Origin of the sequence: Gardnerella vaginalis 1500E, from assembly GCF_000263595.1 — a bacterium.
GTDB lineage: Bacteria > Actinomycetota > Actinomycetes > Actinomycetales > Bifidobacteriaceae > Bifidobacterium > Bifidobacterium vaginale_E.
Genome location: NZ_ADES01000004.1, coordinates 1 through 42,546, shown reverse-complemented (window position 1 = coordinate 42,546; position 42,546 = coordinate 1). Strand labels below are relative to the sequence as shown.

Sequence of the window (42,546 nt, the reverse complement as noted above, 5' to 3'; positions counted from 1 at the left end):
ATTAGAGCACGAGAAAGGGTCTTTCCCGCATACGCGGGGGTGATCCTACAAGCTACAATAGGAAAACCAAGTGACCCGAGTCTTTCCCGCATACGCGGGGGTGATCCCCCACCGAGAAAGAAAGAAAAGCTTTTCCCAAAGTCTTTCCCGCATACGCGGGGGTGATCCCGTTTCCGGCGAGGTTGCGCAAGCTAAGCAGACGTCTTTCCCGCATACGCGGGGGTGATCCCTATATCGTGGGCTTAATGGGGTTCGAACTTATGTCTTTCAGCATATGCAGAGCAATACAACCTGCTTGGAGCACCAAGCGACACGCCAAATAGGCGAGGGCTTGCATTTGAGAATATTTAGGGTATAGTAGTTACTCGTGCTTCGGCGCTGACATAGTTAGCAAGAAAGCATTGCGGACATAGCTTAGTTGGTAAAGCGCAACCTTGCCAAGGTTGAGACCGCGGGTTCGAGTCCCGTTGTCCGCTCTAGGTCCGATGAGTTATTCGACCTTACGGTGGGTTAGCCAAGCGGTTAGGCAGCGGCCTGCAAAGCCGTATAGATGAGTTCGACTCTCGTACCCACCTCGATTAAGCTTCATGCTTAATAAACAACCTGGGCGGTTGGCGCAGTGGTAGCGCACTTCCCTGACACGGAAGGGGTCACAAGTTCGAACCTTGTATCGCCCACTCGAAAGGATTGCCTTTCACGCATAATTAAAAAATTTTGGGTGATTGGCGCAGCGGCTAGCGCACTTCCTTCACACGGAAGGGGTCATAGGTTCGATTCCTATATCACCCACAATATGTTCGCAGTGTAGAAGCACTGCGTTTTTTGTTTTTGTTACTAGATTTTAGACTATAACCTAACCCTATAACCCCTATAATCTCATACCCACGATTTTCGGGTTATAGGCCAAAAAGTGTGTAAAGCTAAGCTGATGAATATTATGTGGCATAGTCACAATCCAAACACTGTTACTAATTCAGTCAACCGACTGAGTTAGTAACGGTAACCGCTCAAATACCGTTACTAACTCAGTCAACGAACTGAGAAAATAACAGTAATAAGCAAAACACCGTTAATAACTCAGTCAACCGACTGAGAAAGTAACAGTCATGAGACCCCGCGCAGCACGCCTGCGCATAAGAATACCCACGATTTTCGCAGATTGCCCTGATTTTTCAAACCACAAACATTGCGACATTCCATATTTGCATTTAATTAAATAATTAGCTAGAATAACATCTTGTTTTGCGGACATAGCTTAGTTGGTAAAGCGCAACCTTGCCAAGGTTGAGACCGCGGGTTCGAGTCCCGTTGTCCGCTCCATTAAATCTTCTAAAATAAGTCTTCTAAAGTGAATCTTCTACCTTCTAAATTTTTAGAACATTGTAATTGTAAGCGCAAAGATATTGCAACTAAATCCTTAGAACCCCAAAACAATTAGAACCTTAAACCATTAACAATTCAACACTTCCATGCGTCAAACATATTTTTTCTATATACTGCTTATATACTTTATGTACGAACTATAATGTTGTAGGCTAAAACATTTAAGAACAGTTAAGTGTTGTGCTGATTGCATTAAGAATAACAAATTGAAAGAATGGGAATTTATGGCTGACGACGTACAATCTACCAATCAGACGACTTCTAATGAAGATAGTATGTCAACAATGGTAGATGCCATCAATTCCTTATGGCTAGAAGGCAAAATTACTTCTATTCCAAACTTTGCAAAGCATAATATTTTCACCGATTTTCCAAGCCTTCCTTCTAATACTCAGGTTGGATGGTTTAGAATTCCTGGGAAATCCTTCTGCATTTCGATTGGATTAGTTAAAAATGGTGGAAAGCTTTTTCGTCAACTTGCTATTGCAGATTCAGAAGGTAGAGTTTACACGGGCGACAAAGTAACTCTTGAAGATACGTTTGAACGTCTTCCGCAACTTTCTTTTATTGAGCAATCTTCTTTTACTTTACGAAATACAACTCGTTTTTACGGAAGCTTAAAAGTACCTAAATCAAATAATATTTCAAAAAAATTCCGCAATATTTTGCAAAGTTTAAAAAGCTTGCCAAGCCTGTGCTTAAAAAATAAAAACGCAGCTAGCGCGTCCAATGCAAGAGCTGCAATCACAAACAGCAACAATATTTCTATAGTAAATGGCGATATTGTTATGCAAGTTTCTTTAGATGATGGTTTGCATCAGGTTGCTTCATGGCTGTGCTTTACAAATGGAAAACATAAAAGATATACGCTTGAAAGCACGCGCGTAAAATTACCTGATTCTTTGCGTTGTAATCTTACTTACGAGAATGCTATTGCAACAACATTTTTCGCAACATTTTTCATACCAGATTTAAATCAAAACTTAATAGGTTTTGGATATTCGCACGTTCTAAGAAGATTGCATACTGAAGCACCTCTTGGCGCAATAAGAAGAAGCGCTGCAGATATTGCGCACGCAAGAAAAGTCGGATTGCAAGTTTCCGGCTTAGAAAGCTACTATGAGCGTGTTATGAAAGAGGTTGGAGCATTAGATCCAATTAGAAGCTTAGAAGCTGTTCATGGCGCAGAAAGACTACATTTTAGACAAGCTCAACAAACTTCTGCACATTACTTAATTTGGGACGATTCATTAGACCCTTCCTCAGCACTAAAAGTTTTAAGAATTGAAGGAGCGCTAAATCGTTTACAAGCCATATACCAGTTCTTGCAAGCTAATTCTTTGCAGGGCGGAAAGAATTTTGAAGGCAACGTTAGCTTAGAGCGCATTGCTGCTATAGATAACGCTATGATTGAAAACCCTGCTTTTAATGCTTGTGAATCTTTTGATACGCCAAGTTTAGCAAATCCTTTACAAGACGATAGTATTCGTCCTTTGCTTCACTTATGGAATAAGGCTAGAAAATATCAGCAGTCTGCAACATTTTTGAAGCAGAATGATGCGGGAGAGTGGCTTTACCGTCAATCTCTTTCTAAGCTTATTAGAAGCTTATATATGCCGTTTAGATTTGACGCAGATTTTCGCTCTAATCTAAACGATGGCAATGTGGCGATTGCGTTCACTTCTACAGGATCGTCGCTAATGCCTACAAGCAAATACGATACTTTAGAGCATAAGTGGCATATGCTAAGTAATGTTGAAAAGTCGCGTATGGCAACCTATTACAATCTGCGATTCGGTATTATGCTTGCAACGCTCGCCTTTGGTGCAAGCGAGAAAATACAGAATGTTTCAATTAGGCTTGATTCTATTGGTTTAGAAGAGATGGTTGCAGCACAAGATAATGCAATCAGTACGCTACTAAACCGCACTATTCAAGCATTAGACAATATGAATGTAAATAATGCACCTTCAAAAGGTGATCCAAAAGACGGTGACGTCCATGGAGATCCTTCACAAATCCAAGATTTGCAACACTTACCGCTTGCAGAAGTTGTTGAAGGTGCGCAATCTTTAATTGATTCTAAGCCAGAATCTAAATCGGATTCCAACTCAAATCCTTTAGCTGCTTTTAGCGAGCCTCCAGAAATACGTACGTTAATGACAGTAACGTTTGAACGCGAAAAATTTATTAAACATATACGTGCGCACGGTTTGCAAAATCCAATAGAAATATATAAACAGTCCAATGTAACAATGAGCATGCGCGAAGACTACACTTTAGGCTCAGTAGAAGCATCATTCGACATGCACGACACGTGCTTCGCGCCTAGAGGAGCGCAAGAAGAGCCTGAATTTTCCGACACAATATTTAGCGAAGAACAAGAAGAAATACTTGGAACATCACACGCACAAGGATTATCGATTCAACGAGAAGACCTTTTGCAGCAAGCTGTTACAGACTTCCACCATATTGCATCTCAGCCGATTCAAACAACAGCAGAAAAAGCTAGAGAGGCAATGAATATTATTGAGCAAATTGCAGATCCTGAGCTTAACGAAAAGGCAGACAGTGTAACAAGAGCTCTTATTGACGAAACAGACATACCTGAACTTTCATTCAAAGCTTCGCAAAGCATACGAAACATGCGTATTCGAGTCCAAGAGCAGCTTATGGAAGGCGATATTAGCACTGCAATAGAAGAATACGAGAAAAATATTGCTAAATTCGACTCAATGTTTTCCGTAGAAAATGTTGTTCCACGCTACTTTAACTCTTATGCGGAAAGAGTTGTGTACAATCACATATTTGCAACACCAGAAGAGCATACACTACTTATTCCAGACGGATTGTTCTACGCGCACATGGAGTTAGCAGACTTACTTTCGCAATTAAATAAGCATGAGGCTGCATTAAAGCACTTAAACATGATGGTTGCGTACGCTCCAACATACGCACTATCTCACTTAAAGCTTGCGGCAGAATTATCGCAAAAAGAAGACTGGCCATCTGTTATAGCAGCATGCTTAAACGCTTTGAGAGTATCTTTCGACAAAGATGATGCAGCATTCGCATACTATCGACTAGCGTACGCTGCATGGATGCAAGACAGGTTTGCGCTCGCTGCAAGCGCGTATCGCATGGCTGATTATTTAGCCCCAGGAAGAATAGAACCATTGCAAATGGAACTAGAAGAACTGCTATCTAGAATGCGCTCGCAGTGTTATAAAGCTCCGGCTAATATGGACGATGTGAAGCAGAATTTTATGAATGACGATATTCCTGTTTGGCCAAATATTGAAGCCAGCCATATTATTGGTAAAGCTGCAAAACTTACGGTTGATGAAGGAATGTTTGTTATTGCAAGAACTTTGTGCGTTGCTAATATTCGCATGACTTCAAACGAAGATTTGGAAGGTGCTGTGCAATCTCAATTCTTGCGTTCACTAAATGCTTAAAATGCTAAATAGAGTAGTGGGTTACGCTAAATATTTGGGTTGAAAGGGGATTTTATGAGTGCTGCTTACAATGATGCAGCGTCACAAAGCTCTCAATGGACGCTTTTTGACGATTTTGATGAGCAAGCTGTAACTGATGAAGCGCACTCTAATGCTCATATTTGGAATCCTAATGTTGACACAGATGAGTGGATTCATAAACTAGAACCTACCGATGCGGACGCTTTAGCTCTTTCAAGTCTACAGCCTACATCTCTTACTACTGAACAGGCTGCACGCTTGTGGGCAAAATTAGCAGCGTGGGCGCAATCTGATCAAATTGCCTACTATGTTGAAGATGCTCCAACAAGCTCGGATGCAGCTTATGATGCGCGTATACGAGCGTTGAGTGCTCTGGAATCAGCTTTTCCAACACTTGACACTCCGCAATCTCCAACGCACCGCGTAGGTGGAACTTTTTCCAACGATTTTACTTCGGTAAAACATCCTTCGCGAATGATGAGTTTGGATGACGTGTTTTCTATTGACGAATTACACGATTGGTACAACAGTGTTCTTCGAGATTTGCAATGGCCTGAATCCAAGCCGCTTCCTATGACATGCGAAGTAAAAATTGACGGCCTTGCGTTAAATCTTATTTACAGAAACGGCACTCTTGAGCAGGGGCTTACTAGAGGAGATGGCGTAACAGGCGAAGATATTTCTCTTAATGTTAGAACGATTGAGGCAATACCAACTCAGCTTCATGCTGAAAATCCTGAAGATATTCCTGAATTTGTTGAAATTCGCGGCGAAGTTTTTATGAAATGGGCTGATTTTCGTAAGCTTAATGAGGAGCAGGAAGACGCTGGAAAAGCAGCTTTTGCAAATCCTAGAAACGCTGCTGCAGGTTCGCTTCGTCAAAAAGATCCGCGCATTACCGCAACTCGTCATTTAAGCTTCTTCGCGCACGGCTTGGGGGAGCTTCGTTGGAAATCAAACTCAAGTCATGCTAATAGTGAAACAACTTTTAACCAGTCTGACGCATACAATTTTTACAAACAGTGGGGTGTTCCAGTTTCTCCATACACGCGTAGAGTAACTAATTTTGCCGAAATACAAGACATGATTGATTATTATGGCGAACATAGGGCAAATATTTTGCACGCTTTGGATGGAATTGTTGTAAAGGTTGATGACCGCGCATTGCAGCGTAATCTTGGAGCAACTTCGAGAGCTCCAAGATGGGCTATTGCATATAAGTATCCTCCGGAGGAAGTTAACACTTATTTGAAGGATATTGTTGTTCAGGTTGGAAGAACAGGAAGAGTTACGCCTGTAGCAATCCTTGAGCCTGTAACTGTTGCAGGTTCTACTATTTCCAGAACAACTCTTCATAACGCTTACGAAGTTGAGCATAAAAACGTGCTTATTGGCGATACTGTTGTGGTTCGCAAAGCTGGAGATGTTATTCCTGAATTAGTCGGACCTATTTTAAAAGCAAGAGAAGGTCGGGAAAACCAATTACGAAAATTTGTTATGCCTGAGTATTGCCCTTCTTGCGGAGCAAAATTAGCTCCAGCAAAACAGGGAGATAAAGATATTCGCTGTCCGAATGTGGAAAACTGCCCAGCTCAGCTTACTGAACGTATTATTCACTTAGCTTCTAGGCAGGCTTTTGATATTGAGAATTTAGGAGATAACGCTGCTTTAGCTCTTACAAATCCTGAAGATTCTAGGCCATCTACCGCTGAAGTTTACTGCCCAGATATTGATAAGATTGTGGTTCAAAGAGGCTCAATGCAGAAGCCTTATATTCCTCCTTATAATTTAACGTTACCTAAGCCTCAAATTCCTGTACTTAAAAGCGAATCTGGAATTTTTAGCATAACAGCTGACGATTTACAAAATGTCATGGTTTGGAAAGAAATTCCACTTGTTGAAGAATGGCAAGAAGTAGGAAAAGACGGAAAATTAAAAAAACATACTCGAAAAATTGGAGGATCTGGGCTTTGGCGACAGGTGCGAGCATTCTGGACGCGCACAATTGAAGCAAAATTTGCTGAAGCTTCGAGCCAAAACATTGAAGCTGAAGTTTTGGAACAGAACAGTGAATTTGATTCTAAATATCCAGAATTTCAGGTTCCAAAAGATGCTAAAGTGGTTTTTTGGAAAACTAAACGAGCTTCAAATAATACAAAAGAAACAATTAATGTTCCATGGTACACAAGACCATCGGAAACTACTCGCAGCATGCTCGAAGAAATAGCCCAAAAAGGCAAAAATGCTGCCCTGTGGCGCGTTTTGGTTGCGCTTTCTATTCGTAGACTAGGTCCACCAACAGCGCGTCTTATAGCGGCAAAATTAGGATCTTTAGAAAATATTGCAAATACTTCAGTTGAAGAACTTACTCAGATTGATGGAGTTGGTCCAGAAATTGCTCAAGCTGTTTATGACTGGTTTAAGCACGCAAAAGATAGTAGCAACTGGAGATTTGAAGTTTTGCACGCTTGGCAAGAAGCAGGGGTGGTCGGGAAAGTTGAAACATCATCCTTTGCTCAAACTCTAGCTGGTAAAACTGTTGTTGTAACAGGATCTTTGCAAGGCTTTAGTAGGGATGAAGCAAAGGAAGCAATAGTGTCTCGAGGCGGTAAAGCTTCAGGATCAGTTAGTAAAAACACGTACTGCGTAATTTTGGGAGAAAATGCTGGTTCTAAAGCAACCAAAGCTCAGGAACTTTCTATTCCAATGCTTAACGAAAAGCAGTTTAGCGTTCTTTTGGAAACTGGAAGCGTGGAAGAAGCTCTACAAAAAGCTAGCGAAAATTCTCTTGATATTAATGACTAAGGAATCATAACATAAATGAACACGAGCGAACTCGAAACACGCGTTTACGATTTGCTGGGTAGCGTTATTGATCCAGAATTAGGCCGTTCAGTTACAGAACTAAATATGGTAACTGGCGTTAGTGTTAGTGAAGCTGAAAATTTAGATGCTTCTAAACCAGTTTATAACGTAAGAATAAAGCTTGAACTTACTGTACCAAACTGCCCATTGGCTGAAATTATTACAGAACGAGTAAAAGAAGCTGTATCTAAATATCCTCAAGCAACTCTTATAGCGCATGTTACTTCTAGCGCAATGAGTAAAGATAAGCTAGAAAAACTAGTAGAAGATTTGAAGGCTGAGCGCAGAGAAAATCCTTTTAACAAAGCTGGTACGCGTACGAAAATTTTTGCTATTGCTTCAGGAAAAGGCGGCGTTGGAAAATCTTCTATAACCGCTAATTTGGCCGCAACTTTTGCAGCTTTAGGATACGATACTGCAGCAATCGACGCGGACGTATACGGTTTTTCTTTGCCGCGCATGTTTGGAGTAAACTCTCAGCCAACTAATCTTAACGGCATGCTTATGCCAGTTGTCTCTTGGGGAGTAAAGCTTATTTCAATCGGCATGTTTGCTGGAACTGATCGTGCTATTTTGTGGAGAGGACCGCGTTTACAGCGTTCGCTAGAACAGTTTCTTTCAGACGTTTGGTGGGGAAGTCCAGATGTTCTTTTGCTTGATTTAGCACCTGGTACAGGAGATATGGCACTTGCTGTGGCTCAAACTTTACCAAACGTTGAGCTTGTTGTTGTTACAACACCTCAACCTAGTGCGTCGGATGTGGCGGTTAGGGCAGGTCTTATGGCTTTGCAAATTCCTGTAAGCGTTCGAGGAGTTGTTGAAAATATGAGCTGGTTTGAAAATAATGGCGAGCGCTTGGAAATATTCGGCTCCGGAGGCGGAAAAAGAGTTAGCGAACAGCTTTGTGAAGCTCTTCATACTAATGTTCCTCTTTTAGCTCAGCTTCCTCTTGACCCAACTCTTAGAGAAATTGGCGAAGCGGGACGTCCTGCGGTTCTAAACGAAGACGGCAAGTTAGATAATTCACAGCTTGCTAATACTTTTGTGAAACTTGCTAAATCTTTAATGGAAGAATCTAATCAAAAATAAATATGGGGCCGCTTGATTTTTCAAGAAACCCCATATTGTTATTTAATTTATAAAACTAATTACTTAACAGCATTAAGCCACTGTTCTTTAGTTGCTTTTTCAGCTTCCAACTTAGCTTTACGCTTCTTGTCGGTTTCTTTAGCAATAGCAGCGTTAAGCTCTTCGAGCTGCGCTTCCAATTGCAAAGCAAAGCTGGACTTACGAGCGTTAGCTTCAGGATCAGCATCTCTCCAAGCAGCCTCTTCAACAGCCTTAATCTTCTTATCAACATCATTCAAGCGAGCCTCAATGCGACGCATATCTTCTCGAGGAACAAAGCCAATTGCATCCCACTCTTCTTGAATTTCAGACAAAGCTTTACGAGCCTTCTTAGCAGCTTCCTCATTTTCTACAGGCAGCAACGCTTCTGCTTTTACAAGCAAAGCTTCCTTCTTAGCGAGATTCTCATGCTCTCCAGCATTCAACTTTTCGCGATCAGCCTGTCGAGCATGGTAGAAAGCGTCAGCAGCCTCACGGAACTTAGCCCACAAAGCATCATCGTGCTGACGTCCAGCATTGCCAGCCTTCTTCCAACGATCCATCAAAGCGTTAAACTTAGTAGAAGTTTCACGCCAGTCAGTTGAATCCTTCAAGCTTTCAGCTTCAGCAATAATTGCTTCCTTAAGCTGCTTAGCATTATTGCGAACATGTTCACGCTCCTTAACCCAGGAGTTACGAGCTTGGGAGAATGCGGAACGAGCCTTAGAGAAACGCTGCCACAAAGCGTCTGCATCAGCCTTATTCAAATGAATAGTAGTGCGCTGATGTTCCTGCCATTCGTCGAAAAGAGAGCGAAGCTTATCGTTAAGCTCGCGCCAATTTGTTGAATCGCCCATTTTAGCAACCAACGCTTCAGCACGCTCTACAATATTTGAACGCTCTTTCAAAGCTTTTTCAAGAGCCTCTTTACGGGCTTTTGCAATTTCTTCTTTCTTTTCATCTCCCTTTGCTTTAAGCTCGGCGTGTCGCGCACGCAAAGCAGCAAGGTCACCAACGGCTGCAGGCTCAGCTAATTCTTCTTGCAAAGTGTTAAGCGTTTCATCAATTTCCTTCACCTTTACGTTGGTTGATTCCAACCTTTTAGCGAATAAATCGAGCTTAATTTTCAAATCAAGGTAGCGGTGAATATAGAAAGTCAATGCTTCTTCAGGAGTGCCAGTGGAGTATTGACCAACCTCACGTTCAGTACCATTTTCAGTAACATAAACAGTGCCATTTTCATCAACACGGCCAAAGGTTTTTGCGGATTTAATATCCTCTTCGCTATAAGAAATAGTTGGTGCTTGAGCAACAACACGAGTCTTATGCGCGAAGCTCGCAGGCGATGGAGCAAGTGGCTTTGGCGTGGTAGTAGTTTTAGTAGTTTCTTCAGGTTTAGTCTGTTCGGTCACGGTCGACTCCTTACAGCAGATGCACGGTAACAATGTTACGAATAAGTATGACGGTAAGCCATGATTTTTCCGCAACACCACCTATTATAGTGGACATGGTACAAGGCTCATCTATATCAGGTTTCCCTGAATGGCTTCCTAGTGAACGCGCTGTTGAACAGCGAGTAGTAGATACACTTCGAGAAGTCTTTGAACTAAACGGTTTTATTGGCATAGAAACACGCGCCGTAGAGCAGGGTTCAAGTTTGCTGAAAAAAGGCGAAACAAGTAAAGAAATTTATTTATTGTCAAGATTGCAAGAAGTTGGTCACGAATCTGACACACCCGTGGAAGAACGAATTGGCTTGCATTTTGATTTAACAGTTCCGCTTAGCCGTTACGTTGTTGAACATACTGGAGATTTAACGTTCCCGTTTAAACGCTGGCAAATGCAAAAAGTTTGGCGAGGGGAGCGTCCTCAAGAAGGTCGTTTCCGCGAGTTTGTGCAAGCGGATATTGATGTTGTTGGCAACGGAGAGCTTCCTTCTCATTACGAAGTTGAATTGCCTTTGGTTATGGTTGAAGCTCTCGAGCGATTGAGAGAATTTGGTTTACCAAAAGCTACAGTTCACGCAAATAATCGTAAGCTTTCTGAAGGTTTTTACCGCGGTATTGGTTTAACAGATATTGAGGGTGTTCTTCGCGAAATCGACAAGCTAGACAAAATTGGTGCAGAAGAAGTATCTAAACTTCTTATAAAAGAGTGCGGAGCTAATGAGTCTCAAGCTGCTGCCTGCTTAGAATTAGCTGAGCTTACTGCAAAAACTGGGGAAGAACTAAAGTCCAGCTTTGAATCTTTATGCAATAAACACAATATTTCTACGAGCGAAGATAACGAATCGTATGCCTTAGCTACAGAAGGTGTTGAAACGCTCGCAATGATTGTTGACGAAGCTGCACGCATTCGCCCGGGCGCTGTTGTTGCAGATTTGAAGATTGCTCGAGGACTTGACTACTACACTGGTTCCGTTTATGAAACTTTCCTTGATAATGCAGCATCTTTAGGCTCTATTTGCTCCGGCGGACGCTACGATAATCTTGTTTCTCAAGGCAAAAAGAAGTATCCAGGCGTAGGTCTTTCTATTGGATTGTCTCGCTTGGTTTCTTACATGCTTCATAGCGCCGGCGCTACAGTTTCTAGAGTTTCTCCTGCAGCAGTAATGGTTGCAGTTTGGAATGAAGAAGATCGTCCCGCATGCAACGAGATTGCTAGAAAGCTTCGCGAACGCGGTATTTCAGCTGATGTTGCACCAACTGCAGCAAAACTCGGTAAGCAAATCAAGTATGCAGATAAGCTGGGTATTCCTTACGTATGGTTCCCAGCAGACAGCACAGATTCTGAATCCAGCCATGATGAAGTAAAGAACATTATTACGGGAGAGCAAGTTTGCGCAGACGCTACGTCTTGGCAGCCAGATGATGCATATGCACATCAAACTGTTTCTTGCGCTCAATAATTGCGATTTGCTTTTAAAGATTTGCGATTTGAGATTTGCTTTTTAAGATTTTAATATTTGAAAGCGCGATTCATGCGCTAAACTATTAAAGTCAAAACAAAAATTAACAAAATTATTCAAACAAGGAAGTGGACTTATGAGCCAGACGGCGTATCGCACACACCATGCCGTTGAAGTGACTGAGACATTAGTTGGACAAAATGTAACCATTGCTGGTTGGGTTGATCGTCGCCGCGACCACGGTGGCGTTGCCTTTGTTGATGTCCGTGATAACACAGGCCTGGTGCAGGTTGTTATTTATGATGAGGAAACTGCACGCCCGCTTAGAAGCGAGTTTGTTGTGCAGGTAACAGGCGAGGTTCGCTTGCGTCCGGATGGTAATGAAAACGACCACTTAGCAACCGGTAAAATTGAGATTGTTGCTCAAACTGTTACAATTCTCGCTAAATCCGACGCTCTTCCATTCCAAGTTTCTACAGCTTTGGAAAACGAGTCCGAAAACAAGCTACCTAGCGAAGACGTACGTTTGAAGTACCGTTATCTTGATTTGCGCCGTCCATCAATGCAGCGAAATCTAAAGCTTCGCTCAAACATGGCTAAGGCTGCGCGCCACGCTTTGGAAGATATGGACTTTACAGAAGTAGAAACACCAACGTTTATTAAGTCCACTCCAGAAGGTGCTCGCGATTTTGTTGTTCCAGCACGTTTGGTTCCAGGATCTTGGTACGCACTTCCACAGTCTCCTCAGCTATTAAAGCAGTTGCTTATGGTTTCTGGTGTTGAGCGCTACTATCAGCTTGCTCGTTGCTATCGCGATGAAGACTTCCGCGCAGATCGCCAGCCTGAGTTCACTCAGCTAGATATGGAGATGAGCTTTGCAAGCCAAGAAGATGTTATGGCTATGGCAGAGCGCGTTATTGCCGCTATTTGGAAGGAAGCTGGCCACGAAATCACTCTTCCTTTGCCTCGAATCACTTGGCAGGAAGCAATGGATAAGTACGGTTCAGATAAGCCAGATTTGCGTTTTGGAAACCCACTTATTGAGTTGACTGACTTCTTTAAGAACACTCCATTCCGAGTATTCCAAGCTCCTTACGTTGGTGCTGTGCTATTTAAGGGTGGCGCCGAAACTCCTCGTCGTCAGTTTGACGCTTGGCAGGATTGGGCTAAGCAACGTGGTGCTAAGGGCTTAGCTTACGTAGTCTTCGGTGAAGATGGCGAGCTTAAAGGCCCTGTTGCTAAGAATCTTAGCGAAGAAGAGCGCGCAGGTTTGAAGGAAGCTGTTGGTGCAGAAGACGGCGACGCAGTATTCTTTGCAGCAGGCAGCCGTGAGTCTTCCCAGCTTTTGCTTGGTGCAGTGCGCGTTGAACTTGCTAGCCGCGCAGGATTGCTTCACCCAGATGAGTTTGCTTTCACTTGGGTTGTTGACTTCCCATTGTTTAAGCGCACAGATGATCCAGACGATGATGATGTTGCAGTTGGCCATTCTAAGTGGACTTCTATGCACCATCCGTTCACAATGCCATCTGCTGATTGGATTGACAAGTTCGATAAAGACCCAGAGCATGCAATGAGCGATTCTTACGACATTGTTTGCAACGGTAACGAGATGGGCGGCGGTTCTGTTCGTATTCATCGCGACGATATTCAAGATCGCGTGCTTGACGTTCTTGGAATCGACAAGGCCGAAGCTGACGAAAAGTTTGGATTCTTGCTTGAAGCTTTCAAGTATGGTGCTCCACCTCACGCAGGTATTGCTTTGGGTTGGGATCGTACTGCTGCAATTTTGGCAGGAGCAAGCTCGATTCGCGACGTAATCGCCTTCCCTAAGGCTGGCGGCGGTCGCGATCCTCTAACTGGCGCTCCAGCTCCAATTTCTGACGAACAGCGCGCAGAAACTGGCGTAGACTACGATCCTGAAGAAGAAGAGTAAATAAAATCTACTCTTAACTTATTGTTACGAAGCCGTTGATTGTTGATTTAATAATCCTCAATCAACGGCTTTTTGTAACCTAAGAGTAACAAAACGTAACGGTGGCGATAAATAACCGTAACACAGCTTGGCTAGACTTCTTTTTATGGATAAGCAAGTATCAAAGTCAGATCCAAACGCCGAGGATATGACTAATAGCACTTCTAAAGTGCTCAAAGCGGCAAATCCCCTTGTAGAATTAAGCCATGTCGAAAAGCATTTCGGAAAACTACATGTGCTTAAAGATATTAATCTCACTGTCAATAAAGGCGAAGTTCTCGTTATTATTGGCCCATCCGGTTCTGGAAAATCAACGATGTGCCGTACAATCAACCGTCTTGAAACAATTGATTCGGGAGATATTCGCATAGATAGCAAGCCACTTCCACAGGAAGGCAAAGAGCTTGCATCCTTGCGCGCAGAAGTTGGAATGGTATTCCAGTCATTTAATCTTTTTGCAAATAAAACAATACTCGAAAACGTTACTCTTGCACCAATGAAAGTTCGTCACATGGATCAGCAAAGCGCTGAAACTCTTGCCATGGAATTACTTACTAGGGTAGGAGTAGACAATCAGGCCAATAAAATGCCTTCACAACTTTCAGGCGGGCAGCAGCAGCGCGTAGCAATCGCTCGAGCGCTAGCAATGCAACCAAAAGTTATGCTTTTTGACGAACCAACTTCCGCACTTGACCCAGAAATGGTTAACGAGGTACTGGATGTTATGGTTGAGCTTGCAAAAGATGGCATGACAATGATTTGTGTTACGCACGAAATGGGCTTTGCTCGTAAAGCTGCTGACAGAATTGTGTTTATGGCCGATGGTCAAATCCTCGAACAGGGTACTCCAGAAGAATTCTTCGAGAATCCAAAAACTGATCGAGCAAAAGATTTCCTTTCCAAGATTCTTACGCACTAATAGCGCTTTTTTCAATTTCGTTTTAGCTTAAACGCCAAAACATGCGAAAACAGTTCTTATGAAGGGAAAAGATATGAAAATATTACATAATCGCATTTTTCGTGCGATACTAGCGATGCTTTGTACCGTATGCTGCGTTATGCCGCTTACAGCTTGCGATCGTAGCGATGGTAAAAAAGTAATACGCATTGGTATTAAATTCGATCAGCCTGGTATGGGTTTCAAAAAAGCAGGAACTTACGTTGGCTTTGACGTTGACGTTGCTAAGTATGTTGCCAAAAAGCTCGGCTATTCAGAAGATCAAATCGTATGGAAAGAATCACCATCTAAGCAGCGTGAAGCAATGCTTCAAAACGGTGATGTCGATATGATTGTTGCATCATATTCCATTACTGACGCTCGCAAGAAAATGGTTTCATTTGCAGGACCTTACTTTATTGCCGGACAAGATTTACTAGTTCGCAAAGATGAGCATAAGGTGAGTGGCCCGAACGATTTAGATGGTAAGCGTTTATGCTCAGTATCTGGTTCAACGTCTGCAATAGTTATTAAAGAGAAGTACTCTTCAAAGGTACAACTTATGCAACAGCCAGGCTATGCTGAATGTGCAACTGCATTATTCTCAGGCATTGTGGATGCTGTAACTACTGACGATATTATTCTTGCTGGCCTAGCTACAGCTTCTAGAGGTCGTTTAAAGCTTATTAGTAAACCATTTACCGCAGAATATTACGGAATTGGCATCAAAAAAGGAAATACTAGCTTAGCTAAGAAAATTAACGCCGCCTTAAAAGAAATGATTCATAACGGATCTTGGAAGCGAGCTCTAGACGATAATTTGCGCGGAACTGGTTTTAAGCCAAACGCAAAGTATAATCCGCCAATTCCTCAAGAGGGGGAGATGTAATATGCAAGATTTCGTGCAACTTTTTACCTCCTACAATATTCCAGGAGCATTCTTGGTCAATATTGAAATCACCTTATGGAGTGTACTGTTTTCAACAATAATTGGTGTAATACTTGTTACGATGCGCATTTGCCCTGTGGCTTCTTTACGCATGGTTGCAACTGCCTACGTTGAGCTTTTTAAAAACATGCCTCTTACAATCATCATGGTTTTCATGGTGTTAGGCGTGTACGCTCAGCTTAAGCTTGGTTTCTCACCAATTTTTGAAGTGAATTTCTTCTGGCTTGCAATTGCTGGATTATCACTATATACGGCAGCGTTTGTGTGCGAATCTTTAAGATCCGGACTTAACACTGTTCCTGTTGGTCAAGCTGAAGCCTGCCGCGCTCTTGGATTAAACTTCTTCCAGTCGGCAACGCAAGTGATTTTGCCACAAACATTCTGCGGATCTGTAGCACCTTTGGGTAACACTTTTATTGCATTGCTTAAAAACTCTACAGTTGCTGCAGCAGCATCTGTTGCAACAGAAACTTCAACAATGATGAGCGAAATGATTGAGAAGCATGCGGATTTAATCGTACCAATCTTCTTAATATTCGCCTTAGGATACATCATCCTCATTATTCCTATTGGAATTTTGACAACGTATCTGTCTAACAAGCTTGCTGTAAGAAGGTGATAGTGATGGCTAAACAACGTGAACAATCATTATTATTTGACGCTCCAGGTCCTAAAGCTCTTAGGAAGATTCGAGTAGCAAATATTATTGCAGCCTGCGTGTTTGCTGTATTCGTTATTGCTGTACTAATGCGACTTAGCAATCCACCAGAAGGAGAAAACCAGCTTTCTTGGGTATTGTGGAATCCAGCTATTGAATCTGAAGCATGGGTTGATTTCTATCTTCCAGGATTATGGATGACTTTGAAAGCTTCCATGCTTGCTGTAGTAGGTTCCATAATATTCGGCTTATTCTTTGGATTGTGCCGTCTTTTACCTAATTTCATTATTCGTAGTATTTCTGCAGTAATAGTTGAGTTCTGCCGAGCCGTACCAGTATTAATGCTTATGATTTTCTTGTGGAGAGCATTTGCACTTTCTGGCATGAAAGAGGCATCATACTGGGCTGTAGTTCTAGCTTTGATTATGTACAACGGCTCCGTTGTTGCCGAGCTTGTTAGAGCAGGCGTTGGTAATCTGCCAAACGGACAACGCGAAGCTTCGTTAGCATTAGGCTTAAGCGAATACCAATCTCTTACACAAATCGAAATGCCACAGGCTATTATTGCTATGATGCCTGCTGCAGTAACTCAGCTTGTTGTTGTTTTGAAGGATACTGCTCTTGGTTCGATTATTATGTACACTGATTTACTCCAGGAATCTCGTCGACTTGGATCAATGTACTTTAATATTTTGCAAACTTTAAGCGTGGCAGCAGTTATATACTTCCTGATTTGCCTTGCGCTATCTTGGTTTGCAGAATGGCTCCCAGCTCACTTGAAGAATCGCACTGCGGCTCCAACAGAGGCAGACCCTGTTGCACCAATTGCTATTATGGATCCTTCTAACGTGAACCAGATGGCTGTGGCTAACGAGGTTAAGGAATTGCCTTATGGCGGTACTCCTCGTAAGTATCACGTCCATCACCGTGGAACTAACGCTTCTATCCATCATTGGCGTAGAACTCGCTACATACAAGGCTATGATGAGCATCACTTAAAAACTGGCGACGAGACAGAAGGAAATCTTAAGAATGCTCAAAACAATTTTGACAACAAATCAAAAAACAAGCCAAAGGATAATCATAAAGATATTAAAAAAGATAATCCAAAAGCTTAGCTTGTAGCTAAAATTTGTAGCAAAATTTAGGAAGCGTAGTTAGTGACTTTAGTTGCTGACTACGCTTTTTGTAGCTAAACTATTAAGGTCATAAACTATTTATGGCCACATACATACAAGGAGGCTAATACATGGATGGCGCGTTTGAATTGTCCGCTGCAAAGATGCGCGAACAAGGAATGAGCGAAATTGCTATTGAACAATTTGAGCACTTGTATAACGTTTGGAGCGTAAATAAATCTGGGGATAATTCAGGGGAGTTTATTCGCGAAAGCACAATTGAGCCTATTAAAAGCGTTCCAACTTTTCACGAAATTTACGAAACTATTGATCACGATAAAGCAGTGAACGCATTCGCAAAAACAGCGTTTATTAAACTGAACGGCGGTTTGGGAACTTCTATGGGATTGTCTTGCGCAAAATCTTTACTACCAGTTCGCAGACATAAAGCTCGTCAAATGCGCTTTATTGATATTATTATCGGTCAGGTTCTTACAGCACGTCAGCGTTTAGGAGTTGAGCTTCCACTGATTTTTATGAACTCTTTCCGCACTTCTCACGATACTTTGCAAGTTCTAAAACGCAATCGTAAGTTTATTCAGGAAGATATTCCAGTTGAAATTATTCAGCATCAAGAGCCTAAACTTGTTGAAGAAACAGGAGATCCGGTTTCTTACGAAAAAGATCATTGCCTTGAATGGTGTCCTCCTGGACATGGTGATATTTTTTCAACTCTGTGGGAATCTAAATTATTACAAACTTTAAAAGAGCACGGTATTGAGTATTTGTTTATCTCAAATTCCGACAACTTAGGCGCAAGACCTTCAAGAACACTTGCACAGCATTTTGAAAATACTGGCGCTCCAATCATGATTGAAGTTGCAAAACGAACCCAAGCTGATCGAAAAGGTGGGCATATTGTTCGAGATGCTCAAACTGGAAGATTAATGCTTCGCGAAATGACACAGGTTCATCCGGAAGATCGCAGAAGTGCGCAAAGTATTAAAAAGCATCCATATTTTAATACGAATAATATTTGGGTTCGTGTTGACGCGTTGCAAAAAAAGCTGGAAGAACATGATGGAGTTTTGCCACTTCCTGTTATTTGTAACAGAAAAACAGTTGACCCAACTGACGAAACAAGCACTCCAGTAGTCCAATTAGAAACAGCAATGGGCGCTGTTGCATCGCTTTTTGACGAAGCGCTTTGCGTGGAAGTAGACCGTATGCGTTTCTTGCCTGTTAAAACCACAAATGACTTGTTTATTATGCGATCCGACAGATTCCATCTTACTGATTCTTACGAGATGGAAGATGGAAATTACATATTCCCAGATATTGATTTGGATCCACGCTATTACAAGAACATAAACGATTTTAACGAGAGATTCCCATACTCCGTACCAGCTTTAGCTGCTGCAAAATCGGTTACAATTAGGGGAGATTGGACTTTTGGCAACCAGGTATCAATGTTTGCTGACGCAGTATTAGAAGACACTGGTGAGCCAAGTTATGTTCCAAATGGAGAATTTGTTGGACCGCAAGGAATTGAACCAGATTCATGGGTTTAGTATGGCGTGTCGCGAAAAAATGGCGTATTTTCAACGTTGTTTGTGTTTGTGTGAACAAAAAATATAGAATTATTGTAACTTTTTTCAAAAAATGTCCACACGTACCGCAAAACACCATTAAAATAGAAAAGGTTGTGTAATACTGCAGCGCAAATAAAACCGCATTTTGCAAGTTTTGCATGCACTTACACATAAGTAAACAGATTTCAAACATGATACGTGAGGACCAATGGTAGAAGGAAGCAACGGAAGGCGACGTTTTTCCGACAAATGGGGCAAACACGAGCTCGATGTGCTCGCTGTATTGTCTTCCGCATTCCCGCAATGGCTGACTTCGCGGCAAATTGCACAGCGCGTTAAAGCATACGCAGATTCTTATGGTGAGCTTGCTGACCAAGCAGCCAAAGCAGCATTCGCAAAACAATTCCAGCGAGATCGCGCAAAACTAGCTGCTATGGGAATTGCAATCGAGTCTAGGCAGCCTGAATACTCATCGAAGTCCGAAGGTCAAGACTTTGCTTCATATCGTTTGCAATTAGGCGATGAGCCTCGCGTGCGTTTACGTTTTGACCAATCTGAATTGCCAGTGTTAGCAGCAGCAAATTATCTTGCTCGCTCAATGTCTATTTCTTCTATTGAATCGGATCAGCATGAGCAGCAGCGTACTTCTCGCACAGCTCCACGAGTTCCTCAAACTCCTATTCCTGGATTAGGTTTGGATTCTATTGCGCCTGGTTTAGGTACTCAAATGCTTCCTGATTCTTTGGTGAAAGTTATTGATTCTCGTCGTTTTGCAGCAACAGTTGACGTTGACGGAGAACACTTAAATGTTGCTTATACAGATGCAGACGATTTAGCGATGTTTGTGCTAGAGCATCCAGGCTCAAGCGTTGTAAGCCCACAAGAGGCAGTTGACGCTTTCCACCGTCGCTTGCACGCAGCTGTAGATTTTGCAGCATGCAACGAAAATAACAAACTTAATAGCGAAGAAGATAACGAAGCACCTTTGCAAAATACTGAAGCGCAAGATGCTGAAGCAGATAAATCTCACGCAAAGAAAGGATCTTCCTTCCAAACTGGCAGCGAAGTTGACCGCCGTTTACGCTTGATGCTTTTCTTATCTGCCCATCTTGGCGAAGAATTCCCATTAAACGAACTAGCTGAGCGTTTTATTGGAAAGCCAAAGAGTGAGGATGAGCTTCGTCGTTTCGTTACGATTCTTCACAAAGATATTAATACGCTTACTACTGTTTCCGACGACGGTGAAATGGCAGGCAGCCAATTCTTTGACATTGATTGGACTCTTCTTGAAAACGAGGGCATTGTTTCTGCAACAAACTCTTTGGGTTTGGAGCGTCTTGCTGGCATTTCTCAACAGTATTTGAGTATGCTAACCGCATCTGCTAACTATTTAGCACACTCTCTACTGTTGCCAGTTGAGCAGCGAGCGCAAGCTGAATCGTTGTATAAGCGTCTTCGCCGCCACGTGCTTCCAGGCCAAACTCCTTGGCTAAGCTTAACAGGCTACGAAATCGAGCCTCGCAATTGCTCGATTGTGCGTAGTGCTATTAATGCCTCCGCTTTGTTGGATATGGAGTATACCGATGGAGCTGGCCGTATTCGACGCAAAGTTGTGGCTCCTTCAAAAATTTATGTTGATGAAGGCGTTTACTACGTTGCTGTTTGGACTGATGTTGAGAATCAAACACCTGAAGATAAGCGCGAGTTTGTTTCTAAAGATACGACTATTAACAAGGCAAATGGCTTACCTCGAATTTGGCAGGTGCTTCGCGTAGCTAGAATCGAGCGTGCGGAAGTTGTGGAGCCTGTGTCTAAATTAGAAATTCCAGACGTTCCAGTTAGCGAGCTTCGTAAGTGGAGTTTTGACAATGGTACTGAAACCTGCTTCACTACTGACGAAATAGAGCTTAATTTCTTAAAGAATTTATCTGGAGCTACTATTAAACCTTGCGGAAACGGAGTTGAGGTTCATCTTACGGTTTCTTCAGATTCTTGGTTCGTGGCATTTTGTATTGCTCATGCTCGCCACATTACTGCTGTTGCTCCAGAAACATTGCGCAGTATGATTATTGCCCGCGCACAGCGTGAATTAAGCGTTAATCACGCTGATAGCACGAACTCGGAGGAGTAATATGCCATGGTGGATTTGGCTAGTCATTACAGTGTTTATGCTGTGCATGATTTCCGCCGGAATAGTTGTAGTTGTTTTAAGCGCAATAAAACTAGCTAGGACTTGCGCTAACTTTACAGATAGTGCTGCCTCTAAGTTTGAAGATTTGAACGAGTCTAATGAAAACGACGACGAGCCTAAAGATCCTCTTTTTACTCTGCCTATTCAAAAAGCTGCAGAACGCTATGAGAAAACCAGAGAAAAAGTGCTTGAACACCATCAAAAAATTCGCGAAAATCATCATAAAATATGGCAGCACTGGGATGAAAAATCTCTTCGAGAAGAAGATATTAAACTATAAAGCTCATAAAACAATTTGAACAATAAAGATAGCGCGGGGCATATTTTGCATAATTCACAAACAGATAACTGCAAAAACGGTGACGTTTTATTGTCTCCTGCTCAACGTTTTGCTGCTTTTCGTGAAGTTATTAAACATGAGCACTCAATGGCCGCAAATTTTGAACGTTCTTTACCTTTTGATTTAGACGATTTTCAGCGTGAAGCAATTGATGCGCTGGAAGCTGAAAATAATGTTTTAGTCGCTGCTCCTACAGGTGCAGGAAAAACTGTTGTTGCAGATTTTGCAGTATTTTTAGCTCAACAGCGTAACGTAAAAGCCTTTTACACTACGCCAATAAAAGCTTTAAGTAATCAAAAATATCATGATTTTTGCGAACAATACGGTTCTAAAAATGTTGGTTTACTAACAGGAGACACATCTGTAAATCCTGAAGCAGATATTGTTGTTATGACAACTGAAGTTTTGCGCAATATGCTGTATGAAAGCTCTATTACGCTTAATTCTCTTGGATTTGTAATTCTTGACGAAATTCATTATCTTGCAGACAAATTCCGTGGGGCAGTTTGGGAAGAAGTTATTATTCACCTTCCAAAAACAGTGAAAATCATCGGTTTATCTGCAACAGTTTCTAATGTGGAAGATTTTTCTGCATGGCTTGAATCTGTGCGTGGAACAACACATTTGGTTGTAGATGAGCACAGGCCTGTACCTCTTGAAAGGCATGTTGTTATTCAGGAAGATGGCAGAACTGAGCCTGAATTATTGGATTTGTATGATCGCGACAATAAAGGAAACGAAACTAAACGCGTAAATCCTGCATTAACTAGGAAACTTAACGAATGGGAGCATCGCGCTCGTAGACGTCAGGATTCATACAGTGACAGCAAATACCGTTATAGAAAAGGAAAAAAGCGTGTTGTTAGAAGGGGAGTGGCCGAATCAGATAAATCTGCTCGCCGCCATACTCCTAAACGTTGGGCTGTTATTGACGAATTAGATTACTTGAGGATGCTTCCAGGAATTTACTTTATTTTTTCTCGTTCAGGCTGCGATCAGGCTGTTCAGCAATGCTTGAATGCTGGATTAATTCTTACTTCCGATGATGAAATGTATGAAATTCGCAAAATCGTTGACACCATGGTTGCAAATCAACTTTCAAAAGAAGATTTGCATGCACTTTCTTTTGAAAGATTTAGGTTTTCACTTGAACAAGGTTTTGCAGCTCATCATGCTGGAATGATTGCATTATTTAGACATATTGTTGAAACACTATTTGAACGCGGTCTTATTAAAGTTGTTTTTGCAACAGAAACACTAGCCTTAGGCTTAAATATGCCTGCAAGAAGCGTTGTGGTAGAAAAGCTAGTAAAGTTTGATGGCACAGGTCATGTTCCTCTTACTCCAGGCGAATTTACGCAGCTTACTGGCCGTGCTGGAAGGCGCGGAATTGACGATATTGGTCATGCTGTATTAGTCGATCATGCTGATTTTATTCCAGCTCAAGCTGCAGCACTTTCTAGTAAGCGAGTGTATCCTTTACATTCAAGCTTTGTGCCAACGTTTAATATGGCTGTTAATTTGCTGCATTCAAGCGATGCGGATACTGCTCGCACAACTTTGGATTGCTCATTTGCACAGTGGGAAGCTAATGCTTCAGCCCAACGTTTACATAGTCGCATGAACGAACTTGAAACAGCTCTTAAAGGATATGAAGAAGCTTTTCACTGTGAACAGGGAGATTTTGCTGATTTTCTTCAGCTGCGCATGAAACTTAAAGAAGCTCAGCATGATCAGCGTCGTAAGCTTAAACACACCTTATTTAAGACTGATGCTGAAAGAAGTGCAGCTTTTAAGAAGCTAGATGACACTATTTCTTTGCTTCGCGAAGAAGAGAGAAAGCATCCTTGTGCTGCATGCCCAGATATTCAACAACATTTACGTTGGGGATACCATTGGATGCGCGAACATAAGGAGCTTGAGCAAGTGCGTGAACGTTATGAATCTCGTACTGGTTCTGTTGCTCGAACTTTTGACCATATTTGTGACGTATTGTACAGTTTGAATTATTTGCAATCTTCTAAAGATAATAACAAGCAAAATATTTTATGCCTTACTGATCGCGGACAATTGTTGCGAAGACTATATAATGAACTAGATATTGTTTTTGCTGAGGCGATTTGCGAAGGAATTTTTAATAATCTTACGCCTCTTGAATTATTATCATGCTTGTCTGCATTAGTTTATGAATCTAGAGGACCTGCAGGGGGAGAACCTAGACGCTATCCAGGCGGAAAAGATGGTGCAATATTTAATACAGTATTGAGAATGAAAGAATTGTTTATGCGTACTAGCGCATTATGCGCAAACGCCCATCTTCCATCTTTAAGACCGCTTGAATTTGGTGCGGTTGATATTATGTACGATTGGGCTCAGGGAGCAGATTTAGCCGACATTTTGCAAAATAGCGACAATACTGGCGGAGATTTTGTTCGTCAAGCAAAACGTCTTATTGATTTACTCACCCAGCTTTGCGCAGCGGGAGAGTATTTACAAGCTATAAGCGGTGTCGATAAGAATCTTGCATCTAACGCTCACGAAGCTGCATTACTTATGAACCGTGGCGTTGTGGCATATTCGGATGTGTAACGTTTGTAACAGCTAGTCCGTGCAATTAGGTAGTTTTATAAAGTACTAAATAAGGAGATACTATGGCAGAACGCAGTTTACGTGGTATGAGCATTGGCGCAAAATCTTTGGAATCTGACGATAATGTAGATTTTGCTGCGCGCGAGGATGTTGCATATGTGTGCCCAAAGGGTCACCGCACAATACTTCCTTTTGCTCAAGGTGCTGATGTTCCTGAAGAATGGGAGTGCCGCTGCGGTTCAATTGCTCATCGCGAAGGCGAAGACGACCGTCCTGACGACGATTTTAACAAGCCGTCTCGCACACACTGGGACATGTTGCTTGAACGCCGTAGTGAAGACGAATTGAAGACTTTACTAGATAAGCGTTTGAAAATGCATCACGAAGGCTGGATTCCTGACTATGAGTGATTGCTCGATGACCTCGAGAAAAATCTCACGAAATGTTGTGCTGTTAGATCTTGATGGCACTTTAACAAAATCTGACGTAGGAATTATTACCTGCGCTAAGCTTGCTTTGAAAGAATTAGGTCAGCCTATTCCTGACGATGCTGAAATGCAACGTTTTATAGGACCATCTATTTTAGAATCCTTCCAAAGAATTAAAGTTCCTGAAAATCTGCAGATGCAGGGTCTTGCTATTTATCGCAAATATTATTCTGAGATTGCTACTTTTGACGATCCGAACGTTCCTGGAAGCAAAATCCCAGGTTGTTTGCTCAATAAAGTATACGATGGTATTCCTGAGCAGCTTATTAAATTGCGCGAAGCAGGTTTTTATCTGGCGACCGCATCATGCAAGCCTGAATATCAAATGAAACCTATTTGCGATTATTTCGGATTTAATAATCTTATTGACGGAATTTATGGCGCGAGTAGGGATATGTCGCGTATTACTAAAGCGCAAGTTATTCGCTACGTATTCGATCAAATAGGCTATGATGCGTCTCAAGGAGACAGAGCACTTATGGTTGGCGACCGTTGGACTGATGCTGACGGAGCAAAAGAATGCGGATTAGATTGCTTGGGATGCGCTTGGGGTTACGCTGAACCTGGTGAGCTTAAAGCACACGAATCTTACAGGATTATTGACAACGTAAGCGAATTAAGCACAGCAGTTTTAGAATATTTCGCTTAACTTATTGTTTAATAAGACTTTTGTAAGACGCGCGACATTTTCTTTACAAGCTTGCGCTGTTTTAGTCGGATTTTTGCAAAAAAGCGACATAAACTACGCAAACTTGAGTAATTTTGGTCGAAATTTAACGAAAAAACGACATTTTCTTTACATTACTGTGCAGTTTATGTCGTTTGAGCTTATTGCTCGAGTATATTTACTTGATATATTTATCCGATAATGTACGTTATGTCAAATTAGATTAGAATACGCAAAATAAAGCATAAAAAACATAAAAAGTAGTACTCATTTTATAATTTGTAACTTACTTTTATGCTGCTACTTATTTTTTCTATTTTGAGATACTGCATACGCTGAATAACCAATCATTGCAGCTAAAGCAATAAAAGCACATAAAATACTACAAGTTTCAAATGGAATAATCAACCTGTAACCTGTAAGATCAACAGTCTCTTTATCAATAAGATGATAAAAATTACAAACCTCGTTAATTATGAACGCTAAAATCATAACAGGCCATCCAGCTAAATAAACTGCAACAGCATTCCACGGAATCAACGGCATAGGCTCTGACGGCTTATATTTAGAAACATCTCCGCCAATACTTTTAATATACTTTTTCTCTTTATATATCTTTTTGTTTCGACGAGAAAACGGTATAAGAAACATAATTTCGCTAACTAGGAAAATTAAAGAAGGAGCAAAACAAAAAACCATTACAACGCAAACTAAAACATTGCTAAGCATATTATTAGTAAAAAGCATCTATATCCTCCCTCTTAAAAAGGCCACGCATAATAATTGCTACTCAATAATTGTAGACTAATACCTACTATCCCCACGTTTCTTGAACTAGATTCCAAGAACTATGCTTATTCAACGAAGTTTTTGTAATAGATGATTTTAAATTAGATTTAGATGAAGATTTACCAGAAATTTTCTTGTTGCCTTCTGTTTTAGTATTTTCAGAAGATGCTTCTAAAGCTAAATCATCTTCTACACGCGCCACAATACGCCCAACAGCAATAGCAAATACAGCGAAACCAGAAGCAAGCATACGACGCATATTTTCTTGATTCTCATCACATTCTTGAACAGACTGGCCGTCGCAAATAATCGTCATGTTGCGCAAACGATCCTCAGAATAACGATTGAGAAAAATAATAGCAGTCGTAACATTTACTAAATTCACGCCAGCATCAAGCAGCCTTTTAGCAACTGCCATAATCGCAACATCCTTAAAAGAATATAAACGACGAGAACCAGATCCATTAGATGCGTGTATCGAAGGTTCTATAATGCTTTTACGCGCCCAATAATCTAACTGCCGGTAAGTAATACCAGCAACCTTCATAGCAACGCTACCGCGATATCCTAGCTGATCAGATGATAGCGAAAAACCAAAAAGCTCCCCCTGAACAGCATAAGAAGAATTATCGGAAGAATTATCGGACTGTAACTGCGTCATGAGCGAAAAATACCAGTCGGAATTTACCAATCATGATTTCATCACCATTATGAAGCACAGCTTCATCCACTCTTTCACGATTTACGTAAGTTCCGTTCAAGCTTCCAGCATCAATAATGCTAAAAATGCCGTTAACACGCTTAAACACTGCATGAGAGCGAGAAACAGTTGAATCATCGAGCAAAATGTCAGCATGCGAATCGCGACCAACTGACACCAAATCCTCGTCAAGAAGATAACGAGAACCGGAAACCGCTCCCCTGGTTGAAATCAACAATGCGGTTCCAGGCAGCAATTTTGATATTGTGTCAAAATCATCCTGCTGCAAAGGACGATCCGAAGTAGTATTCATTGGAATATGAATAGCTGGCATACCAATAATAGTTGTTTCGCCAGCGGTAGGAATTGGTTCAGTCATACTTGCTATTCTACCTTGTTACTCGACGGGTTTTGCATATTCGTACTGTTTTGGCGCGCGTGTCGCAGTAATTTCTACCTCATCTGGCACAGAAACCAAAACAGAAGAGCCAAATTTAATCTTCAAACGCGACCCAACACCGCCAGCAATATTAACAGCATTTTGAAGATTCTGCGGATCTCCGATTGCCTTAACAATATATGGCGGATCAATCATAACGCCGTCGCATAAAAGCCCATGCTTTGTTTGCGAAATATAGCTTGAAGTCACAATGCGAACATCATTAATAGACATAACTTCTACACCAGAATTTCGCAATTCCTCCACAAGCTGAAACATGGTTGCGGCGTCAATATTTTCCTTCTCTCCTGCTGTAATGTGTATAATAATACCCCTTCCAACAGCTGGAAGACGACCAGAAATAAGACCATTGGCTTGTGCGTTTTGTTGAGCAATTCTTCGCGCCTCATCCTGCTTATTAACTGCCTGCTTTAAAGAATCAAGCTGACCGGTCAACTCACTTTTTCTCATTTCAAGACTCTGAATTTGAGAATGCGTTTCGGTTATAAGTCGAGTTAATTCTTCCTCGCTCATTGTTTCATACAGTAAAGAGTTGCTTCTATTAACTTGAATCATATAAGCAAATCCTAAAAGAGCACAAAGAAGCATCATTAAAAGTCCGGTAAATATTCGCGTGTAAGTAATATGACCGCTTAAAGACGGCTTTACTCTACGGCGAACAGCAGGAAACGAACCCGTTTGAATTGCATCGCTTTCAGAATCGTGAGCATTCTGTCTGCGCATTTTATGAATAATGTCATCCCCTCGAGAAGCATTAGAAAACAGTGGTCGCATATTAACTCCTGAAAATAAAGCGACGAATTGCAGAAACGTTCGAGAATATTCGAATACCAAGCACAACAATAACTGCAGTCTGCAATTGAGCGCCTACACCAAGCTGGTTTCCAAGCAAAACAAGTAAAGTCGCTGCAATAACGTTTGAGAAGAACGAAATAACGAAAACTTTATCCGAAAAGTTTCGCTCAAAATATGCACGAGCCGCACCAAGCAATGCATCCAATGCTGCAACCACCATAATTGGCAAATATGGTTGAATGACAATAGGAATATCTGGACGCACCACAATGCCAATTAGCACGCCTAAAATCAAGCCTAGAATTGCTGCCATGCTTATCTCCTATTTCTTTCGCTAGCAAAATTAATATCACCTGTACTAGCTGCGTTTAGTTTTATAACCCTGGAAGGTGAAATTTGTGGATTAATACCTGCGTTAAGTAAAGAAGTATACCAACGTACACGTTTTGCTGCATTAAATGCTCGCATTAATTCATTCGTGTCACCAATTGCTTCAATAACGTAAGGGCTTTGTGTTTGATTAACACCAACAAGAATTGTTTGACCAGCAATACGAATAGACGTTTGAGCGCCAATTCTATGCCCATTAACAGATATAGCCTCAGCTCCAGCTTCCCATAATGTTGAAACTAGTCTTTGAATATCTCTATCGGTAACAAGACGCATACGAGCACCGTTATTTTCCCTAGGCAATGAACCACTATTTGTGTCAGACCTAGCAGAAAGAGGATTTGCAATAGTTAAAGTAACTCCGCTTCCTTCAACAGCATGCGTACCGTTAACCATATCGTCGGATTTACTAACTTCGTCTTCCTCAGCAGTTGTAATACGCTGCGATTCATGATCAACACTATTTCTAAGCTGAGTTACTTCTTTAACAAGCTTGTCAAAACGATTCGTATAACCAACTAACTCGTTCGCTAAAGAAGAGCGTATTGCTTTTCTTGGATCCGTGTGAAGCTTGCGAACAAACTGGCTACCAACAGTCCCAATAGCAATACAAATAAGAAAAACAATGATACGCGTAAACCACTTGTGCCATGGTTTAACAGGCTGTTTGCCTAAACGAGCATCCATAAATAGCGGGTCAACAGGCCGATTGGTTAAGTCGTCAATTAAACGAAGAGCATAATCATCGATATATCGACGCCGATCGTGACTATGCGCAAAACGATCTGCAGTTAGAACAACATGGTGATATTCAAGACCTGTAAAGTATTTTGAGAATAGTGCGCGACGACGCGATAACGCAATACCATCCGATGCTGCAAAAGACTCAGGCATATCCACGCTAGAAACGCTAGAGACACTAGAAACGCTAGAAGAGTTAGAAGTCTTAGCAGACTTCTCTTCTACAAAATCTTTCTGAGCGTTATCTAATGCACTATTTTGAGTCATATTAACCTACATAGTTTACTTAGATTTTGCACCAGAAAGTAGCACATAGGCTTGTCTGTAATAAAGCAAACCGGCATACCAGTAAAGTACGATACCCCACACTCCGCAAGCTATAGCGGCAGCATACAGCACAAACATGGCCTCAGTGCTAACAGCATATACAATCATAAGAGACACAATAGCTAACATAATAAGAGCAGTCCCAGCTTTACCAACAAAATTAACCGGTAACGGTCCGTAATCGTGTTGAGCCAAAAGAACCACCAAAGCTGCCATAATCACATCTCTTAGAACCACTAATACAAGCGCCCACCACGGTATTATTCTTGCAATTGCCAACGCTATAGTACTGAAAATAATCAGAAGGCGATCAGCTATAGGGTCGAGAATTTGACCTAATTTACTAACTTGATTCCAGCGCCTAGCAATATAACCATCAATACAATCAGAAAAAGCAGAAATGGCTAAAACAATCAGAGCAAGAATCATATGATTCTTAGTAATAAGCCAAGCTAAGTATGGAATTGAGCATATGCGAAGAAAACTAATAAGATTAGGAACAGTTAGAACGCGATTCATCGCCTTAGGACTGTATTCCTGATTCATCACGAACTTAACCATAAATCTTCCTTAATCACATATTTGCGTGTACTGAAACAAATATTTATATTCTCAGTTGTTACAAATGATTTAAAATATTGGGGCACTTTTGATGCCCCAATACAAACAACTATGCACGCCAAGCGGCTTGAGCAGTATTTCTAATAGCTTCAATAGCTTTTGCAGGACTTTCAGCTCCGTAAACTGCAGATCCAGCCACAAGCACATCAGCTCCAGCTTCAGCAACTGTAGCAGCTGTAGAAGGGCTAACTCCACCATCTACCTGAATATGAGTTTGAAGTCCTCGGCGAGTAATTTCATCACGCAAACGACGAACTTTATTCATCTGATTGCTCAAGAACTTCTGGCCTCCAAAACCTGGTTCGACTGTCATAATAAGAACCATATCGAATTCGTCAAGAATATCGAAAATAGGTTCAACCGGTTCAGCAGGGCGAACAGCAAAGCATGCTTTGCAACCCATATCCCTAAGCTGGCGAGCTAAACGCACAGGAGCATGAGTAGCACCCATGTGGAAGCTTACAGAAGCAGCCCCGAGCTTAGCATATTCTGGAGCCCAACGATCAGGATCTTCAATCATAAGATGAACATCTACTGGAAGCTTGGTAACTTCGCAAATACGCTTAACAATTGGCTCTCCCAAAGTTAAGTTCGGTACAAAGTGATGATCCATCACATCTACGTGAACAAGATCCGCATTCGATATTGCGTCAAGATCGCGCTCAAGATTGCAAAAATCTGCGGAAAGAATACTAGGTGCTATTTGTATATTCATGTGTTCCATTCTAGGAAATGCAAGAGACTAGAATGCCAATAAACGGTACCTAATACTACTTTTTTAAAGTAGATTTTATTTTCTTTGACGAAACATTTTGCTCTTCGCGCTCACGCTCATCCGAAGTAATGTCAATAAGACGTTCAATTAACATTTCGCGTGTAGTATTACTTTTTTGAAGTAAAGCGAATCCTACTGCGGCAAAAATAAAAACAATAATAGAAACCCATACGTTAATTCTGACGCCTAAGAAAACATGCGAGAAATCAATGCGCAAAGCTTCAATCCAAACACGGCCCAGCGTGTACCACATAACGTACAACATGAATAATGAGCCTGCTTTTAATTTGGCCATAAGCATTTTACCAAAGCAAATAAGCAGTGCTGCACCAATGAAATTCCAAATCATTTCATACAAAAAAGTTGGATGGAATAATGTTCCAGCCGGGCAGGTTAAACCATCGTAACAGCGCTCAGCATGCCCAATAGCTTGAGTTGCATTATAGTTTAATTTCAAACCCCAAGGCAATGTTGTTGGAGCACCATAAAGTTCCTGATTAAACCAATTACCAAGCCTACCTACGCCTTGTGCAATAAGTATTGCAGGAGCAGCAGCATCCGCAAGCAACCCGGCAGGATATTTGCGATGCTTGCAAAAAACGCATGCAGCAATCGCGCCTAAAAATATTCCTCCCCAAATACCAAGTCCACCGTTCCAAATTCTAAAAATTTCTAAGAAATCACCATGAGGTCCAAAGAATCTTTCTGGAGTTGTAATTACGTGGTACAAGCGCGCACCAACTATGCCTATAGGAAGACTTAGAAGAATAATATCGAGAATCTGATTAAAATCACCACCTATGCGCTTCCAACGACGATTGGTAATAAACATTGCAATCAATATGCCTGCAAGAATAGAAAGCGCATAAAACTTTATATTGATAGGCCCAAGTGAAAATTGCGAAATACTTGGTGATGGAATAAAACAGACTGTCATGGCGTCGATATTAGTCTAAACCCAAGATTGAGATTCTAAAGATTGACAATATTCAAGATTCTATGCTTAAAAATGAGCAAGATGCACAAGAACAAGCAGAGCAGGACCACAAAGCAAAATAGAATCTACACGATCTAGCACTCCACCGTGTCCTTTAAGCAGATGACCCATGTCTTTAATGCCAATATCGCGCTTAAGCATAGATGCGCATAAATCACCAAAAGTACCAACGATACCTGAAGAAATGCCCATAACTAACGGCATCCACCAGAAATTAAACCAAGAAGAACCGTAAAAACCTGCAATAATTGCATACGCTCCAACAACAGCAAAAAGCATAGAGCCAATCAAGCCTTCAACAGACTTCTTTGGGGAAATACGCGGAGAAAGCTTATGTTTACCAAGCCAAGCACCAGCAAACAGTCCACCAGTATCGCTTAATGCTGGCAAAAATACTAAAAGCATAGCATGAGCAATAGCATAACGAGTATTAGTTAAAGCTAGAACAATGCAGGAAGCTAAAAGCGGAATATACAAAACTACAAATAGAGAAACAGACATATTTGTAAATAGCGTATGCTCATAGGATGAGCAATTAGAGCCGTTAAGCTTTTTTTCTACAGCATGCATTGTTCGAGTAGAAATAGTGTTACTAAGAGTTGCGCAAACTACAGTAAGAAGTAATGATGCTGTAATTCCGCTAGCCATCGCAACAGCGTGCCATTTTGCGTAATAGGTTGAGAAAATAGTAACAAGAGAGCAAAGCGACAAAGTTACAAACGGTATACGCAACCCAAGAGTTGCAAAATCAACGTGCAACTCCCACAACGCAAGAACCATAAAAACAGCCATTAATACAACGAAAACATCAATGCTAATAAGTAAGCATGCAACAATAGCCACAACCAAAACTGCTGCTGTTGCAATTGCTTGAGGCATATTGCGGCCAGTTCGGCGATTTATGTCTGTTAAAGTTTCATGGGTGCCGCGTTCTTCCTGATTAGTAGAAGTAGCATCTGCTTTTTTTGCAGCGCAGTCAGCTCGCTTTTGATTTAATTCGCTTACAAAATCATGCTGCTTTTGTTGACTCATACGACACCCATTCAGATTGATTACAAAAATCTAAGAAAAACTGTTGAAACTCAGACTTCCATAATTTCTTTTTGCTTACCATCAAGCAAAACATCCAAAGAATCAGTAATCTGCTTAGTTACTTTATCAAGTTCCTTAAGTAAACGATCGCCTTCATCTTCACCAAGATCACCATCTTTAACAGACTTATCAATAGATTCCTTGGCTTTACGACGAATATTTCGTACAGCTACTTTGCCTTCTTCTGCCTTGTTCTTAGCAAGTTTAACGTATTCCTTGCGACGTTCCTCAGTAAGTTCTGGCATAGTTACGCGAATAACATTGCCGTCGCGGTTAGGGCTAACTCCCAAATCTGAATCACGAATTGCTTTTTCAACAGCATTCGCTTGAGAAGCATCAAAAGGAGTAACAGAAAGAGTTCGTGGCTCTGGAACGCCAATAGAAGCTACAGCTTTAATCGGAGTTGGAGCACCATAATAGTCAACCATAATTCCATTTAATAAAGCAGGATTAGCACGACCAGTACGAATACCCATGAAATTTTCCTTAGTAGCTTCCACGGACTTATTCATCTGCTCTTTTGCTTGATCAATAATTGCTGACATGTGTTCTCCTTTGTAATATTTAAGCAAATGTTGGTTCTGCGTCAGACACTAATGTACCAATAGGTTCGCCAACAAGAGCACGAGTTACGTTACCTTCACCCTCTAAGCCGAACACTCGAATTTTTTGATTGTTATCTCTAGCCATAGAAAGTGCGGACGCATCCATGACAGCTAAACCATCAACAAGAGCACGCTGATAGTTCAATGTTACAAATTTTCGAGCAGAAGGATCTTTACGAGGATCCGCACTGTAAACTCCATCAACGCCATTTTTACCCATTAAAACTTCATCGCAATGGATTTCCAAAGAACGCTGAATAGAAACAGTATCTGTTGAGAAGTATGGCATACCGGCACCAGCACCAAAAATAACTACGCGACCCTTCTCAAGATGACGTATTGCTTTCAATGGAATATAAGGCTCTGCAACCTGTCCCATAGTAATAGCAGTTTGTACACGAGTTGCCTGCCCTGCCTGCTCAAGAAAATCTTGAAGAGCAAGACAATTCATAACCGTACCCAACATACCCATGTAATCACCACGGCTACGATCGATACCAGCCTGCTGCAACTCTGCTCCCCTAAAGAAATTACCTCCACCAACAACGATAGCCACTTGAACACCTTCAAGCACTGCAGTCATGATTTCCCCAGCAATCCTTCGAATAACATGAGTATCAATGCCAACAGCGCCGCCGCCAAATGCTTCGCCTGAAAGTTTCAATAAAACCCTACGGGACTTGCTTTCCTCCGCTTGTGCAATTGCCATACAGATTCCTCCAGTCATCACGGCGAATGCAAGTATATCTTTGCTATTTTATCTATAAAACGCGACACTTAACACACATTAAACTGTCAAATAAATAAAAAGGCTGCGCACAAAATGTACACAGCCCAATAGTTTAAGAATCAGAATAGATCCTTAGTATAAGCAATGCTTATTCAGCAGCGCCCTTACCAACCTCAAGACGAGCGAATGCCAAAGCGGTACCGCCGACTTCCTTGAACAAGTCGCCAACGCTCTTGGATGGATCCTTTACGTAAGCCTGCTCAAGAAGAACAGTTTCCTTGAAGAAGGCGTTCATACGACCTTCAACAATCTTTGGAACAATCTTCTCTGGCTTGCCTTCAGCCAAGGACTTCTCAGTTGCAACGCGACGCTCAGATTCCAAAACTTCTTCTGGAACGTCCTCGCGGCGAAGCCACTGAGCACCCATAGCAGAAATCTGCAAAGCTGCTTCGTGAGCAACCTTTGCGCCAGCTTCGTCAGTAGCAATCATGGAAACGATGCTTGGAGGCAATTCCACGGACTTCTTGTGAGCATAAATCTCAACGTGTGGACCACTTACCTTAGCAACCTGACCAACCTTGACGTGCTCGCCAAACAAAGCTGCTGCTTCTTCAACAGATTCCTTAACAGTTGTGCCATCAGCTGGTGCTGCAAGTACTTCTTCAGCAGTAGAAGCATTAGCTTCAACAGCATGGTCAAGAACAGTGTTAGAGAATTCCACAAACTTAGGGGTCTTTGCCACGAAGTCAGTTTCGGAATTCAACTCAACTGCATAACCAGTTTCGCCTTCAGCAGACTTAACAACCTTAGAAGCGATGGTGCCTTCCTGAGCCTTACGGCCCTCGCGCTTACCAGCGGCCTGAATACCCTTTGCGCGGATGATTTCCTTAGCGCGGGCAACGTCGCCTTCAGCTTCAGTAAGAGCTTTTTTAACGTCCATCATGCCGGCGCCAGTTTCTTCACGCACCTGCTTAATCAACGCTGCAGTAATTGCTGCCATTTTGTTCTCCTCGTATCAATATGATTCTTAAAAGCTGCAAAAAGCAAATAATTAATTGGATTTTGCAGCTTTAATTTAAGAATCTGGTTGCAAATTAGCTTACTAGGCTTTTGCCTCAGTATTTTCTTCCTTAGCAGGCTTAGCTTCAGCTTCGCCTTCCTTGGTGAGCAATTCCTTTTCCCAAGCTGCCATTGGCTGAGCATCATTACCTTCGGACTTAGCGCCCTTACCAGCATGCTCAAGCAAACCTTCAGCTACAGCGTCAGCCATTAAGCTGGTCAACAACTCAACGCCACGAATAGCATCATCGTTAGCTGGAATTGGGTACTCAACAGCTTCAGGATCAGTGTTGGTATCAACGATTGCCACGACTGGAATACCAAGCTTATGAGCTTCTTCAACAGCCAAAGCTTCCTTGTTAATGTCAACAACGAACATGGCAGATGGAGTGCGGTTCATGTTGCGAATACCACCGAGCTGCTTGGAAAGCTTGTCCTTCTCGCGCTCGAGAAGCAAAAGTTCCTTCTTGGTCAAGCCGGATCCACGAACATCGCTGAAGTCCATTTCCTCAAGTTCCTTCAAACGCTTTACGCGAGTAGAAACGGTCTGGAAATTGGTCAACATACCGCCAAGCCAACGCTCGCAAACATAAGGCATGTTTACGCGAGTTGCCTGATTCTGTACAGCTTCCTGAGCCTGCTTCTTAGTGCCCACGAAGAGAACAGTGCCATTGTGGGCAACAGTCTGCTTGATGAAGTCATAAGCCTTGTCGATCATGTCGAGAGACTTGAACAAATTGATGATATGAATACCATTGCGCTGGGTAAGAATGAACTGCTTCATCTTTGGGTTCCAGCGACGAGTCTGATGACCGAAGTGCAAACCAGCCTTCAGCATTTCACTCATGGTAATCTGTGCCATATCTATATACCTTTCTTGTCGGTTCTTGCCTGGCCATGTCTGTTCGCATGCAACTTGGCTTAAACATACGTCTAAACACAAGCCGACCGACACGAACGGACGCGTACATGGCGCGTATTTGCGAGTCCTTGTAGACAATAAAAAGCGAGCATTCATATAACGCGACAATACTCATGCTCAAAATGGACGCGCAAAGCGAAATTATATCAGATACTAGATACGATATTTAATCAGCCAAAGTTAGGAACGCATATTGTTGCGAAGCTCACGCATAGCTTGCTTGCGAACGTCCTTTTCTAGCCTGTCTAAATAAATATGACCGTCCAAATGATCGCATTCATGCTGCAACATTCTGGCCATAAGACCATCGCCTTCAAGAACAACAGTTTTACCGTTTAAATCAATACCGCGAGCGCGAGCATGATTATATCGGCGAGTTTTATACCACAATCCTGGCACAGATAAGCAGCCTTCATCGTCGTATTGTTCTCCGCTTAAATCTTCAAGAACAGGATTTAGAATATAGCCAATACGTCCATCAATGTTGTAAGAGAACGCTCGTAAACTTACGCCAATTTGATTAGCTGACAATCCTGCACGACCTGGATCGTTCACAGTTTCCAACAAATCTTCAACCAAATGCTTAACAGCCGGCGTAATCTCACGAATCTCGTCACAAGGTGTTCTAAGAACAGGATCTGGAACAACACGAATTTTTCTAATTGCCACGCAAAAACTCCTTAATCAAGTGTAACTAATTACACATTATCTTCTATTGCAGATTAGTAATTAATTTCACTCGTTGTTGCGTACGTTATTATCGTTATTGTCTTGATCATCGCGAGACAAAACAGATGATTCCGAGGAAGCTTCTTCACCAAAATGCTTAAGATGAGTTGCAGCCTGATCAATTGCTTGACGGACTCGAGGAGTTACAACCTCTTGCGCTTGCTTAACTGTTTCTTGAGCCTGCTTAACAGTTTCGGTAGTTTTGTCGAGAATCTTAACAGTTGCAGGCAAAGGACGCGTGTTTGGCTTTGGAGCATACAATTGAGTTTCAATAATATCTGCGTAACGTGCAAGTATTTTTGGACGAACAATCTTCATACTTGGAGTCAAAGTTCCAGCATCCTGAGTGAACTCATCTTGCAAAATAACAAATTTACGAACAGATTCAGCCCTAGAAACAGTGCTATTTGCTTGATCAATAAACTGCTGAACAACAGAGCGAACAGCGTCATTGTTAGCAATTTCTTTCATAGATAAGTCAACATCCATGCTCTTATTCTTAAGCCATGAACGAACCATGTCTGGGTCAAGCTCAATCAATGCAGAAACGAATGGCTTTCCATCTCCAACCACTACTGCGTGAGAAACCAGTGGGCATTGCGCAATAATGCTTTCCATAGGAGCAGGACTTATATTCTTGCCTCCGGCAGTAATAATAATATCTTTCTTGCGACCAGTAATCGATAGGAAGCCTTCGTCATCAATTTCACCAAGATCGCCAGAATGAAGCCAGCCATCTTCGTCAATAACTTCTGCAGTAAGCTCAGGCTTATTGTAGTAACCCATGAAAACGTTAGGTCCTTTAATAAGCACTTCATCATCGTCAGCAAGTCGAATTGTGATTCCAGGACCTGGGCGACCAACTGAACCAACCTGATTTGCGTGTTCAAAATTAACTACGCAAGGAGCTGCAGTTTCAGTCATACCGTAACCTTGAATGAAGGTAATGCCGTCAAGACCGTTGAAGAAATGCGCTAAATCAGCATTAATTGGAGCACCACCGCAAGCAAGCCATGAAAGATTAGGGCCTAAAGCAGAGCGTATTGAAGAACCAACTGTGCGCATATACATAGCGTGATTCATGCGCGAAGCCAAAGAATGAGCTTTGCCATCAACGTTGTCACGAGACCACTGAATAAAATGTTTAACAGCTTTAGCAAAAATACGACCACGAATACCTGCACCAGCTTTTTGAGAAGCAGCATTGTAAACTTTCTCAAAAACTCGAGGAACACCTAATAAGTATGTTGGTTTAAAACTACGCAAGTCTGCAAGTAAATGTTTTGCGTTAGGAACATAACCAATTACACCATGCGCGCCAATAGCAACATATTGAATGTATCTAGCAAAGCAGTGCGCAAGAGGAAGGAACAGAAGTAAACGATTTGGTTTGCAAAGCATGTCGCTAAGAACATCGTATCCTGCAAAAACAATATGCGTAAAGTTACGGTGAGAAAGCATAGCTCCCTTTGGCTTTCCAGTAGAGCCAGAAGTGTAAACAATAGTAGACAAATCGTCTGCCTTAACAGCGCTAACACGCTGATTTAGCTCGTCTTCACTAATTGATTTACCAAAGTCAATAACTGCTTCCAAACCGCCTGCTTTGAAATTGAATACGGTTTTGAGAGTAATGCGCTTATAATCTTGGCGAACTCGCTCTAAGCATTGGGCATGAGAATCGTCACCAGCAAAAGCAATAACCGGCTTAACTTCGTTGATAATGTCTGCAGCTTGTAAAGCAGAATCCGTTTCGTAAATAGGGATGCTAACTGCACCAATGCAAGCGCATGCAAAGTCAACAACACCCCACTCGTAGCATGTAGCAGAATAAATAACAACTTTTGATCCATGCTGCACGCCAAGAGCAATTAAACCTTTAGCTACAGCCCTTACCTTGGAGAGCATTTCAGCAGCAGTAACATCATGCCACTGGCGAGTGTCGTCATCTTGCCACTGCGCAACAATACCTTGCGGATCGCGCATAGCACGGTTAGAAAGAAGCGAGTAAATGGTGTCACCGTCTTGAGTTGGGTGAATTACTTCTACAGAAAATTCTCGGAGCATATTATTAATTGTACTTGATTCCTATGCCGACACTACTGTAAGCCATACAAAAAATAGAGATTAATATTGTTATTAGCTAACAAAATATTTAAATAAACGAATTTTTACAAGCGCTTATACTAAAAACTTTCGCAATATGCTAAAAATACAGCGGTTTAGCACACAATTCGTGCACTAAACCGCATATTCTATATACAAAGTTATGCTGAAATAAACTTAACGAACATCCTGATGGAATGGGTTAAACGCAACATTGCAACGCTGGAAGCTCTTTACATCCACGTATCCGGTAGAAGACATTGTGCGACGCAAAGCACCAACAAAATTCGTTGTACCGTCAGCCTCGTGACTTGGACCAAATAGAATGTTTTCCAATGGAGCAACCGTTCCAACATTAGTGCGCATACCGCGTGGAAGTGTTAAATGACGAGCTTCAGCACCCCAATGAGTGCCACGGCCTGGAGCTTCCGTTGCGCGAGCTAATGGAGTTCCAAGCATAACGGCATCCGCTCCCATTGCAAGAGCTTTAATAAAGTTGCCAGAATTACCCATTCCGCCATCTGCAATAATTTGCACGTATCGACCACCGGACTCATCCATATAATCTCTACGAGCTTCAGCAACATCAGCAATAGCAGTAGCCATAGGTGCTTGTACTCCCAAAGTGTTCATAGTTGCAGACACAGCACCACCGCCGAATCCAACTAAAATACCTGCAGCTCCAGTGCGCATCAAATGCAAAGCAGAAGTGTAATCAGCGCAGCCTCCAACAATAACAGGCACATCAAGATCGTAAATAAACTTCTTTAAATCAAGAGGCTCGTGATCTGTGGAAACATGCTCAGCAGACACAGCAGTTCCGCGAATAACAAACAAGTCAACACCAGCTTCAAGAACAGTATTGTAAAGTTCCTGAGTTCGCTGAGGAGAAAGAGCGCCAGCAACAGTAACACCAGCGTCACGAATAGTATGCAAGCGCTTAGCAATTAATTCAGGCTTGATTGGTTCAGTGTAAATTTCCTGAATTCGACGCGTTGCAACCTCGCAAGGCAACTCGGATATTTCTTTTAACAAAGGCTCTGGATTCTCATAACGAGTCCATAATCCTTCCAAATCAAGAACTCCAAGACCGCCCATTTGACCAATAGCAATTGCAGTATCTGGGCTTGTAACTGAATCCATTGGAGCGGCAATAATTGGAATATCAAAGGTATAAGCATCTACCTGCCATGAAGTAGATACAGCCTTTGGGTCGCGCGAACGGCGCGAAGGAACAATAGCAATATCGTCAAGCGAATATGCAACTCGGGCTTTTTTGCCCAAACCAATTTCAATTTCCTGAGACATACTTATTAGGCTAGTGCCTTATGCTGACGAAGTTTTATCCGCAATGTTTTACAACTATTATCAGTAGCTTTTTGATGTTGAAAAATCTAATTTTTAATGGTTTTTATAAGCAAATTTGCATAACAATGCATACAAAATATTCATCCAAATCATACGACACACCGATAAAACCGTAATGTGTATAACTCAACACGCTTAAAATCGTTTATTTTCAAGGTAAATGACGAATATTTTGTAATTTATCCACATTTTTGCATTTTACACAGATAGACGAAAACTCGCGTTGTAAGCTTTTATCTAACTTGCTGATTTTGTAGGGATATGAGCTTAGCAAGTACTGAAATTTAAGGGCTCATAGAGCAGATGAGATACAGGAGAGAAAATGAAAATTAATATAGTTGATACATATGAAATGGATAACGATGACGAAAATGATGACGTGCTTAACAACAAGTCATCAAATAATAGCAACGATAACAATGAGCATCCGCCACATGTTGTTTTTAACGCTCGCACATCGTTACCAGTGTACGAAGGCGAACTGTCTATTGCCTTATCGCGCAAAAAACTGGAGTACCATATTGGCACATGCTATTTTGACGATCAAGATGAAAAAGATCTTGTTAAGATTGCATTAAGAACTTGCCAAATAGCTTGCATTGCTTCTGATATTTCCAGAGGAAGACCTACTTCTACAGCTATGAAACAATTGCTAACACCAAAGTGTGTTACAAAATTAGATAACATGTGGAAGCTAATGGATGATTACTTCCAATATAAGAATGATATGAAAACACGTTCAGCATTGTGTGCGATGCCGGCAGTGCCGAGTTTTGTTAATGGAATGCTAACGAATCCTCATCATTTTGAAGGCGTTGTTCATATTTCTGCAGGACCTGTAGAATACTGGGCTTCAATCGTTTTGGAGCACAAATACAATAAATGGATTTGTACATATGCAGATTTGGGCTAGCAAACGGTAATAAAGTTCACAAATGTTTCATAAGTATTTAATAAAAATTACAGAAAACTCCCCCTTGTAGATTAATATTTTGCGAATCAAGCGAGAATCTTCTACAAGGTGGAGTTTTTTGTTGATACAATTTATACACTATTTTCAACTATCACTATTGAAACCGCAATTTTTACGACAACTAGCTGCCAGCTGTTTCAGAATGTAAAGCGTCAAATATGGTTTTTGCTTTACTTTCACCAATGCCATTAACCTTTTGTAAATCTTCTAACGAAGCTTTCTTTAACTCTTTTAAAGATCCAAAGGAAGAAAGCAAACGTTTACGATACACTTCACCAATTCCAGGAATAGTGTCAAAAGCTGAATGCAAAGCACCTTTTCTTCTACGCTTACGATGGTAAGTAATAGCAAAACGATGAGATTCATCCCTTGCACGCTGCAACAAATACAATCCTTCTGAACTACGCTTCAAAATAATCGGATAATCTTCATCTGGAAGCCATACTTCTTCAAGTTTTTTAGCTAAACCACAAACAGTAATACCGCTAATACCCGCGTCCAGCATTGCGCGCTTAGCAGATTTAGCTTGCTCTTTTGCGCCATCAATAATAATAAGTTGCGGCTTGTAGGCAAAACGACGATTCTGATTAGAATCTGCAACAACAGTAGAGTTATTCAAATTTTCAGATTCAACATTCGAATCAGAATGCTTAAATCTTCTAAAAATTGTTTCATAAACTGCGCTTAAATCATCAAGTTTTCCAACACCATTTTCTCCGCGAATAACAAAATGACGATACTCGCTAGGACGCGCAATTCCATCTTCAAACACAACCATAGAAGCAACCTGATAACTACCGTCTACAGTATTTGAAATATCGTAGCATTCAATGCGCAAAGGAGATTCCTTCATGCCAAGAGCCTTAGAAATTTCGTTCATGGCTTCAGTTCTGATATCTATGCTGTTAATACGACTTGATTTTATGCGAGTAAGCGCTTGAGAAGCGTTTTCGTTAGCCCGATCCATAAGAGCTCGCTTTTCTCCACGCTCCGCAACTCTAATACTTACTTTAGAGCCGCGCATATTACTAAGCCATGATTCAAGCTCTTCTTGACGATCTTCAGGAATTGAAATTGGAACTATTATTTCGCGCGGAACTGGAGATATAGGAGCTAGTAAATCTTCG

35 protein-coding genes and 5 tRNA genes are annotated in these 42,546 nt (G+C 41.6%); 21 read left to right on the top strand and 19 right to left on the bottom strand.

The genetic code is table 11. From position 1 onward, the window contains the following. Nucleotides 1–403: 403 nt before the first annotated feature. The 8 genes from CGSMWGV1500E_RS04835 (at nt 404) to CGSMWGV1500E_RS04870 (ending at nt 8,816) form a co-directional block, all read left to right on the top strand. Nucleotides 404–476: transfer RNA gene (locus CGSMWGV1500E_RS04835), tRNA-Gly, on the top strand. A gap of 28 nt (nt 477–504) precedes the next feature. Beyond that, nucleotides 505–575 (top strand) — tRNA-Cys (locus CGSMWGV1500E_RS04840). A gap of 30 nt (nt 576–605) precedes the next feature. After that, a tRNA-Val gene (locus tag CGSMWGV1500E_RS04845) sits at nt 606–677 on the top strand. A 39-nt stretch (nt 678–716) separates the two neighbouring features. Then, nucleotides 717–789 (top strand) — tRNA-Val (locus tag CGSMWGV1500E_RS04850). A 455-nt stretch (nt 790–1,244) separates the two neighbouring features. After that, nucleotides 1,245–1,320 (top strand) — tRNA-Gly (locus CGSMWGV1500E_RS04855). A 287-nt stretch (nt 1,321–1,607) separates the two neighbouring features. Next, entirely contained in the window at nt 1,608–4,841 is a 3,234-nt protein-coding gene (locus CGSMWGV1500E_RS04860) for a tetratricopeptide repeat protein (protein WP_004126905.1), read from the top strand. A 54-nt stretch (nt 4,842–4,895) separates the two neighbouring features. Further along, complete coding sequence (ligA, locus tag CGSMWGV1500E_RS04865; protein WP_004126902.1) at nt 4,896–7,667, top strand: NAD-dependent DNA ligase LigA; 2,772 nt, start codon at nt 4,896–4,898, stop codon at nt 7,665–7,667. A 15-nt stretch (nt 7,668–7,682) separates the two neighbouring features. Next, nucleotides 7,683–8,816: an Mrp/NBP35 family ATP-binding protein gene (locus CGSMWGV1500E_RS04870; RefSeq protein ID WP_004126899.1), complete on the top strand. Its 1,134-nt coding sequence runs from the start codon at nt 7,683–7,685 to the stop codon at nt 8,814–8,816. 59 nt (nt 8,817–8,875) lie between these two features. Here CGSMWGV1500E_RS04870 and CGSMWGV1500E_RS04875 read toward each other — a convergent pair whose 3' ends face one another. Beyond that, a complete protein-coding gene (locus CGSMWGV1500E_RS04875) occupies nt 8,876–10,246 on the bottom strand; it encodes a DUF349 domain-containing protein (protein WP_004126897.1) in 1,371 nt (456 codons plus the stop codon). Between the two features lie 95 nt (nt 10,247–10,341). On the opposite strand from CGSMWGV1500E_RS04875, the gene hisS reads away from it, so the two are divergent. From hisS to CGSMWGV1500E_RS04935, 12 genes are all read left to right on the top strand, one after another. Beyond that, the gene (hisS, locus tag CGSMWGV1500E_RS04880; RefSeq protein WP_032843390.1) at nt 10,342–11,742 is read left to right on the top strand and encodes a histidine--tRNA ligase; all 1,401 of its coding nucleotides are present in this window, start codon (nt 10,342–10,344) and stop codon (nt 11,740–11,742) included. Nucleotides 11,743–11,878: 136 nt separating this feature from the next. Then, nucleotides 11,879–13,675, top strand: a complete 1,797-nt coding sequence (gene aspS, locus CGSMWGV1500E_RS04885; protein WP_004126894.1) for an aspartate--tRNA ligase — start codon at nt 11,879–11,881, stop codon at nt 13,673–13,675. A gap of 187 nt (nt 13,676–13,862) precedes the next feature. Then, complete coding sequence (locus CGSMWGV1500E_RS04890; protein WP_032843394.1) at nt 13,863–14,633, top strand: amino acid ABC transporter ATP-binding protein; 771 nt, start codon at nt 13,863–13,865, stop codon at nt 14,631–14,633. 73 nt (nt 14,634–14,706) lie between these two features. After that, a complete protein-coding gene (locus tag CGSMWGV1500E_RS04895; protein ID WP_004126892.1) occupies nt 14,707–15,540 on the top strand; it encodes a glutamate ABC transporter substrate-binding protein in 834 nt (277 codons plus the stop codon). Between the two features lies 1 nt (nt 15,541). Then, nucleotides 15,542–16,219: an ABC transporter permease subunit gene (locus tag CGSMWGV1500E_RS04900; protein ID WP_004126890.1), complete on the top strand. Its 678-nt coding sequence runs from the start codon at nt 15,542–15,544 to the stop codon at nt 16,217–16,219. Nucleotides 16,220–16,224: 5 nt separating this feature from the next. Continuing rightward, entirely contained in the window at nt 16,225–17,376 is a 1,152-nt protein-coding gene (locus tag CGSMWGV1500E_RS04905) for an amino acid ABC transporter permease (protein ID WP_004126888.1), read from the top strand. A 131-nt stretch (nt 17,377–17,507) separates the two neighbouring features. After that, complete coding sequence (locus tag CGSMWGV1500E_RS04910) at nt 17,508–18,947, top strand: UTP--glucose-1-phosphate uridylyltransferase (RefSeq protein ID WP_004126886.1); 1,440 nt, start codon at nt 17,508–17,510, stop codon at nt 18,945–18,947. A gap of 229 nt (nt 18,948–19,176) precedes the next feature. Beyond that, on the top strand, nt 19,177–21,099 hold the full coding sequence (locus CGSMWGV1500E_RS04915) for a helix-turn-helix transcriptional regulator (RefSeq protein WP_004126884.1): 1,923 nt from the start codon (nt 19,177–19,179) through the stop codon (nt 21,097–21,099). Between the two features lies 1 nt (nt 21,100). Beyond that, nucleotides 21,101–21,439 (top strand): hypothetical protein, encoded by a 339-nt coding sequence (locus CGSMWGV1500E_RS04920; protein WP_004126882.1) that lies wholly within the window; start codon nt 21,101–21,103, stop codon nt 21,437–21,439. A gap of 15 nt (nt 21,440–21,454) precedes the next feature. After that, a complete protein-coding gene (locus CGSMWGV1500E_RS04925) occupies nt 21,455–24,088 on the top strand; it encodes a DEAD/DEAH box helicase (protein ID WP_004126879.1) in 2,634 nt (877 codons plus the stop codon). Nucleotides 24,089–24,150: 62 nt separating this feature from the next. Further along, nucleotides 24,151–24,498, top strand: a complete 348-nt coding sequence (locus CGSMWGV1500E_RS04930; RefSeq protein ID WP_004126876.1) for an RNA polymerase-binding protein RbpA — start codon at nt 24,151–24,153, stop codon at nt 24,496–24,498. Nucleotides 24,499–24,505: 7 nt separating this feature from the next. Continuing rightward, nucleotides 24,506–25,225 carry an HAD hydrolase-like protein gene (locus tag CGSMWGV1500E_RS04935; RefSeq protein WP_032843392.1) on the top strand — a complete coding sequence of 240 codons (720 nt, stop codon included), beginning with the start codon at nt 24,506–24,508 and terminating at the stop codon, nt 25,223–25,225. A 318-nt stretch (nt 25,226–25,543) separates the two neighbouring features. On the opposite strand, the gene CGSMWGV1500E_RS04940 is transcribed toward CGSMWGV1500E_RS04935, so the two are convergent. The 17 genes from CGSMWGV1500E_RS04940 to CGSMWGV1500E_RS05020 form a co-directional block, all read right to left on the bottom strand. Further along, nucleotides 25,544–25,990, bottom strand: coding sequence for a hypothetical protein (locus tag CGSMWGV1500E_RS04940; RefSeq protein ID WP_004126870.1), 447 nt, complete (start codon nt 25,988–25,990; stop codon nt 25,544–25,546). A gap of 67 nt (nt 25,991–26,057) precedes the next feature. Next, nucleotides 26,058–26,693 carry a MerR family transcriptional regulator gene (locus CGSMWGV1500E_RS04945; protein ID WP_004126867.1) on the bottom strand — a complete coding sequence of 212 codons (636 nt, stop codon included), beginning with the start codon at nt 26,691–26,693 and terminating at the stop codon, nt 26,058–26,060. Then, the gene (locus tag CGSMWGV1500E_RS04950) at nt 26,671–27,111 is read right to left on the bottom strand and encodes an FHA domain-containing protein (protein WP_004126864.1); all 441 of its coding nucleotides are present in this window, start codon (nt 27,109–27,111) and stop codon (nt 26,671–26,673) included. Before CGSMWGV1500E_RS04950 ends, CGSMWGV1500E_RS04945 begins: the two co-directional genes overlap by 23 nt. 18 nt (nt 27,112–27,129) lie before the next feature. Further along, on the bottom strand, nt 27,130–27,966 hold the full coding sequence (locus CGSMWGV1500E_RS04955; protein WP_004126861.1) for a DUF881 domain-containing protein: 837 nt from the start codon (nt 27,964–27,966) through the stop codon (nt 27,130–27,132). A 1-nt stretch (nt 27,967) separates the two neighbouring features. Then, a complete protein-coding gene (locus tag CGSMWGV1500E_RS04960) occupies nt 27,968–28,300 on the bottom strand; it encodes a small basic family protein (RefSeq protein ID WP_004126858.1) in 333 nt (110 codons plus the stop codon). Nucleotides 28,301–28,302: 2 nt separating this feature from the next. Further along, entirely contained in the window at nt 28,303–29,385 is a 1,083-nt protein-coding gene (locus CGSMWGV1500E_RS04965; RefSeq protein WP_004126855.1) for a DUF881 domain-containing protein, read from the bottom strand. A 15-nt stretch (nt 29,386–29,400) separates the two neighbouring features. Next, entirely contained in the window at nt 29,401–30,006 is a 606-nt protein-coding gene (locus CGSMWGV1500E_RS04970) for a CDP-alcohol phosphatidyltransferase family protein (RefSeq protein ID WP_004126852.1), read from the bottom strand. 109 nt (nt 30,007–30,115) lie between these two features. Then, a complete protein-coding gene (rpe, locus tag CGSMWGV1500E_RS04975; RefSeq protein ID WP_004126825.1) occupies nt 30,116–30,781 on the bottom strand; it encodes a ribulose-phosphate 3-epimerase in 666 nt (221 codons plus the stop codon). Nucleotides 30,782–30,836: 55 nt separating this feature from the next. After that, on the bottom strand, nt 30,837–31,778 hold the full coding sequence (gene lgt / locus CGSMWGV1500E_RS04980; RefSeq protein ID WP_032843387.1) for a prolipoprotein diacylglyceryl transferase: 942 nt from the start codon (nt 31,776–31,778) through the stop codon (nt 30,837–30,839). Between the two features lie 66 nt (nt 31,779–31,844). Next, nucleotides 31,845–32,870, bottom strand: a complete 1,026-nt coding sequence (locus CGSMWGV1500E_RS04985; RefSeq protein WP_004126819.1) for a phosphatidate cytidylyltransferase — start codon at nt 32,868–32,870, stop codon at nt 31,845–31,847. 50 nt (nt 32,871–32,920) lie between these two features. Further along, nucleotides 32,921–33,475, bottom strand: coding sequence for a ribosome recycling factor (frr, locus tag CGSMWGV1500E_RS04990; RefSeq protein WP_004126816.1), 555 nt, complete (start codon nt 33,473–33,475; stop codon nt 32,921–32,923). Nucleotides 33,476–33,494: 19 nt separating this feature from the next. Further along, nucleotides 33,495–34,244 carry a UMP kinase gene (gene pyrH, locus CGSMWGV1500E_RS04995; RefSeq protein WP_004126813.1) on the bottom strand — a complete coding sequence of 250 codons (750 nt, stop codon included), beginning with the start codon at nt 34,242–34,244 and terminating at the stop codon, nt 33,495–33,497. 169 nt (nt 34,245–34,413) lie between these two features. Beyond that, nucleotides 34,414–35,265 (bottom strand): translation elongation factor Ts, encoded by an 852-nt coding sequence (tsf, locus tag CGSMWGV1500E_RS05000; protein WP_004126801.1) that lies wholly within the window; start codon nt 35,263–35,265, stop codon nt 34,414–34,416. Nucleotides 35,266–35,367: 102 nt separating this feature from the next. Beyond that, a complete protein-coding gene (gene rpsB, locus CGSMWGV1500E_RS05005) occupies nt 35,368–36,186 on the bottom strand; it encodes a 30S ribosomal protein S2 (RefSeq protein WP_004126798.1) in 819 nt (272 codons plus the stop codon). Between the two features lie 240 nt (nt 36,187–36,426). After that, a complete protein-coding gene (locus tag CGSMWGV1500E_RS05010; protein WP_004126795.1) occupies nt 36,427–36,915 on the bottom strand; it encodes a peptide deformylase in 489 nt (162 codons plus the stop codon). Nucleotides 36,916–36,981: 66 nt separating this feature from the next. Further along, the gene (locus CGSMWGV1500E_RS05015; protein ID WP_004126792.1) at nt 36,982–39,039 is read right to left on the bottom strand and encodes an AMP-dependent synthetase/ligase; all 2,058 of its coding nucleotides are present in this window, start codon (nt 39,037–39,039) and stop codon (nt 36,982–36,984) included. 216 nt (nt 39,040–39,255) lie between these two features. Continuing rightward, nucleotides 39,256–40,386: a GuaB3 family IMP dehydrogenase-related protein gene (locus tag CGSMWGV1500E_RS05020; protein ID WP_004126790.1), complete on the bottom strand. Its 1,131-nt coding sequence runs from the start codon at nt 40,384–40,386 to the stop codon at nt 39,256–39,258. A gap of 382 nt (nt 40,387–40,768) precedes the next feature. On the opposite strand from CGSMWGV1500E_RS05020, the gene CGSMWGV1500E_RS05025 reads away from it, so the two are divergent. Next, nucleotides 40,769–41,359, top strand: a complete 591-nt coding sequence (locus CGSMWGV1500E_RS05025; protein WP_004126789.1) for a hypothetical protein — start codon at nt 40,769–40,771, stop codon at nt 41,357–41,359. Nucleotides 41,360–41,540: 181 nt separating this feature from the next. Here CGSMWGV1500E_RS05025 and uvrC read toward each other — a convergent pair. Beyond that, a partial coding sequence (gene uvrC / locus CGSMWGV1500E_RS05030; RefSeq protein ID WP_004126788.1) for an excinuclease ABC subunit UvrC occupies nt 41,541–42,546 on the bottom strand: 1,006 nt, incomplete at its 5' end.

Bases quoted from the DNA above. Each gene is read 5' to 3' on its own strand.
- CGSMWGV1500E_RS05020 (WP_004126790.1), bottom strand. From the start codon at position 40,386: ATGTCTCAGGAAATTGAAATTGGTTTGGGCAAAAAAGCCCGAGTTGCA.
- CGSMWGV1500E_RS04970 (WP_004126852.1), bottom strand. From the start codon at position 30,006: ATGGTTAAGTTCGTGATGAATCAGGAATACAGTCCTAAGGCGATGAAT.
- CGSMWGV1500E_RS04950 (WP_004126864.1), bottom strand. From the start codon at position 27,111: ATGACTGAACCAATTCCTACCGCTGGCGAAACAACTATTATTGGTATG.
- lgt (WP_032843387.1), bottom strand. From the start codon at position 31,778: ATGACAGTCTGTTTTATTCCATCACCAAGTATTTCGCAATTTTCACTT.
- CGSMWGV1500E_RS04910 (WP_004126886.1), top strand. From the start codon at position 17,508: ATGGATGGCGCGTTTGAATTGTCCGCTGCAAAGATGCGCGAACAAGGA.
- frr (WP_004126816.1), bottom strand. From the start codon at position 33,475: ATGTCAGCAATTATTGATCAAGCAAAAGAGCAGATGAATAAGTCCGTG.
- CGSMWGV1500E_RS04960 (WP_004126858.1), bottom strand. From the start codon at position 28,300: ATGGCAGCAATTCTAGGCTTGATTTTAGGCGTGCTAATTGGCATTGTG.
- rpsB (WP_004126798.1), bottom strand. From the start codon at position 36,186: ATGGCACAGATTACCATGAGTGAAATGCTGAAGGCTGGTTTGCACTTC.
- CGSMWGV1500E_RS04935 (WP_032843392.1), top strand. From the start codon at position 24,506: ATGACCTCGAGAAAAATCTCACGAAATGTTGTGCTGTTAGATCTTGAT.
- CGSMWGV1500E_RS04985 (WP_004126819.1), bottom strand. From the start codon at position 32,870: ATGAGTCAACAAAAGCAGCATGATTTTGTAAGCGAATTAAATCAAAAG.
- CGSMWGV1500E_RS04890 (WP_032843394.1), top strand. From the start codon at position 13,863: ATGACTAATAGCACTTCTAAAGTGCTCAAAGCGGCAAATCCCCTTGTA.
- CGSMWGV1500E_RS04870 (WP_004126899.1), top strand. From the start codon at position 7,683: ATGAACACGAGCGAACTCGAAACACGCGTTTACGATTTGCTGGGTAGC.
- CGSMWGV1500E_RS04860 (WP_004126905.1), top strand. From the start codon at position 1,608: ATGGCTGACGACGTACAATCTACCAATCAGACGACTTCTAATGAAGAT.
- CGSMWGV1500E_RS04920 (WP_004126882.1), top strand. From the start codon at position 21,101: ATGCCATGGTGGATTTGGCTAGTCATTACAGTGTTTATGCTGTGCATG.
- pyrH (WP_004126813.1), bottom strand. From the start codon at position 34,244: ATGGCAATTGCACAAGCGGAGGAAAGCAAGTCCCGTAGGGTTTTATTG.
- tsf (WP_004126801.1), bottom strand. From the start codon at position 35,265: ATGGCAGCAATTACTGCAGCGTTGATTAAGCAGGTGCGTGAAGAAACT.
- CGSMWGV1500E_RS04940 (WP_004126870.1), bottom strand. From the start codon at position 25,990: ATGCTTTTTACTAATAATATGCTTAGCAATGTTTTAGTTTGCGTTGTA.
- ligA (WP_004126902.1), top strand. From the start codon at position 4,896: ATGAGTGCTGCTTACAATGATGCAGCGTCACAAAGCTCTCAATGGACG.
- CGSMWGV1500E_RS04915 (WP_004126884.1), top strand. From the start codon at position 19,177: ATGGTAGAAGGAAGCAACGGAAGGCGACGTTTTTCCGACAAATGGGGC.
- hisS (WP_032843390.1), top strand. From the start codon at position 10,342: ATGGTACAAGGCTCATCTATATCAGGTTTCCCTGAATGGCTTCCTAGT.
- CGSMWGV1500E_RS05015 (WP_004126792.1), bottom strand. From the start codon at position 39,039: ATGCTCCGAGAATTTTCTGTAGAAGTAATTCACCCAACTCAAGACGGT.
- CGSMWGV1500E_RS04930 (WP_004126876.1), top strand. From the start codon at position 24,151: ATGGCAGAACGCAGTTTACGTGGTATGAGCATTGGCGCAAAATCTTTG.
- CGSMWGV1500E_RS04955 (WP_004126861.1), bottom strand. From the start codon at position 27,966: ATGCGACCACTGTTTTCTAATGCTTCTCGAGGGGATGACATTATTCAT.
- CGSMWGV1500E_RS04905 (WP_004126888.1), top strand. From the start codon at position 16,225: ATGGCTAAACAACGTGAACAATCATTATTATTTGACGCTCCAGGTCCT.
- CGSMWGV1500E_RS04895 (WP_004126892.1), top strand. From the start codon at position 14,707: ATGAAAATATTACATAATCGCATTTTTCGTGCGATACTAGCGATGCTT.
- CGSMWGV1500E_RS04900 (WP_004126890.1), top strand. From the start codon at position 15,542: ATGCAAGATTTCGTGCAACTTTTTACCTCCTACAATATTCCAGGAGCA.
- CGSMWGV1500E_RS05025 (WP_004126789.1), top strand. From the start codon at position 40,769: ATGAAAATTAATATAGTTGATACATATGAAATGGATAACGATGACGAA.
- CGSMWGV1500E_RS04945 (WP_004126867.1), bottom strand. From the start codon at position 26,693: ATGACGCAGTTACAGTCCGATAATTCTTCCGATAATTCTTCTTATGCT.
- aspS (WP_004126894.1), top strand. From the start codon at position 11,879: ATGAGCCAGACGGCGTATCGCACACACCATGCCGTTGAAGTGACTGAG.
- rpe (WP_004126825.1), bottom strand. From the start codon at position 30,781: ATGAATATACAAATAGCACCTAGTATTCTTTCCGCAGATTTTTGCAAT.
- CGSMWGV1500E_RS04965 (WP_004126855.1), bottom strand. From the start codon at position 29,385: ATGACTCAAAATAGTGCATTAGATAACGCTCAGAAAGATTTTGTAGAA.